Annotated in this window: 60 protein-coding genes, 2 tRNA genes and 1 riboswitch (2 of these 63 cut by a window edge); of the genes, 19 read left to right on the top strand and 43 right to left on the bottom strand. The window is 66.5% G+C overall.

Features of this window, described 5'->3' with window-relative positions; all coding sequences use genetic code 11:
- A protein-coding gene (locus VGN82_RS04100; RefSeq protein WP_327525712.1) for a type I secretion system permease/ATPase crosses the window boundary here: on the bottom strand, positions 1-1,325 show its 5' portion. The gene continues 436 nt to the left of window position 1, outside the view; only the first 1,325 of its 1,761 coding nucleotides appear in the window; it begins with the start codon at positions 1,323-1,325; the stop codon falls past the left edge of the window.
- 392 nt (positions 1,326-1,717) lie between these two features.
- On the opposite strand from VGN82_RS04100, the gene VGN82_RS04095 reads away from it, so the two are divergent.
- Together VGN82_RS04095 and VGN82_RS04090 are read left to right on the top strand one after the other, a co-directional pair.
- Complete coding sequence (locus VGN82_RS04095) at positions 1,718-2,272, top strand: MarR family transcriptional regulator (protein ID WP_327525711.1); 555 nt, start codon at positions 1,718-1,720, stop codon at positions 2,270-2,272.
- Positions 2,221-3,435 (top strand): glycosyltransferase, encoded by a 1,215-nt coding sequence (locus VGN82_RS04090; protein WP_327525710.1) that lies wholly within the window; start codon positions 2,221-2,223, stop codon positions 3,433-3,435. Before VGN82_RS04095 ends, VGN82_RS04090 begins: the two co-directional genes overlap by 52 nt.
- 11 nt (positions 3,436-3,446) lie before the next feature.
- Here VGN82_RS04090 and VGN82_RS04085 read toward each other — a convergent pair whose 3' ends face one another.
- The 17 genes from VGN82_RS04085 to pdxH form a co-directional block, all read right to left on the bottom strand.
- Positions 3,447-3,755: a hypothetical protein gene (locus VGN82_RS04085; RefSeq protein WP_327525709.1), complete on the bottom strand. Its 309-nt coding sequence runs from the start codon at positions 3,753-3,755 to the stop codon at positions 3,447-3,449.
- Between the two features lie 205 nt (positions 3,756-3,960).
- Positions 3,961-4,401: a YeeE/YedE family protein gene (locus VGN82_RS04080; protein WP_327525708.1), complete on the bottom strand. Its 441-nt coding sequence runs from the start codon at positions 4,399-4,401 to the stop codon at positions 3,961-3,963.
- Complete coding sequence (locus tag VGN82_RS04075; RefSeq protein ID WP_327525707.1) at positions 4,398-4,805, bottom strand: YeeE/YedE family protein; 408 nt, start codon at positions 4,803-4,805, stop codon at positions 4,398-4,400. Before VGN82_RS04075 ends, VGN82_RS04080 begins: the two co-directional genes overlap by 4 nt.
- Positions 4,802-5,110, bottom strand: a complete 309-nt coding sequence (bigR, locus tag VGN82_RS04070; RefSeq protein WP_327525732.1) for a sulfite-sensing transcriptional repressor BigR — start codon at positions 5,108-5,110, stop codon at positions 4,802-4,804. Before bigR ends, VGN82_RS04075 begins: the two co-directional genes overlap by 4 nt.
- Before the next feature lie 29 nt (positions 5,111-5,139).
- Positions 5,140-6,435: a bifunctional sulfur transferase/dioxygenase Blh gene (blh, locus tag VGN82_RS04065; protein WP_327525706.1), complete on the bottom strand. Its 1,296-nt coding sequence runs from the start codon at positions 6,433-6,435 to the stop codon at positions 5,140-5,142.
- Positions 6,436-6,532: 97 nt separating this feature from the next.
- Complete coding sequence (locus VGN82_RS04060) at positions 6,533-6,838, bottom strand: hypothetical protein (RefSeq protein ID WP_327525705.1); 306 nt, start codon at positions 6,836-6,838, stop codon at positions 6,533-6,535.
- A gap of 37 nt (positions 6,839-6,875) precedes the next feature.
- Entirely contained in the window at positions 6,876-7,169 is a 294-nt protein-coding gene (locus VGN82_RS04055) for a GNAT family N-acetyltransferase (protein WP_327525704.1), read from the bottom strand.
- A 91-nt stretch (positions 7,170-7,260) separates the two neighbouring features.
- The gene (locus tag VGN82_RS04050) at positions 7,261-7,914 is read right to left on the bottom strand and encodes a class I SAM-dependent methyltransferase (RefSeq protein WP_327525703.1); all 654 of its coding nucleotides are present in this window, start codon (positions 7,912-7,914) and stop codon (positions 7,261-7,263) included.
- Positions 7,911-8,696, bottom strand: a complete 786-nt coding sequence (locus tag VGN82_RS04045; protein WP_327525702.1) for an ABC transporter ATP-binding protein — start codon at positions 8,694-8,696, stop codon at positions 7,911-7,913. The genes VGN82_RS04050 and VGN82_RS04045 overlap by 4 nt, the downstream gene beginning before the upstream one ends.
- Positions 8,693-9,730 carry a FecCD family ABC transporter permease gene (locus tag VGN82_RS04040; RefSeq protein WP_327525701.1) on the bottom strand — a complete coding sequence of 346 codons (1,038 nt, stop codon included), beginning with the start codon at positions 9,728-9,730 and terminating at the stop codon, positions 8,693-8,695. Before VGN82_RS04040 ends, VGN82_RS04045 begins: the two co-directional genes overlap by 4 nt.
- 55 nt (positions 9,731-9,785) lie before the next feature.
- Complete coding sequence (locus tag VGN82_RS04035) at positions 9,786-10,808, bottom strand: ABC transporter substrate-binding protein (RefSeq protein WP_414644197.1); 1,023 nt, start codon at positions 10,806-10,808, stop codon at positions 9,786-9,788.
- Positions 10,809-11,115: 307 nt separating this feature from the next.
- A riboswitch (cobalamin riboswitch) is annotated at positions 11,116-11,325 on the bottom strand.
- Between the two features lie 53 nt (positions 11,326-11,378).
- Positions 11,379-12,044 carry a hypothetical protein gene (locus VGN82_RS04030; protein ID WP_327525699.1) on the bottom strand — a complete coding sequence of 222 codons (666 nt, stop codon included), beginning with the start codon at positions 12,042-12,044 and terminating at the stop codon, positions 11,379-11,381.
- A gap of 37 nt (positions 12,045-12,081) precedes the next feature.
- Positions 12,082-12,351 (bottom strand): hypothetical protein, encoded by a 270-nt coding sequence (locus tag VGN82_RS04025; protein ID WP_327525698.1) that lies wholly within the window; start codon positions 12,349-12,351, stop codon positions 12,082-12,084.
- Between the two features lie 215 nt (positions 12,352-12,566).
- Positions 12,567-13,001 (bottom strand): TIGR02301 family protein, encoded by a 435-nt coding sequence (locus VGN82_RS04020; RefSeq protein WP_327525697.1) that lies wholly within the window; start codon positions 12,999-13,001, stop codon positions 12,567-12,569.
- Positions 12,998-13,480 (bottom strand): NUDIX hydrolase, encoded by a 483-nt coding sequence (locus VGN82_RS04015; protein WP_327525696.1) that lies wholly within the window; start codon positions 13,478-13,480, stop codon positions 12,998-13,000. Before VGN82_RS04015 ends, VGN82_RS04020 begins: the two co-directional genes overlap by 4 nt.
- A 16-nt stretch (positions 13,481-13,496) precedes the next feature.
- A complete protein-coding gene (locus VGN82_RS04010; RefSeq protein WP_327525695.1) occupies positions 13,497-14,273 on the bottom strand; it encodes an SDR family NAD(P)-dependent oxidoreductase in 777 nt (258 codons plus the stop codon).
- A gap of 36 nt (positions 14,274-14,309) precedes the next feature.
- On the bottom strand, positions 14,310-14,924 hold the full coding sequence (pdxH, locus tag VGN82_RS04005) for a pyridoxamine 5'-phosphate oxidase (RefSeq protein WP_327525694.1): 615 nt from the start codon (positions 14,922-14,924) through the stop codon (positions 14,310-14,312).
- Positions 14,925-15,054: 130 nt separating this feature from the next.
- On the opposite strand from pdxH, the gene VGN82_RS04000 reads away from it, so the two are divergent.
- The 3 genes from VGN82_RS04000 (at position 15,055) to fabI (ending at position 17,541) form a co-directional block, all read left to right on the top strand.
- Complete coding sequence (locus VGN82_RS04000) at positions 15,055-15,516, top strand: RT0821/Lpp0805 family surface protein (protein ID WP_327525693.1); 462 nt, start codon at positions 15,055-15,057, stop codon at positions 15,514-15,516.
- A 141-nt stretch (positions 15,517-15,657) separates the two neighbouring features.
- Positions 15,658-16,578 carry a DnaJ C-terminal domain-containing protein gene (locus VGN82_RS03995; RefSeq protein WP_327525692.1) on the top strand — a complete coding sequence of 307 codons (921 nt, stop codon included), beginning with the start codon at positions 15,658-15,660 and terminating at the stop codon, positions 16,576-16,578.
- Positions 16,579-16,698: 120 nt separating this feature from the next.
- Positions 16,699-17,541, top strand: coding sequence for an enoyl-ACP reductase FabI (fabI, locus tag VGN82_RS03990; protein ID WP_327525691.1), 843 nt, complete (start codon positions 16,699-16,701; stop codon positions 17,539-17,541).
- A 21-nt stretch (positions 17,542-17,562) separates the two neighbouring features.
- Here fabI and folK read toward each other — a convergent pair whose 3' ends face one another.
- From folK to folP, 3 genes are read right to left on the bottom strand one after another with little or no spacing between them, the layout of a single operon-like run.
- Positions 17,563-18,075, bottom strand: a complete 513-nt coding sequence (gene folK, locus VGN82_RS03985) for a 2-amino-4-hydroxy-6-hydroxymethyldihydropteridine diphosphokinase (RefSeq protein ID WP_327525690.1) — start codon at positions 18,073-18,075, stop codon at positions 17,563-17,565.
- Positions 18,065-18,439: a dihydroneopterin aldolase gene (folB, locus tag VGN82_RS03980; RefSeq protein ID WP_327525689.1), complete on the bottom strand. Its 375-nt coding sequence runs from the start codon at positions 18,437-18,439 to the stop codon at positions 18,065-18,067. The genes folK and folB overlap by 11 nt, the downstream gene beginning before the upstream one ends.
- The gene (gene folP, locus VGN82_RS03975; RefSeq protein WP_327525688.1) at positions 18,436-19,281 is read right to left on the bottom strand and encodes a dihydropteroate synthase; all 846 of its coding nucleotides are present in this window, start codon (positions 19,279-19,281) and stop codon (positions 18,436-18,438) included. Before folP ends, folB begins: the two co-directional genes overlap by 4 nt.
- Before the next feature lie 153 nt (positions 19,282-19,434).
- Here folP and VGN82_RS03970 point away from each other — a divergent pair, with 153 nt between their 5' ends.
- Entirely contained in the window at positions 19,435-20,031 is a 597-nt protein-coding gene (locus VGN82_RS03970) for a histidine phosphatase family protein (RefSeq protein WP_327525687.1), read from the top strand.
- A 15-nt stretch (positions 20,032-20,046) separates the two neighbouring features.
- On the opposite strand, the gene ribB is transcribed toward VGN82_RS03970, so the two are convergent.
- The 4 genes from ribB to VGN82_RS03950 form a co-directional block, all read right to left on the bottom strand.
- Positions 20,047-21,324, bottom strand: coding sequence for a 3,4-dihydroxy-2-butanone-4-phosphate synthase (gene ribB, locus VGN82_RS03965; protein ID WP_327525686.1), 1,278 nt, complete (start codon positions 21,322-21,324; stop codon positions 20,047-20,049).
- A gap of 82 nt (positions 21,325-21,406) precedes the next feature.
- Positions 21,407-22,525, bottom strand: coding sequence for a chorismate synthase (aroC, locus tag VGN82_RS03960; RefSeq protein ID WP_327525685.1), 1,119 nt, complete (start codon positions 22,523-22,525; stop codon positions 21,407-21,409).
- 76 nt (positions 22,526-22,601) lie between these two features.
- Complete coding sequence (locus VGN82_RS03955) at positions 22,602-26,615, bottom strand: Pls/PosA family non-ribosomal peptide synthetase (protein ID WP_414644194.1); 4,014 nt, start codon at positions 26,613-26,615, stop codon at positions 22,602-22,604.
- 332 nt (positions 26,616-26,947) lie between these two features.
- Positions 26,948-27,877, bottom strand: coding sequence for a histone deacetylase family protein (locus tag VGN82_RS03950; RefSeq protein WP_327525683.1), 930 nt, complete (start codon positions 27,875-27,877; stop codon positions 26,948-26,950).
- Between the two features lie 228 nt (positions 27,878-28,105).
- Here VGN82_RS03950 and VGN82_RS03945 point away from each other — a divergent pair, with 228 nt between their 5' ends.
- The gene (locus VGN82_RS03945; RefSeq protein WP_327525682.1) at positions 28,106-28,702 is read left to right on the top strand and encodes a L,D-transpeptidase; all 597 of its coding nucleotides are present in this window, start codon (positions 28,106-28,108) and stop codon (positions 28,700-28,702) included.
- A 194-nt stretch (positions 28,703-28,896) separates the two neighbouring features.
- Here the strand turns inward: VGN82_RS03945 and VGN82_RS03940 are convergent, their stop codons facing one another.
- Together VGN82_RS03940 and VGN82_RS03935 are read right to left on the bottom strand one after the other, a co-directional pair.
- A complete protein-coding gene (locus VGN82_RS03940; protein WP_327525681.1) occupies positions 28,897-29,106 on the bottom strand; it encodes a hypothetical protein in 210 nt (69 codons plus the stop codon).
- Positions 29,107-29,373: 267 nt separating this feature from the next.
- Entirely contained in the window at positions 29,374-30,753 is a 1,380-nt protein-coding gene (locus VGN82_RS03935) for an aspartate aminotransferase family protein (protein ID WP_327525680.1), read from the bottom strand.
- 209 nt (positions 30,754-30,962) lie between these two features.
- Here VGN82_RS03935 and VGN82_RS03930 point away from each other — a divergent pair, with 209 nt between their 5' ends.
- The gene (locus tag VGN82_RS03930; protein ID WP_327525679.1) at positions 30,963-31,484 is read left to right on the top strand and encodes a YkgJ family cysteine cluster protein; all 522 of its coding nucleotides are present in this window, start codon (positions 30,963-30,965) and stop codon (positions 31,482-31,484) included.
- A 27-nt stretch (positions 31,485-31,511) separates the two neighbouring features.
- On the opposite strand, the gene VGN82_RS03925 is transcribed toward VGN82_RS03930, so the two are convergent.
- On the bottom strand, positions 31,512-31,913 hold the full coding sequence (locus VGN82_RS03925) for a MarR family winged helix-turn-helix transcriptional regulator (protein WP_327525731.1): 402 nt from the start codon (positions 31,911-31,913) through the stop codon (positions 31,512-31,514).
- A gap of 239 nt (positions 31,914-32,152) precedes the next feature.
- On the opposite strand from VGN82_RS03925, the gene VGN82_RS03920 reads away from it, so the two are divergent.
- Entirely contained in the window at positions 32,153-32,899 is a 747-nt protein-coding gene (locus VGN82_RS03920; protein ID WP_327525678.1) for a DUF1499 domain-containing protein, read from the top strand.
- 2 nt (positions 32,900-32,901) lie between these two features.
- On the opposite strand, the gene VGN82_RS03915 is transcribed toward VGN82_RS03920, so the two are convergent.
- Entirely contained in the window at positions 32,902-33,816 is a 915-nt protein-coding gene (locus tag VGN82_RS03915) for an MBL fold metallo-hydrolase (RefSeq protein ID WP_327525677.1), read from the bottom strand.
- A 127-nt stretch (positions 33,817-33,943) separates the two neighbouring features.
- On the opposite strand from VGN82_RS03915, the gene VGN82_RS03910 reads away from it, so the two are divergent.
- Positions 33,944-34,570: a biotin transporter BioY gene (locus VGN82_RS03910; protein ID WP_327525676.1), complete on the top strand. Its 627-nt coding sequence runs from the start codon at positions 33,944-33,946 to the stop codon at positions 34,568-34,570.
- A gap of 88 nt (positions 34,571-34,658) precedes the next feature.
- Here the strand turns inward: VGN82_RS03910 and VGN82_RS03905 are convergent, their stop codons facing one another.
- Positions 34,659-34,796, bottom strand: coding sequence for a hypothetical protein (locus tag VGN82_RS03905; RefSeq protein WP_327525675.1), 138 nt, complete (start codon positions 34,794-34,796; stop codon positions 34,659-34,661).
- A 173-nt stretch (positions 34,797-34,969) separates the two neighbouring features.
- Positions 34,970-35,046 (bottom strand) — tRNA-Pro (locus tag VGN82_RS03900).
- A 180-nt stretch (positions 35,047-35,226) separates the two neighbouring features.
- Between VGN82_RS03900 and VGN82_RS03895 the strand changes: the two genes are divergently transcribed.
- Positions 35,227-35,301 (top strand) — tRNA-Gln (locus VGN82_RS03895).
- A gap of 152 nt (positions 35,302-35,453) precedes the next feature.
- On the opposite strand, the gene VGN82_RS03890 is transcribed toward VGN82_RS03895, so the two are convergent.
- The 9 genes from VGN82_RS03890 to VGN82_RS03850 all read right to left on the bottom strand — a co-directional run bounded on the left by VGN82_RS03890 (position 35,454) and on the right by VGN82_RS03850 (position 44,383).
- On the bottom strand, positions 35,454-36,500 hold the full coding sequence (locus VGN82_RS03890; RefSeq protein WP_327525674.1) for a DUF4432 family protein: 1,047 nt from the start codon (positions 36,498-36,500) through the stop codon (positions 35,454-35,456).
- Positions 36,500-37,468: an SMP-30/gluconolactonase/LRE family protein gene (locus VGN82_RS03885; RefSeq protein ID WP_327525673.1), complete on the bottom strand. Its 969-nt coding sequence runs from the start codon at positions 37,466-37,468 to the stop codon at positions 36,500-36,502. Before VGN82_RS03885 ends, VGN82_RS03890 begins: the two co-directional genes overlap by 1 nt.
- Complete coding sequence (locus VGN82_RS03880) at positions 37,465-38,751, bottom strand: TRAP transporter large permease (RefSeq protein WP_327525672.1); 1,287 nt, start codon at positions 38,749-38,751, stop codon at positions 37,465-37,467. Before VGN82_RS03880 ends, VGN82_RS03885 begins: the two co-directional genes overlap by 4 nt.
- Positions 38,752-38,754: 3 nt before the next feature.
- The gene (locus VGN82_RS03875) at positions 38,755-39,276 is read right to left on the bottom strand and encodes a TRAP transporter small permease (protein ID WP_327525671.1); all 522 of its coding nucleotides are present in this window, start codon (positions 39,274-39,276) and stop codon (positions 38,755-38,757) included.
- A gap of 31 nt (positions 39,277-39,307) precedes the next feature.
- Entirely contained in the window at positions 39,308-40,324 is a 1,017-nt protein-coding gene (locus VGN82_RS03870; RefSeq protein WP_327525670.1) for a TRAP transporter substrate-binding protein, read from the bottom strand.
- Between the two features lie 82 nt (positions 40,325-40,406).
- Positions 40,407-41,426, bottom strand: a complete 1,020-nt coding sequence (locus tag VGN82_RS03865) for a Gfo/Idh/MocA family protein (protein ID WP_327525669.1) — start codon at positions 41,424-41,426, stop codon at positions 40,407-40,409.
- Positions 41,423-42,532 (bottom strand): isocitrate/isopropylmalate dehydrogenase family protein, encoded by a 1,110-nt coding sequence (locus VGN82_RS03860; protein ID WP_327525668.1) that lies wholly within the window; start codon positions 42,530-42,532, stop codon positions 41,423-41,425. Before VGN82_RS03860 ends, VGN82_RS03865 begins: the two co-directional genes overlap by 4 nt.
- Entirely contained in the window at positions 42,529-43,224 is a 696-nt protein-coding gene (locus VGN82_RS03855) for a GntR family transcriptional regulator (RefSeq protein WP_327525667.1), read from the bottom strand. Before VGN82_RS03855 ends, VGN82_RS03860 begins: the two co-directional genes overlap by 4 nt.
- A gap of 220 nt (positions 43,225-43,444) precedes the next feature.
- The gene (locus VGN82_RS03850; protein WP_327525666.1) at positions 43,445-44,383 is read right to left on the bottom strand and encodes a LysR substrate-binding domain-containing protein; all 939 of its coding nucleotides are present in this window, start codon (positions 44,381-44,383) and stop codon (positions 43,445-43,447) included.
- A gap of 97 nt (positions 44,384-44,480) precedes the next feature.
- Here VGN82_RS03850 and argH point away from each other — a divergent pair, with 97 nt between their 5' ends.
- The 6 genes from argH (at position 44,481) to VGN82_RS03820 (ending at position 50,651) form a co-directional block, all read left to right on the top strand.
- A complete protein-coding gene (argH, locus tag VGN82_RS03845; protein ID WP_327525665.1) occupies positions 44,481-45,896 on the top strand; it encodes an argininosuccinate lyase in 1,416 nt (471 codons plus the stop codon).
- Positions 45,893-46,786, top strand: a complete 894-nt coding sequence (locus VGN82_RS03840; RefSeq protein ID WP_327525664.1) for an amino acid ABC transporter permease — start codon at positions 45,893-45,895, stop codon at positions 46,784-46,786. The genes argH and VGN82_RS03840 overlap by 4 nt, the downstream gene beginning before the upstream one ends.
- Positions 46,783-47,562, top strand: coding sequence for an amino acid ABC transporter ATP-binding protein (locus VGN82_RS03835; RefSeq protein WP_327525663.1), 780 nt, complete (start codon positions 46,783-46,785; stop codon positions 47,560-47,562). Before VGN82_RS03840 ends, VGN82_RS03835 begins: the two co-directional genes overlap by 4 nt.
- 21 nt (positions 47,563-47,583) lie before the next feature.
- Positions 47,584-48,414 carry an ABC transporter substrate-binding protein gene (locus VGN82_RS03830; RefSeq protein ID WP_327525662.1) on the top strand — a complete coding sequence of 277 codons (831 nt, stop codon included), beginning with the start codon at positions 47,584-47,586 and terminating at the stop codon, positions 48,412-48,414.
- Positions 48,415-48,648: 234 nt separating this feature from the next.
- A complete protein-coding gene (locus tag VGN82_RS03825) occupies positions 48,649-48,855 on the top strand; it encodes a hypothetical protein (protein ID WP_327525661.1) in 207 nt (68 codons plus the stop codon).
- Positions 48,856-49,238: 383 nt separating this feature from the next.
- The gene (locus VGN82_RS03820; RefSeq protein ID WP_327525660.1) at positions 49,239-50,651 is read left to right on the top strand and encodes a M20 family metallopeptidase; all 1,413 of its coding nucleotides are present in this window, start codon (positions 49,239-49,241) and stop codon (positions 50,649-50,651) included.
- Positions 50,652-50,725: 74 nt separating this feature from the next.
- On the opposite strand, the gene VGN82_RS03815 is transcribed toward VGN82_RS03820, so the two are convergent.
- Positions 50,726-51,643, bottom strand: coding sequence for a dihydrodipicolinate synthase family protein (locus VGN82_RS03815; RefSeq protein WP_327525730.1), 918 nt, complete (start codon positions 51,641-51,643; stop codon positions 50,726-50,728).
- Between the two features lie 85 nt (positions 51,644-51,728).
- A complete protein-coding gene (locus tag VGN82_RS03810) occupies positions 51,729-52,355 on the bottom strand; it encodes a LysE/ArgO family amino acid transporter (protein ID WP_327525659.1) in 627 nt (208 codons plus the stop codon).
- Between the two features lie 68 nt (positions 52,356-52,423).
- Here VGN82_RS03810 and VGN82_RS03805 point away from each other — a divergent pair, with 68 nt between their 5' ends.
- Both VGN82_RS03805 and VGN82_RS03800 read left to right on the top strand, forming a co-directional pair.
- On the top strand, positions 52,424-52,861 hold the full coding sequence (locus VGN82_RS03805) for a LysR family transcriptional regulator (RefSeq protein ID WP_327525658.1): 438 nt from the start codon (positions 52,424-52,426) through the stop codon (positions 52,859-52,861).
- Positions 52,858-53,322 carry a LysR substrate-binding domain-containing protein gene (locus VGN82_RS03800; protein WP_327525657.1) on the top strand — a complete coding sequence of 155 codons (465 nt, stop codon included), beginning with the start codon at positions 52,858-52,860 and terminating at the stop codon, positions 53,320-53,322. Before VGN82_RS03805 ends, VGN82_RS03800 begins: the two co-directional genes overlap by 4 nt.
- Positions 53,323-53,735: 413 nt before the next feature.
- On the opposite strand, the gene VGN82_RS03795 is transcribed toward VGN82_RS03800, so the two are convergent.
- Positions 53,736-54,105, bottom strand: partial view of an Ldh family oxidoreductase gene (locus VGN82_RS03795; RefSeq protein ID WP_327525656.1) — the 3' end only. 656 nt of this gene lie beyond the right edge of the window; 370 of the gene's 1,026 nt are visible here — the last part of the coding sequence; the start codon falls outside the window, past its right edge; the stop codon is at positions 53,736-53,738.

Below are 54,105 nucleotides of genomic sequence, written 5' to 3'. Positions count from 1 at the left end.
GCCGCTTCCAGGATGGCGTGCGGATCGGGCTTGCGCAGGCGCGCAATGTTCTCCGCGATCGTGCCGTTGAGCAGCGAGACCGACTGCGGCAGATAGCCGACCATCGCGCCAAAGGAACCGCGCTCCCACAGATAGACGTTGTGACCGTCAAGATAGATGCCGCCGACATTCGGCTTCAGCACGCCGACCATGAGCCGCGCCAAGGTCGACTTGCCGGCCCCGGATGGACCGACGACGCCGAGCACTTCGCCGGGCTGAAGCGTGAAGGACACGCTCTTGATCACGGTCTGCTCAGAACCTGACGGTGCAAAGACGACGCGATCGATGACCAGATCGCCCTGTGTCGGCGGCGTCGGCACGGTCTGGCGCTGCGAGGTCCGCGACTGCAGCAGCTCCTTGACCCGGTTCCAGGCGGTCGCCGCCAACACCCATTGGCGCCAGTCGGCAATCATCGAGTCGAACGGCGCGAGCAGACGGCCGAGGAGGATGCTCGCCGCCATCAGCGTGCCCGCCGTGACCTCGTTTCGAATGATCAGCACGGCGCCTGTGGCATAGACCGCAAGCTGCATCATCATGCGCAGGGAGCGAGTCAGCGCCGCGATGAACTTGGCGCGCTGGGTGCCGCTGTCGAGATGCTCGATCATCGCAAGCTGCTGGCCGCGCCAGCGGGCGGCCAGCGCCGGCAGCATGCCCATCGCCTCGATCGTCTCGGCGTGGCGGAGGCTCGCGCCGACCTCGTTGATGCTGGCGACGCCCTCGGCATTGGCTTCCTTCAGCACGCGCCGGGTCAGCACGTCGGAAAGTACGCCGAGCACGAGCAGGATCACCAGCGAGACGAGGCCGACGAGGCCGTAGACGGGATGGAGGGCGAAGAGCACGGCCAGGAAGATCGGAGACCAGGCCGCTTCGAGCGGCGTCGCGACGGCGGAACTCGCGATGAAGTAGCGAATGTCGTTGAGGTCGCGGATGGCCTGGGTCGCCTGACCGGAGCCCTGCTCGAGCGAGGCACTGACCGCTGCCTGCAATGCCGGCAGATTGAGCTGACGCGCAAAAATACTCGCCATAGCCTGAAAGGTCAGCGAGCGGACGAACTCGACCACGCCATAGAGGAGAAGCCCTCCGACAGCGATGACAAGCAGCATCGTCAGCGTGTCATAGCTGCGGCTGACGACCACACGGTCCTGCACCTGCATCATGAAGAGCGGCACGATCAGAAGCAGCAGATTGACGAACAGGCTGAGGAAGCCCGCATAGGCCAGGCCTCCCACGAACGAGCGCTGCAGGCCTCGGATGAGTATATCCGGCGCCGGTGACTTCGCCTTCATTCAGATCTCCGGATCGAAAGCCCGCAATTGGGCAAAGAGCCGCCGCGAAGCAGAACCTGACGCCAGCCAATAGGAAGGTTGACACGTCAGAGATGGCAAGACAATGACAGATAATCACCTGATAAATCCGGGTTAATATCGACAATTAAGGCGAAAAATCGAAACAATTTGAAAATCGAAACAGTTCGCCCGGATGTATCTGTCGACAAAGTCTACAAATCTCGCGATCAGAGGTGGCATGTGCTTTGCGTGTAGGCTAATCCTCGGAAGTGGGATTCGTTCGGGTCGGGGTTACCCATTTTGACAGCAAGGCGGAGTAGGAAATGCAGTCCAAGCCGCACAGCAGCGAGCAAGTCCCGGACAGAATGCAGAACGGCCATCATCACAGAACAATGGAACCTCAGCGGGACGCGGATGCTGCCTCCTCGCGCACCGGGGTCTCCCCGCTCGACCTCGCGCGTGTCATCGAGCGCGTCAGCCGGCGCTTCCTCGACCATATGCGGCTGGAGCTGACCAAGCTCGGCGTCGATGACATCTCGCCTTCGCAGGTCATGGTGCTGCTCACCATCGGCCAGGGCGAGATCGCGGTCCGCGATCTGCTCGACCGGGGCCACTATGTCGGATCGAACGCGTCCTACAACCTGAAGCAGCTGGTCGAGAGCGGCTATCTCGAGCGCGGAGCCTCGCCGCGCGACCGGCGGCTGGCGCGCATATCCCTGTCGCTCAAGGGCCAGATGCTCTGCGAAAGGCTGCGTCTGCTCGACGATTCAAGTCCGTTCTCCCAGAACCTCGACTTCAATGCCGAGGCCGATCTGCAGACGACCTACGACACGCTGCGCAAGCTCGAACAGTGGTGGAGCGATTCCTTGCGTTTTGGAGGCGTCCTGCTCGCATCATGCATGTCCTATTCGTACATCGCTCCGGATCTGGTCAGTTCGCTCATCTGATCGCGCGCCTCGTTTCCGGGGGCGCGGAGGTGACGCTGGTGACGGAGCATGCGGCGCCCGAGCAGGCGGGCGTCAGGCAGCTGACCTATGCGGTCGGCCCAGCGACCACGACGCATGTCGCGCTCGCGGCGACGGACTATCACATGCGCACCGGCGAGGCCGTAGCCGGTCTGCTGGGCCAGCTCGCCCGCACCGACCCGCCCGATGTGGTCATTGGCCATATCGGCTGGGGCGGAATGCTGTTTGCGCGCGATGCGCTGCCGGACGTGCCTCTGCTGGGCTACTGCGAATATTACTACAACAGCGCGGGCTCCGATCTCGATTTCGATCCCGCGGTTACGATCTCAGACGCCGAACGCCAGCGCATCCGCATGCGCAACGCCGCGCAATTGCTGACGCTGGAGGCGCTCGACGCCGCCTATGCCCCGACGCGGTGGCAGCAGTACCAGTATCCCGCGCATCTGCGCCCGCGCATCGCGGTCTGCCATGACGGCATCGACGCGCACGCCTGCCGTCCCGATCCGAATGCTGTTCTGCAGCTCCCCGACGGGCGCGTCTTGCGGCATGGCGATCCGGTCGTCACCTTTGCCGCCCGCGATCTCGATCCCTATCGTGGCTATCCCGAGTTCATGCGGGCAGTCGCGCGGGTCGCCGCGCGCCATCCGGACGCCATGTTCGTGACCGTCGGTGGCGACGGGCCGGGCTATGGCCGGGCACGCGAGGATGGGCGTCGCTGGCGCGAGGTGATGCTCGCCGAAACCGGTCTGACGGATCGCGTGGTGCACATTCCCTGGCTCGCCCCCGACCAGCTGGTGCGGCTGTTCCAGGTCTCAGCCGCCCATGTCTACCTGACCGTGCCCTTCGTTCTATCCTGGTCGCTGCTGGAGGCGATGGCCTGCGGCAGCCTCATCATCGGCTCCGATACGCAACCGGTCCGGGAGGTGATCACCGACGGGGTCAACGGCCTGCTCGCCCCCTTCCACGACACGGCCGCGCTGGCGCAGCGGATCGAGGAGGCGCTGCATAGAGGCTCCATGCTGGGCGAGTTGCGTCGGGCCGCACGCGCGACCATCCTGTCCGGCTATGAGCGCGAACGCTGCATCGACCGCCAGCTCGGCTGGATTGCAGGACTGAGCCGGCAGCGGGAAGCCGTGCCGGCCTGATCGTCGCCGCGCTACTGCAGCGTCGTGTAACCAGCCTTCCTGAAGGTCATCGCTTCGGTGATCAAGCGGCCCGCACGCACCGGGCGGACGCCGGCCTCTTCCCAGCCATCGGCCGCCATCAGACGCGAGACCATGCTGTGCAGGCGCTGGATGTGATCCTCGCGATCGTCGTCCAGCCAGCTGCCCCACCACTCCTCGATCAGCCCGATCAATGGCTCCAGCGGCGGAGCCCCGCTTTCGGCGGCGTATTGCAGCGCCGCGTGGCCAGCGGGTGATGAGATGATTTCCCAAATCTGGAGAGGCTCCGTCCCCCTCAACATCGAACCTAATCCCTGTTCGTTTATCCGCATTCTGCGGTGAGTTGTTTGCCACATTACGCGCCATCCGGCTAAGCGGATGCGCGAAAGTGCTGAACAATATCTGGATGCAATTGCGTACCTAGACACAGTCCCGTGAGCCCATCGGCCGGCCGCACGCCCGCCGGCGGCCCTGGTCTGAACGCACAATCCGAGACAGAATTGGCCGTCAGCGCGGCCTGCGCGCGATCCCGACATCGTGCAGCAACATGCCGGCGACCATCGCTGCGGCGAAGGCTAAGACCGACGACAGCCCCAGCGTCAGCGCCGACACCGCCGGCCCCGGGCAGAAGCCCGCCAGCCCCCAGCCGATGCCGAACAGGGCCGAGCCAGCCAGGAGGCGCCGGTCGATCGCAGCTCTCTCCGGCAGGTGAAACCGCTCGTCCAGCACCGGCCGCGCGAGCCGGCGTTGCAGCAGGACGCCGGGCACAGCCGCCACCAGCGCTCCGCCGAGCACGAACATCAGGCTCGGATCCCAGTGGCCGCTGGCGAGATCGAGGAAACCGACGACGCGGGCGGGATCAACCATGCCCGAAAGCGACAGACCGAAGCCGAACAGCGCGCCGGCCAGCATCGCGACGGCCAGCCGCGCAAGGACCTGCGCACTCATCGGACCAACCCCACAGCCGTGGCCGTGACGATACCGGTCGCCAGGAACGTCGCTGTCGCCGCCATCGAGCGTGGCGAGAGCCGCGCCAGCCCGAGAATGCCGTGGCCGGAGGTGCAGCCCGAGCCCATGCGCGTGCCGATGCCGACCAGCAGGCCGGCCAAAACGACCACCGGCCAGGACGCGGCGACGGTCACGTCCGGGAGCAGCCCGAAAACGAAAGCGTGCAGCAGCGGCCCGAGCATGAGTCCAGCAAGGAAGGCACCATTCGCCAGAACCTGCCGGCCGCCGAGCAGGCCCCCGACGATGCCGCTGATGCCGGCGATGCGGCCGTTGACGAGAAGCAGCAGCACGGCGGAGGCGCCGATCAGCATGCCCCCGAGGAGGGCTGGCCAATAGGCAGTCATGGCTGCTCCTCGTCGGCGCAGAAGATTGTGTAGAGCGCCTCGATCAGCCGCGCGGCCTTGGCTTCGCTCAAGCGGTAGAAGATCTGCTTGGCCTCACGTCTCGTCTCGACGACGCCGGCATCGCGCAGCACGCCGAGTTGCTGCGACAGCGTCGGCTGGCGGATGCCGAGCTTCTCTTCGAGCTCGCCGACGGCATACTCCCCTTCCGCCAGCGTGCAGGCGAGCATCAGGCGCGCGGGATGCGCCAGTGTCTTCAGCAGCGATGCCGCCTCGCTCGCGCGCGCCTCCATATCAGCCGGCGCCATCCCGGCGCGCGGCGTTATGTCGATCGCCGTCACCAGACCGCCCCGGTCAGCGCGTCGAGCGGGAACTTGAGGTAGCGCCGCCCGTTCGCTTCCGGCTCGGGCAGGCGGCCGCCGCGGATATTCACCTGCAGCGCATGCAGGATCAGCTTCGGCATCGGCAACGTCCGGTCGCGCGCCTCGCGCAGCCTGACATATGCGGCCTCGTCCATGCCGACGACGTGCGGATTGGCGCGCTTCTGCTCGGCGACGGTGCTCTCCCATTTCGCGTTTCGACCGTTCGGCCGGTAGTCATGCCCGGTGAAGAGGCGCGTCTCGTCGGGCAAGGCGAGGATCGCCTGGATCGAGGCCCACAGGGCCTTGGCGCTGCCCCCCGGAAAATCGGCCCGCGCCGTGCCCGCATCCGGCGTGAACAGCGTGTCGTGGATGAAAGCCGCATCGCCGATGACATAGCTGACCGAAGCCAGCGTGTGGCCAGGCGAGAACATCACCTGCCCTTCGAGCGAACCGACCTTGAAACTGTCGCCCTCATTGAAGAGCCGGTCCCATTGCGAGCCGTCCGTCGCGAGTTCCGGCCAGTTGTAGATCGCCTTCCAGAGCTTCTGCACCTCGGTGACATGCGCGCCGATCGCCTTCGGCGCCCCCGTCTTGCTGCTGAGGTAATCCGCCGCCGAGAGATGGTCGGCATGGGGATGAGTATCGAGGACCCAGTCGACGCCCAGCCCCTCGCGCGCGACATGGGCGAGGATCGCATCGGCGCTGGCCGTACCGATCGAACCCGACTTCTCGTCGAAGTCCAGCACCGGATCGATGATGGCGCAGCGTCGCGTCGCGGGATCGCTGACGACGTACTGGACGCTGCCGCTGCCGGGCTCGTAGAACGCCTCGACATGGGCGCGCCTTTGCGCCTCTCGCTCCAGCCAGCGGGCCGCCCCCGCCAGATCGAAGCCATGGCTCCGGCCGAAGGCCTCGACCTCGCCGCGCTGCATGCGCCCATCGAGAACCTCGCCGAGAACATGCAGTGTCAAGGCGCGCGTGCCGCCCTTGCAATGAGCAAGGACCGGTCCGCCTGCATCCCGCATTGCCTGCTGGAAGGCGCGGATGTCGGCAGTCGTGATGGTCGCCCCGGTCACCGGCACGAAGCGGTAGGCGAGCCCGGCGCGTTCGGCCGCTGCCTTCTCGGCAGCGTTGCCCGGCTGGTCCTGATCCTCGCCGTCGGGCCGCAGATTGACCACGGCGACAAAGCCATCGTCCGCCAAGCCGGCGAAGGCCCGCAACGGGGGCTGTCCGGCAACCGTCAGTGCTTCGCTGATTTTCGCGTCGGTCATCGATCCGCCCCTTCAATCTATCATTATACATATCATAATAATGTATATCGTCAAATCGAGCCAAGCAGCACCCGGGCCATGCGCCCGGGGCAGGATCCTAGCGCTTCCGCCGCCAGCCTTCGACCCGGTCGATGATCCAGTGGGTGAAGCGTGCCATCGGCCGTTGCAGGAACGGCACATCGGCCGCGAGCAGCATCAGCCCGAGCGGCAGCATCCAGACGCCGAGGATCGGCAGGAACGAAAAGATCCCTCCGAAGATCAGCGCGATCCCGGCCGGCAGCCGCGCCCAGCGCGAGGATGGATGACGCAGCCAGCGCAGGCTGGAAGCGAGACGATGCGGCAGGTCCCGCTCGAGCCGCCTGAAGGCGGCGCGCAATTCCTGCTCTCCTGTGGATCGGGCCATCGACGGTTCAGGACTGTGTGATGGGAGACGTCACGGCTCAACGTGCCAGGACATCGGCGAATTCCGGATGCCGGCGCGCCCAGGCGGCGACGAAGGAACAGGCCGGCACGATCCGGCGGCCGGTCGCCCGCGCATTCTCGAAGATGCCGAGCGCCAGCAGCGAGCCCAGCCCGCGGCCGTTGAACGCAGGTGGCACCTCCGTATGCGTTACGATCAGCCGGTCGCCGTCGCGACGGAAATTCGCAAACGCCATTCCACCGGGAAAAGCCATCTCGAAACGGCTTCCCGCGACATTCTCGACCACAGGCTGGGCCTCGACCAGATCCATCATTCGTCCCCTTCCGAGCCTGAACGGCACGAACCGGCGCTTGTTCCCGGCAGCATCAGATGGGGACGGAACCGGCTCCAACCAAGCTCGGGGCCTACGGCCGGCGCGCCGTCACCACGAACATCGGTACGTCGCCTGGATAGGGCGGAGCCGCGAACAGGTGCTGCCAGGAGAGCGCCTTGCCGAAGCCGGCATCCGTGAGCATCTGCCGCATCAGCACCTCGGTCAGCCCGTCATGCAGCGGCAGCCTGGCCGCGAGCGTGGGGTCATAGGTCGAGCGGTATTGCGGGGCGACCGACCAGAGCCCATCCGACACCACGACCAATCCGCCCGGGCGCAGGATTCGATGCGCCTGCAGCAGCGCATCCATTGGCCGCTCCAGCGTCCACAGCACATTGCGCAACGTCACGATGTCGGCCGAAGCCGGCTCGATCGCCGCTTCGTCGATCACCGTCGCCTCGAAGGTGATATCGAGGTTCATCGCCTGCGCCGCGGCCCGTGCGACCGCGAGCATGCCGTCCGACCCGTCATAGCCCCTGACGCGGTGGCCGAGCGAGGCCGCGATGAGGGCACACGCGCCCGTGCCGGTCCCGAGATCGACGACATCCTGCGGCCCTTCCGCCTCGAAGGCGGCCGCCAGCACCTCACGCCAGGTCTCGCGCTGTGCGACATGGGAGGCAACGCCGTCGAATTGCGGTGCGCGAGCGCTCCAATAGGCCGTGACGGCGTCCTGCGTCGCTTCGCTCATCGTGCAATGCCCTCATCGGATGGATCGATCAGATATTCGATATGGCGGCGCCCCGAAGCCCCCGCGCGGATGCTGACCGCAACGCCGAACACCCGGGAGATCAGGTCCTCAGTCAGCACCTCCGAAGGCGTGCCCGAAGCCACCACCCTGCCCTCATGCATCACCGCGATCTCATCGCAGAACAGCGATGCGAGATTGAGGTCGTGCAAGGCGAGGATGCAGGTCACGCCGAGGCGTCGCAGCAACGCCAGGATCGAAAGCTGGTGCTGGATGTCGAGATGGTTGGTCGGCTCGTCGAGGATGAGTTCGCGCGGCTCCTGCGCCAATGCGCGGGCAATATGGACGCGCTGGCGCTCGCCGCCGGACAGCGTGTGCCAGAGCTGGTCATGCCGCTCGCTCATATCGACGCGCTCGAGCGCCGCCTCCACGGCCGCCTCGTCCGCATCGGTCCAGGAGGCGAGCGCGCCGCGATGCGGCGTCCGCCCCAGCTTGACCACGTCGCAGACCGAGAGCTGCACCTCGGTCGAGGCCTGCTGCTCGACGAAGGCGAGGCGTCTGGCAAGGTCACGCCGCGCCATCGTCGCGAGATCACGATCATCGAGCGTGACGACGCCACTCTCGACCTTGCGCAGCCGGCAGAGCAGCCGCAGCAGGCTCGACTTGCCCGAGCCATTGGGGCCGATCAGCCCGAGAATGCGTCCGGGCTCGGCGCGCAGCGTCACGCCGTCGACGATCATCTTTCGCGCCGCGCTCCAGCGAATGTCATGCGCCGCGAGCGTCATGTCGCGCGCCTCGCGCGATAAAGGATGAGCGCGAAGGCCGGCGCTCCGAACAGCGCCGTCACCACCCCGATCGGCAGGATCTGCTGCGGGACCAGGATGCGCGAGAGGATGTCGGCGAGGATCATGAAGATCGCGCCGATCACCAGGCAGGTCGGCAGGAGCCGCGCATGCGCCGGCCCGACCAGAAACCGTGCCGCATGCGGAATGACCAGCCCGACAAAGCCGACCGTGCCGACGATTGAGACCATCGTCGCCGTCATCACCGCCGTCGTCGCGAACAGCACGATTTTGACCCGCGCCACGGCAACGCCGAGCGAAGCCGCCGCATCCGCCCCGAAGGCGAAGGCGTCGAGCACCTTGGCGTGCAGCATGCAGATTCCGAAGCAGATCAGCGCCACCGGCGTCGCGACCCAGACATCCGGCCAGCGCACGCCGCCGAAATTGCCGAGCAGCCAGAACATCACGCCGCGCGCCTGCTCGGCATTCGCGAGCGTGGTGACGATCGTCGCCGTCGCCGCATTGAAGAGCTGCGAACCGGCGACGCCGGCCAGGATCACACGATCGCTCGAACCGCCGGCGCCTGTGGCCAGCAATGCGACGACAGCAAGCGCCGCGATCGCGCCCAGGAAGGCTCCACCGGACAGTGTCAGGACGGTGCCTCCGAAGCCGAGAATCATCACGGCCACGGCCCCGGTTGAGGCGCCGGCCGAGATGCCCAGGATGTAGGGCTCGGCCAGCGGGTTGCGCAGCAGCGCCTGCAAGATCGCGCCCGACAAGGCCAGCGTCCCGCCGCACAGCGCCGCGAGCAGCGCCCGGCTCAGGCGGTAATCGAAGATCACCCCCTGCTGGATCGCGCTGACGGGATAGCCGAGATTGAACACACCGTTGCCGAGCGCCTGGAAGGCGGTCGACAGCGGGATCTTCATCTCGCCGATGGTCACGGCAAGCGCGATCGCGGTCACCAGCGCCAGCAGCGCAGCGAGCGCGATCGCGATACGCGCCGGCCAGTTGGGAGCTATCGGCGCGTGGCTCACGAGATTCGGCTCACAGGGTTTCGCTCCGGTTGCGCCTGCTGCGCTTCGGTTCCCCTCACTTGGCCAGCCCGAAGCTCTCGATGCCCTTGGCGAGCGCCTCGATGCCGTCGACCGTGTCGAGCCCGGCGCGCGTCGCACCGACATCCATCACGACGATGCGGTTGTTTCGGACGGCGTCGAGCTTGCTCGCGACCGCGTCGGTCTTGAGGAAGTTCAGCTTCAGGTCGATGTCGTCGGCCGGGAAGCGGCGCCTGTCCATCTTAACGACGACGATGACGGCGGGATTGGCCGCAGCGACACTCTCCCAACCGACCAGCGGCCATTCCTCATTCGTGGTGATGATGTTGCGGGCGCCGAGCTTGGCGAGGATATAGGCCGGAACGCCGTTCTTGCCGGCAAGGAAGGCGTCGCCCTTGACGTCCTTGCTCGAGAACCAGACCGTCACTGGAATATCCTTCGCGCCATTGCCCGCAACCGCCGCAACCGCCTTCGCCTCGCGCGCCTTCAGTTCCGCGATCAGGGTGTCGGCCTTGTCAGCGACATCGAAGATCTGGCCGAATTCGCGGATGTTGCGATAGACCAGCTCCATCGTGAACATCTGCGTGCGGACGCCGTCACCGGCGCCGGAGTTGTCCTTGCCGACGCAATCGGACGGCGAGACATAGGCCGGTACCTTCAGCTTGGCGAACTGGTCGCGCTTCCCGACGATGCCGTTAGGCCCGACATGCCACTCGAACATCGCGGTGACGAGGTCCGGCTCCTGCGCGACGACGGCCTCGAAACTCGGATCATTGTCGGCCAGCCGCTTCACACCGGCATTCGCGGCCTCGAAGCGCTTCGCCACCGGGCTGAACCAGACGGCCGTTCCGACAAGCCGATCACCGAGACCGAGCGCGTAGAGAATCTCGGTCTGCGTCTGGCCGATCGCGACGACGCGCTTCGGGGCCTTGTCGAAGGTGACCTGATGGCCGCAATTCTCGATCGTCAGCGGGTAGCGTGTCGCCTCCGCCTTGGCCGAAACGACGCCCCCGGCGAGGAACGGCAGGGCAAGAGCAACAGCGCACATGGATTGGCGCAGGCCGCGGGCAGATCGGGTCATGGGGAGGTCCGGCTGGAAATGCTGATGGGAAGGCGAGGCGATGGGGGCCCCGCTGGCCTCATCGTCTATATGACATGTAATAACATTACAATATTGTCTGTCGCCGGCGCGCGGCATCGCACGCCCGGAATCCAGGCTTCGGTGGTAACCCCATGAAAAAGCTGTCTGCATCATCGCTAACCCCGTGACGATTGAGGGGGCATGCGATGGGCGCGCGCGAGGAGCTTGCGGGTCTGGACGGCCCGGCCCGTTCGCGCACGACCGATCAGGACACCCCGCCCGAAGGACCGTTCAGTCGATCAGGGCAGGTCTCCTGGCTCGCGGGTCGGGGCCTGCTCCGCCCGGCCTTCCCAGCGCTGGTTGCGCCAGTGGACGATGGACGGAAAGCTCGCCGCTTACAGTTGCGGGGGCAGCCTCGGCTTTGGCGTGAAGCCTCACCGAATTCCCTCTTAGCCCCGGCCGGAACGACCGGGGAACCGTGATCGAGATTCACGATAGAGGCGCAAGCGTCGCCGTCAAGCTCAGAGCAAATCGCCAGGGCCGGTTCCGCTACTCCCAGACGAAGCCCATCTCGTAGATGACGGGGGCCACCGCCCTCATCTTCGGATCGTCGGACGAGAACTCGCGGTCGCCTGACACCGCATCCTGCGCCGCGCCGGGCGCGTCCTTGGCGGCCTCGAAGCGCACGAGGATGCGGCAACCGCCGGGCGGCTTGGCGAGCGCGCCGCCACGCCAGTCGCTGACCGTGCCGGAATAGTCCCAATCGAAGCCCGCGAGCTCAAAGGGTTTGCCGTTGACGGCCTCGACCTGTGTCAGCGGTTGGCCCAGGCTGAGCGTCCCAGCCTGGGCACGGGCGGCGATCCGCCAATGATAGCCTTTCGACAGGGCGGTCGCGTCGATCGCCCGGCCGAAGGTGACCATGCGCGGGCGCATGCGCTTGGCGCGGTCGTTCCAGAGGACTTCGATTCGGCGCGTCCGATCCGAGGCGAACAGCACGCTGCCGACCTCCGTCTCGCCCTCGCCGATCGAAAGCTTCCTGATCGAGATATTGCGAGCGCCGAATGCCTTCGACAACGAGGCGTGGCTCGCCTGCCGCGAGATGGGCCCATCGCAAGTCAGGACGGGGCCGATCTCCTGCGCCTGCGCAACCGTGGCTGCGAGCAGCGCGACCGAGAAGAATGGAACGAAACCGATCGTCGGCCGAAGGCGCTGCATCGTCGCGCGCCTCGCTAGCCCTGCCGTGGTGGCGGGCTCAGTGCCGCGTCCCGCTGCTGAAGGCGCCCGTACGCAGCTTGTCCGGCAGCGCCTCGGCGAAGACGGCCGTGGCCTCCTCGCCATAAGTGTCGACCAGCGTGCGGAAAGCGGCGAAGAGCGCGGCATGGGCCAGCGCATCGCTGTCCAGCCCATCCTGCTGCGCTTCCGTGAAGGCATCCTCGACATAGCCATAGGCGACGCGCCGAGCGTCGTGGCTGTCCTCGGCGAGAGGCGTATCGAGCGGCAGATCGTCGGAAATGATGGACATGAAGGCGAAGACTCTGCGGCTTGTTCGAAGGGGCGTTCTATCGCGCTATTTCGTTTCGCGTGGTGCGAATCGCGCCAGTTTCGGCCCGCTTCGCAACGCTCGACTTCATTTGGAACATAGGCCGTGCCAGCGCGGGACGCTACTACGCCGTTTAGGAAAGGTTAACGCGACTCCGAAATTCCGGTGCAAAACGACCGTTCGCCCCGCCCTGTCACCTATCCGCCATAGCGGCCCGCCAGTGAGCGGGCGAGGCGCTCGCCCTCGGCTGCCAAACGCGTCGAGGCTTCCTGCGTGCCCGGCGTGCAGGAGCGATGCGTCAGAGCATAGGCACGAAAGCCGCGGTTATAGGCGCTGGTCAAGCGCTCGCGGCGCAGCGGCGTGCGTCCCTCCGCCTCGATCAGCGCGGTCATGCGGTCGCGCCATTCCTGCGCCTCCTTGCCGGCACAGAGCGTGCGCAGATAGGCCAGCGAGCCCATGATCTCGGCGAGCTTCAGCAATTGCGGTTCATAGGGCGGTGGCGGTGGCTCGGGTGCAGGCGCAGGCGCTGGTTCTGCCGGCTTTGTAGCGGCCGGCGGGCGCTGCTGAGACAGGACCTCCTCCGTCGGAAGGCCCACGAGCAGCACGAGCAGCCACAGCGCCGCCCGCTTCATGCGCCTTCTCCGGCCCCGATCAGGATACCGCGCGCACGGCGAAGCACATCGGCCAGTTCACGCGTCGTCGCAAGGCCACCGAGCCTGAGCGGATCGACCCACATCACAGCACCCGCTTCCGGCCCGGTCTGCGGTTCGCCCGCGAGCCATTCTCCGACGAAGGAGGCGACGACGAAATGATGCGTGAGGTCGCCGGCCGCATCGCGCCCGAAGATTTCGACATGGCGGTTGAAGCCGACGATCCGCGCGGTCACGCCGACCTCCTCCTCGAGTTCGCGCAGCGCCGCCTGCTCCAGCGTCTCGCCGGCCTCGACCTTCCCGCCGGGCAGGGACCAGAGCTGGTCGGCAGGCGGCTTGGTCCGCGTCGCGAGCAACACCTTGCCGTCCCGGAAGACCGCGACGGAAGCCGCGAGCACCGGTCGGGCGGGTGCCTTGCCCGCCGCGGGGAAGCGGATGACCTGCCCGCCCTCGCCGCTCATTGCGCGCGGTCCCGGCTCATACGTGCTGGCCACCGTTGATGTGCAGTTCGGAACCCGTGACGTAGCTCGAGGCGTCCGTGCACAGGAAGTAGATCGCCTTGGCGACTTCATCGGTCTTGCCGAGGCGGCCCATCGGCAGGTTCGCGACGATCTTCTCGGTACCCGGCGACAGGATCGCGGTATCGATCTCGCCCGGCGAGATAGAGTTCACCCGGATGCCGAGCGGTCCGAAATCCGACGCCATCTCGCGCGTCAGGCTGGCGAGCGCCGCCTTCGAGGTCGCATAGGCCGCACCGGCGAAGGGATGCACGCGGGAGCCCGCGATCGAGGTGACGTTGACGATCGTGCCCTTGGCCGCGGTCAGTTCGTCGAGCAGACCGCGCGCCAGCATGATCGGCGCGAAGAAGTTGACCTGGAAGACCTTGTGCCAGTCGTTGAAGGAGGTCGTCGCGGCACCGAGGCGGGCACCCTTGGGTCCCTTCGGCGAGATGCCGGCATTGTTGACCAGCGCATTGAGCTTGCCGCCCTCGGCTGCGAGCCTGCGCTTGATCTCGGCGATACCGCGCATCGTGTCCTCGGGGTCGCCGAGATCGATCTGGACATGATCGTCGGCGCCCGACGGCCAGGGGCATTTCTCCGAGAAGGCCTGTCGCGAGCAGGACAGGATCCGCCAGCCAGCCATCGCGAACTGCATGACCGTGGCATGGCCGATGCCGCGGCTCGCCCCCGTCAGCAGCATCACCGGGCGCTTGCCCGGCTCGGTCTTGGGAAAATCGAATTTCGGCATCGCCATCTGGCCAGATTTCCTCTTAGTGTCCCTGGAGTGTTCTCAAGGATAAAGGCGCGCGCGCGTCCAGGGCTCGCCGGCGGCGCCGCGGCGGAAGACGACGCGGTCATGCAGCCGGAAGGCACCGTCCTTCCAGAATTCGAGATAGACCGGCGTGATGCGAAAGCCGGTCCAGTGCGGCGGCCGCGGGATCGTGCCAAGTCCGAACTTCGCAGCCTGGACGGCCACGGCCTTCTCGAGCGCGAAGCGGCTTTCCAGCGGGCGCGACTGCTGCGACGCCCAGGCGCCGATCCGGCTGTCGCGCGGGCGCGATTGGAAATAGGCGTCCGCCATCTCGTCGCTGACGATCGAGACAGGACCACGGATGCGGATCTGGCGGCGCAGGCTCTTCCAGTGGAAAAGGGCCGCGGCCTTGGGCTGGCCGAGAAGCTCCTCGCCCTTCTGGCTCTGCGTGTTCGTGTAGAAGACGAAATCCTCGCCGTCGCGCCCATTCAGCAGGACCATACGGCTATTGGGCATTCCCTCGGCATCGACCGTCGACAGCGCCATGGCATGCGGGTCGTTGGGCTCGCTCTTCTTGGCCTCCTCGAACCACTCCTGAAACAGTGCGAAAGGGTCCTGCTCCTGCGTGAAGTCACCGCTCGTTAACCGTTCCACGTGTCTAATCCTCGGTGAATTTGAAGGTGTTGCGTTTGGGCGAGCGCGAGCGGTGATATTGGTCAGGCCGGGACGACTATATAGGGCAGCGGCGAGGCGGTTCCAAAGCCTTCCGCGGCGCGCTTCGGCCATGCGCCGGCTGGCTGCCGCAGGCGCGGCATGCCTTGCTCTGGCCAGCGCTGGCTGTTCGGTCTCGTTCCCGATCCTGGGCCTGTCCAGCAAGGCCGAGGACGACGTCGCCACGACCTCTTCGGTGCTGCCGGCACGCGGCACGAGCAAGCCTGGTCCCCTCGCCTCGCTCGCCTCGGAGCTCGGGCCCGAGGATATCCGCCGCGCCGACGGAGCGATGGCGGTCGCGCTCGACCCGCAGGGCAACGGCGCGGCGGTCTCCTGGGACAACCCGCAGACTGGCGTGAAGGGCTCCTTCATCCCCGTCGGCGGCCCCTTCCTGCGCTCGGACGAGATTTGCCGCGCCTTCATCGCCAGCGTGCAGACCCAGACGAAGCCGGCCAAACTCCAGGGCACGGCCTGCCGGCCTTCGGGCGGCGAGTGGATGGTCAAGGACATGGAGCCCTGGAAGGGCGCGACCTGAGCGCGAGCGGCACCGGCTCATATCATCACCGCCGGCTGTTGCGTTCAGGCCACACCATTCCCAGATAAGGCTCCAGAGTTCAAGGTTGGCCCCGACGCGCGTCCCGGCCGGCCCGTCAGTATTTCCAATTGGGGTTCATGAATGCGCGACCCGTATCAGATTTTGGGTGTCGCCCGCACCGCGAGCGAGGCGGATATCAAGAAGGCCTATCGCCGCCGCGCCAAGGATCTGCATCCCGACCGCAACCGGGACGATCCGAAGGCGCAGGACCGCTTCTCCGAATTGAACGGCGCCTATGAGATCATCGGCGACGAGACCAAGCGCAAGCAGTTCGATGCCGGCCAGATCGATGCCGAGGGCAAGCCCAAGTTCCAGGGCTTCGAGGGCATGGGCGCAGGTCGCGGCGGGCGCGCCGGCGGCTTCGAGTTCAATTTCGGCCAGGGTGGCGGCCATCCCTTCGGCGGCGGGGGCGGCGGCGGCAGCGCGGGTTTCGATCCGTCCGACATCTTCGGCTCGCTGTTCGGTGATGCGGCCAGGCGCGCCGGCAAGGCGCGGGCCGAGGCCCAAAAGCCTCCGGAGCAGAGCTTCACGCTCGAGGTGACGCTGGCCCAGGCGGTCTCCGGCGCGACGCGTCGCGTGCGCCTGCCGGGCGGGCGCGAGGTCGAGGTGACGATCCCCGAGGGCGTCGCCGACGGCAAGGTGATGCGCCTGCGCGGTCTGGGCCAGACCGACCCGTTCTCCGGCCAGGCCGGCGACGTGCTGATGACGATCAAGGTCAAGCCGGATTCGCGCTTCACGGTCGAGGGCAACGACCTGCGCACGCGCGTCGCGGTCCCGCTTGCCAGGGCGGTCCTCGGCGGGCCGCTGCATGTGCCGACCCTGACCGGCGCGGTCGAGATGAAGATCCCGCCGCTGACAGGCACGACGAAATCCTTCCGCCTGCGCGGAAAGGGCTTGAAGGGCGAAAACGGTGCGGTTGGCGATCTCTTCGTCGCGATCGACATCGAGATGCCCCAGAGCGACGCCGAATTGACGGCTTTGATGAAGGCCCGGGCCGAATAGGCGTTAGGGTCGGGCGGGCGCTGGCCGCGGATGGCTGTGCGGCTGCGCCAAATCCGGTTTCCAGTTTCGGCGCCATGCTCTAAGAGACCCCCTCGACTTTATCCAGTTCGCGGGTCCCAGATGCCTGATTCCAATGCCGTCGCCCGGCCGACCGCCAACCTCCTCAAGGGCAAGCGCGGCCTCGTCATGGGCGTCGCCAACAACCGTTCGATCGCCTGGGGCATAGCCAAGGCTGCAGCCGACGCCGGCGCCGAACTCGCCTTCACCTATCAGGGCGATGCGCTGAAGAAGCGTGTCGAGCCGCTGGCGAAGGAGCTCGGCGGCCATGTCGTCGGCCATTGCGACGTCACCGACGGCGCCTCGATCGACGCCGTCTTCGCCGAGGTCGAGAAGCTCTGGGGCAAGCTCGACTTCGTCGTCCATTGCATTGCCTTCTCCGACAAGGACGAGCTGACCGGGCGCTATGTCGAGACCAGCGAGGCGAACTTCACCAAGTCGCTGCTGATCTCCTGCTACTCCTTCACCGCCGTCACCCAGCGCGCCGAGAAGCTGATGACCGATGGCGGCTCCATGCTGACGCTGACCTATTACGGCGCCGAGAAGTGGATGCCGCACTACAACGTCATGGGCGTCGCCAAGGCGGCGCTCGAGTCGAGCGTGCAGTATCTCGCAGCCGATCTCGGCCCCTCGAAGATTCGCGTCAACGCGATCTCGGCCGGCCCGATCAAGACGCTCGCCGCCTCCGGTATCGGCGACTTCCGCTACATCCTGCGCTGGAACGAGTACAACTCGCCGCTGCGCCGCACGGTGACGATCGAGGAGGTCGGCGAGACCGCCGTGTTCCTGGTCTCCGACATGTCGCGCGGCATCACCGGCGAAATCCTGCATGTCGACGCCGGCTACCATGTCGTCGGCATGAAGGTTCCGACCGCGCCCGACATCTCGCTCGACAAGGGCGAGTGACGGGCACGACGCCTGGGGTACTCAGCCCAGCATCTCGCGCAGACGCCGCGTCTGCGCCTCGTCCAGTGCGACGTCGTCCGTTTCGAGCGCTGCCATAAGCGACGCGACGCTATGCCCGTCGATGACCAGCTCCGGCGCGATTTCGGCGAGGGGCACCAGCACGAAGGCGCGCTTTGCGATGCGCGGGTGCGGTAACTGCAGCCTCGGCCTGTCGGTCACCAGGTCGCCGAAGGTCAGAATGTCGATGTCTAGGGTGCGGGGCCCCCAGCGCTCGCCCCGCTCCCGCCCGCTCGCGAGCTCCAGCTCGACGCAGAGATTGAGCAGTTCGACCTCGTCGAGATCCGTCGACAGCAGTGCCGCCATGTTGAGGAAATCGGGCTGATCGAGGAGGCCCCAGGGCTTGGTCCGATAGACCGACGACGAACTGCGAAGCGTGACGGCCGGGTGGTCGGTGAGGGCCCGCAGCGTCTTGGCGAAGGCCTCCAGCGGGTCGCCCAGATTACCGCCCAGGCCGAGCGCGACCTCAGTACTCACGGCGGTAGCTCAAGGTGATGCCGACACTGGCGAGCGTCGCATGGATCGGCGGAGCGGGCTTGCGCAGTGTGACCTCGACACGGGTCACCGGCGGAAAACCGTCGAGAACCGCCAGGGCCACCGCCCGCGCCGCGGCCTCGAGCAGGTTGAAGCGGCGGGTGGTGAAGACCTCCGTGACGACGCCGACGACCTTGCCATAGTTCACGGTATCGGCGAGCGCATCGCTGATCGCCGAGGCCCGCAGGTCCGTCTCCAGGGTCAGGTCGAGCACGAAGCGCTGGCCCAGCCGCTCTTCCTCCGAGAAGAAGCCGTGATAGGCGTAGATGTCGAGCTTCTCGATCAGGATGATGCCGGTTTCGCTCACGGGCGAGGCTCCAAGGACTGTGAGATGGCGGCCCAGACCTTGAACGCCTGTGCATGCTCGGCGACGTCATGGACGCGGATGATGTTGGCGCCCTGCGTCGCACCGTAGAGATGGGCGGCGACGCTGCCGGCGACGCGCTCGGCCGGCACGCTCTGCCCCGTGATGACGCCGATCACCGATTTGCGCGAGGCGCCGAGCAGGATCGGGCATCCGAGTTCCTTGAGCTTGGCCAGCTCGCGGATCAGCAGGAGCGATTGCTCGGGGGTCTTGCCGAACAGGCCGATGCCCGGATCGACGACGATCTGCTCGCGCGGCAGGCCGGCCGCCAGCGCGATGGCGATCGAGCGCTCGAGAAAGCACATCACGTCCGAGAGGATGTCGAGCGCCGGATCGATGGTCTCGCGGTTGTGCATCAGGATGATCGGCGCACCATGCCTGGCCGCGACGCCGGCGATGGCCGGGTCGCGCTGCGCACCCCAGACGTCGTTGACGATCGAGGCGCCGGCATTCAGCGCCGCTTCCGCGACCTCGGACTTCCAGGTGTCGATCGAGAGCGGTGCATCGATCCGTCCGCGCAGTCCCTCGATCACCGGCAGGACGCGCCCAAGCTCGGTCACGGCATCGACGGCGCCATGTCCCGGCCGGGTCGATTCGCCGCCGACATCGATGATTTCGGCCCCATCGTCGACGAGCCTCAAGCCATGCGCGATCGCGCCGGCCGCGTCGCGCAGCTTGCCGCCGTCGGAAAAGGAATCGGGCGTGATGTTGACGATCCCCATCAGCAGGGGCGTTGCGTCGAGGGCGAGCCTGCGACCATCGGGCAAGGTGAGTGCCGGCGGCATCGGGAACCATCCGAAAGGGCGGAGTGCCGCCTATAGACCGCCGCACTGCAACAGGCCAATGGAAACGCGCGGGCGCCGCCATGGCCACGACGCATGCCCCCGATCCGGCCTAACGCTTTGACGCCGCGCCGGCCAGCGTGCAGAAGCCCCGCCATGCTACCGCTTACGCTCCCGCACCGGCTCATCCTCATTCGCCATGGCGAGACCGACTGGAATCGCGAGGGCCGCCTGCAGGGCGGGCAGGACATCCCCCTCAACGATCTCGGCCGCGAGCAGGCGGCCGAGGCGGCCGAGCGTCTGCGCAAGCTGGTCCCGGGTTTCGCCGCGCTCGATTTCATCGGCTCGCCCATGTGTCGGGCCCGCGAGACCATGGACATCCTGCGCGCCACGCTGGAGCTGGCGCCCGGCGCCTACCGGACCGACGACCGCCTGAAGGAACTCACCTTCGGGTCCTGGGAGGGCTTTACCTGGCGCGACATCCGCAAGGCCGAGCGCGAGCAGGCACAGCTGCGCGAACGCGACAAATGGAGCTTCGTGCCTCCGGGCGGCGAGAGCTACGCAATGCTGGCCGAGCGCGTCCGACCGGCCCTCGAGGAGCTGCCGCGCGAGACCGTGGTCGTCAGCCATGGCGGCGTCGCCCGCGCGATCCTGGCCCTCGTCGGAGCAGTGCCGCCGCAGAAGGCGTCGCTGGTCGAGATCTGGCAGGGCAAAATCCTGACCGTCACCGGCAACCGCGCCGACTGGGTCTGAAGCGACGCAGCCCGCTCATTCGAGCGGCTGCGTGTCCGCGATCTCGATGCCGAATCCGCCCAGCCCCACGAAGGACCGTGGCGACGAGGCGAGGTTGACGATCGACGCCACGCCGAGATCGCGCAGGATCTGGGCACCGAGCCCGACTTCGCGCCATTGCTGGTTGCGCAGCGCATCCGAGCCGTCGTCGACACCCTTGATCGGCACGCCGGCCGAGCCGTCGCGCAGATAGACCAGGACGCCCCGCCCATCCGCCTGGAAGCGCTTCAGCGCGCATTGGATCGACGGCGCGCCGCCCAGTACGTCCTCGACGACGTTGGCCCGGTGCAGCCGCGCCGGAATCTTCTCGCCGTCACCGAGCTTGCCCATCACGAAGGCGAAGTGCTGCGTATCCTCGAAGGGCGTGACATAGACATGGCCCGTCATCTCGCCATAGGCGGTCTTGACCGGGAAGGAATGCACGCGCTCGACCAGCTTCTCGCGCGACTGCCGATAGGCGATCAGGTCGGCCACCGTGATCTGCTTCAGCCCGTGCTTCTGGGCGAAGGCAGTGATCTGCGCGCCCTTCATCACGGTGCCGTCGTCATTGGCAAGTTCGCAAATGACACCCACCGGCGGCAGCTCGGCCAGCTTGCAGAGATCGACCGCGGCCTCGGTATGGCCGGAGCGCATCAGCACGCCGCCATCCTTGGCGATCAGCGGGAAGACATGGCCGGGGCGGACGAAGTCGCCGGCCCCCATGTTGCCATTGGCGAGCGCGCGCACCGTGTTGCAGCGCTGTTCGGCCGAGATGCCGGTGGTCAGCCCGTGCTTGACGTCGACCGTGATCGTAAAGGCGGTGCCCAGTGGCGCATCGTTCGAGGACACCATCGGGTCGAGCCGCAGCCGCCGCGCTTCGGCCGATGTCAGCGGGGCGCAGACAATGCCGCAGGTGTTGCGGATGATGAAGGCCATCTTCTCCGGCGTGCAGAGCGAGGCAGCGACGATGAGATCGCCCTCGTTCTCGCGGTCGTCGTCATCGGTGACGATGACGATTTCGCCGCGGGCGAAGGCCTCGATGGTGGCGGTGACATTGTTCGACATGGCTGCCTCGCGCGGCCCGACAAGGCCGAGGAAATCATTGGGTGTGACGGAGCCGCCGGTGGCGGCCGCGATGCGCTCGGCGCTTTCGCGCGAGATCCAGGCGCCTTGATCATTGCACAGCGCTGTCACGCTGGCCGGCGACAGGCCGACCTGCTTGGCGAAGGCGCTGCGTGCGATCTTATTCTGCGAGAGCCAGACGTCGAGCTTCATGCGCGCAACCTAATACGACGAGCCTTCAGCCGCAATGAATCGAATGGGCATTTTCAGTACTGCTGAAATGTAAGGATCGCAGTCAGTCGCGAAACGGCCACCGCGGCTCGATCACTCCCACCTGCGCGCGGTGGCGCAGATACTGGTCGGCGAGCACGCAGGCGACCATCGCCTCGCCCACCGGCACGGCGCGGATACCGACGCAGGGGTCGTGACGGCCCTTGGTGAACATCTCCGTCTCCCCGCCGCTGCGCGTCACGGTCGCGCGCGTCGCCAGAATGGACGAGGTCGGCTTCACGGCGAAGCGCGCCACGATCGGCTGCCCCGTCGAGATGCCGCCGAGGATGCCACCGGCGTGGTTCGACAGGAACAGCGGCTTGCCATCATTGCCGGCGCGCATCTCGTCGGCATTCTCCTCGCCGGACAGTTCCGCCGCCCCAAAGCCGTCCCCGATCTCGACGCCCTTCACGGCATTGATGCTCATGAGGGCGGAGGCGATCTCGGAATCGAGCTTGGCATAGATCGGCGCGCCAAGCCCCGCCGGAACGCCTTCCGCGACGATTTCGAGCACGGCCCCGATCGACGAACCGGATTTGCGCACCCCGTCGAGATAGCCTTCGAAAAATTGAGCCGCCTTGGCGTCGGGGCAGAAGAACGGGTTGTTGCCGACCTCGTTCCAGTCCCAGTTGTTCCGGTCGATCTTGTGCGGCCCCATCTGCACCAGCGCGCCGCGCACGATCATGCCCGGCACGACCTTGCGGGCGATGGCTCCGGCAGCGACCCGCATTGCTGTCTCGCGTGCCGAGGAGCGCCCGCCGCCGCGATAATCGCGGATGCCGTACTTCACGTCATAGGTGAAATCGGCATGGCCGGGCCGGTACTTGTCCTTGATGTCCGAATAGTCCTTCGAGCGCTGGTCGACATTGTCGATCATCAGCCCGATCGAGGTGCCCGTGGTGACCTGCACGCCGTCGCCCTCACGGGCGAACACGCCCGACACGATGCGGACCTGGTCCGGCTCCTGGCGCTGCGTGGTGAAGCGCGACTGACCCGGCCGCCGGCGGTCGAGATCGCCCTGGATGTCGGCCTCCGTCAGCGGCAGCAGCGGCGGGCAGCCATCGACGACGCAGCCGATGGCCGGGCCGTGGCTTTCGCCGAAGGTCGTGACGCGGTAGAGATGGCCGAAGCTGTTGTGGGACATGGGCTGAGCCTGACGAGTTTCTGCGTCAGGCTCTTAGTCGCTGCGACCGACCACGGTCAAACACGGCTCCCGCCGGTCAATGCGCCAGGGAGGCCTTGGCCGGCACGGCAGGCGCCCCCTCCCAGCGCGTATGCGCCGGCAGGTTCTCGCCCTTCATGATCACGGTCAGCAGCCCGACCTGAGCGTAGTCGCCGACATGGGTGTCGTAGAGCACCGTCGCGCCGGCGCCGACGCAGACACCCTTACCGAGCTTGACCCGGCCGACCTTCATGACGCGGTCCTCGTAGAGATGCGTCTGCAGGGCGGAGTGCGCGTTGACCGTGCAGAAGTCGCCGACGGTAATGCAGTCGAACTCGGTGATGTCGGTCGAGTCGAGCCAGACGCCCTTGCCATACTTCGCCCCGAACAGCTTGAGGAACCACGGCAGGAACGGCGTGCCGCGCAGATAGTCGAACAGCACCTTTCCGCCCAACCCCCAATACATCACCGCGACCGCTTCGGTCCGCATCGCCCAGAACGACCACATTGGCTTCATCACGGGCTTGTAGACGCCCATCATCAGCCATTTGATCGCAGCGCAGATCAGCGCCTGGGTCACCGCGATCAGCACCGCCACGCCCATGAAGGAGAGGACGAGGCCGAGCCAATCCTGTTCGTTGATTTTCTGCTGCAGGACGAGATCGACCGCGATCGTGCCGAAGGTGATGAACAGCATCGCGGGGAACGACGTGTGCAGCGCCTCGAACGCGCCACGCGCGACCTGCTTCTGCCATGACGGCCGATAGGTCCAGTCCGCGCCGAGATCGACCTTCTGCCGCGTCGGCAGCTTGATCGGCGGCGAGCCGAACCAGGTGTCGCCCGGCTGCATCTGGTCGTTCGCCGGCGGCTTCGACTTGATGCCGATCAGCACCCGGTCCGGGACCGACGCGCCAGGTGGCACGACCGCGTCATTGCCGATGAAGACCTGCTCGCCGGTGCGGGTCATGTCGAGGCGCATGTAGCCGCGCCGCATGTCCTCATCGCCGAAGACGACCTCGTCCGCGATGAAGTTGCCGGCCCCGATCGCAGTCAGGTCATAGCGGCCGGACAGATTGGTCGAGATCTCGGCCCCCTTGCCGATGCTCGCACCCATCAGCCGATACCAGAAGCGCATGTAGATCGTCGCGAACAGCGAGGACAGCGTCTCCAGCGTCACCTCGGTCGCCAGCGCCACCGTCCATTTGCGCGCATAGAAGCTCGAATGGATCGAATAGGAGCCGGAGGTGACTCGCGGCAGGATCGCCCAGCGCAGGCCGGCCATCAGCAGCACGGTGAAGCCGATCAGCCCGATCGCTGTCGGCCAGGTCAGGATCGGTAGGTACCAGAGATAGCTGAGCTCCGACCAGGTCGCGATCCAGTCATCGATCTTGTCGAACAGCCAGAAGGCCGGGAAGATCGGCAGCAGGCTGATTGGCGGCAGCACGATGAGCATGAGGACGTAGAACGCCGTCATGGCAGCACGCCGCAGCGGGCTGGCCTCGGCCTGCGGCGGTAGGGCCTCGAGATCGACCATGCCGATCTTGCGGGCCGGCGAGCCGTCCCAGACCTCCGCCTCGCCGATCACGGCGTTGGGCGCGATTGCGGTGAGGTCGCCGATCTCGGCATGGTCGCGAATCACGCAGTCATGGCCGAGCACCACCGAGGCACCGGCACAGACATCCTTGCCGATGGTGATCCTGCCGATGATCAGCTTGTCGCCGACCGCCTCGCCGTTCGCAAAGGTCGTCTTCGAGCCGAAGCTGGTGCCGTCGCCGATCGTGATCAGGTCGACCGCGCCAGCCTCGTAGTCGGAGATGATGACGTCGCGCCCGACCTTGGCCCCCAGCAGGCGCCAGTACATCCGCATCACCGGCGTCGCCTGCAACCACTTGATGTGGACCAGGCCAGCGACGCGGGCGGCGAACCACCAGCGGAAATAGTAGATGCCCCAGAGCGGGTAGACGCCCGGCTTCGTTCGCCCGAGCACGATCCATTTCAGCGCGATCGCGATCAGGCCCGTGATGATGGTGATCGCGACATAGACGCCGAGGAGCGCGAAGACCTGCCCCAGCAGCGGCAGATCCTCGCCCGACAGCAGCATGTAGGTGACGAAGATGCCAAGCCACTGCGCCGTCGCGAGGCCGATGATGACAGGCAGCACCGCAGCCTGCGCCAGCCCGCAGAGGAAACGCCGCATGAAGGGCGGCGGCGTGAAGGACAGGTCCTGCGCCTCGGCAGTGCCACGCCCGTCGAGCAGGGCGGCCATGCCGCGCAAGGTCCGCGCGCCATAGACGTCCTGCAGCGTGATGCCGGCATAGGCCGGGTTCTCGCGGACGATCGAGATGAAGCGGGCGGCCAGCAGCGAATGTCCGCCGAGATCGACAAAGAAATCCGCATCGAGCGGCAGGCTCGAGGCGCCGAGCACGCGCTTGGCCGCCTCGAGCAGAACGGCCTCCGTCGCATTGCGCGGCGGCTCCTGCTCGCCGGCGGAGCTCGGCGCCGTCAGCGGTGCGGCCTTGAGCATCCGGCGATCGACCTTGCCGGAGACCATCCGCGGCAGCGAACCGACCGCCTCGAAATGCGCCGGCACCATATAGGGCGGCAACTGGTCGCGCAGCGCTGCGCGCAGCGCCGCACCGTCGACCGCGACGCCCGGCTCGGCCACGACGAAGGCGACAAGGCGCTCGATCTCGTCATCGATGCGCATCACCACGGCGGCCTGGTTGACCCCGGGTTCGTCGGCGAGCTTCGACTCGATCTCGCCAAGCTCGACGCGGAAGCCGCGGATCTTGATCTGGTCGTCGATGCGGCCGTGGAAGACGATGTTGCCGTTCTCGTCGAGACTGACCGCGTCGCCCGATCGATAGAGCACCGGATCATCGTTGCCGAAGGGATGGCCGAACGGGTTGGCGATGAACTTCTCGGCCGTCAGCTCCGGGCGCCCATGATAGCCCCTGGCGACGCCCGGGCCGCCGATCAGCAACTCGCCCTGCTCGCCCGGCCCGACGACCTCCATCGCCTCGTTGACGATGTAGGCGGTGTAGTTGGGGATCGGCCTTCCGATCGTGACCGTCTCGCCGGGCCTGACCTCGGCGGCAGTGGCAACGACCGTAGCCTCGGTCGGGCCATAGGTGTTGAGGATGCGCCTGCCGGGCTTCGACCACTTCTGCACGGTCGCAGGCGGCAGGGCCTCGCCGCCGAGCAGGATCAGCTTCAGCGACGGCACATCGGCCGGCAGGATGCCGAGCAAGGTCGGCACCGTGTCGATCACGGTTACGCCTGCTTCGGTGAGGAGAGCCGGCAGCTTCTCGGCGTCGCCCATCATCTCCGGCGAGGCGACATGGAGCGTCGCACCGACCAGATACGGCGTCCAGATCTCTTCCATCGACAGGTCGAAGGCGACCGAGGCGCCCTGGAAGACGACGTCGTCGGGACCGATGTCGTAGAGCGCGTTCCCGGACCGCAGGAAGTGGCAGATATTGCGGTGGCTGATGACGATCGCCTTCGGCGTGCCGGTCGAGCCCGAGGTGTAGATCAGATAGGCCGGGTGATCCTTGGTCAGGCCGGCGGCCCGCGCCGGCATGGCGACGCCATCGTCGCCGGCCGCCAGCGTCTCGGGCGTCCAGACGTTGCGCTCTGCGCCCGCGGCCCGCCCCTGCCACTCCGCGGCGGTGACGATACCCTTGGCCTCGGCATCGGCGAGGCAGATGGCGATGCGATCGACGGGCGCCTCGGCGTCGAACGGCACCCAGGCCGCGCCGGCGCGCGTGATCGCGATCTGCGCGATCAGCAGGTCGATGCCGCGCGGCATCCACAGGCCGACGAGATCGCCCGGCCCGACGCCCGCGCGCGCGAGTCCACGTGCCTGGCGACCAGCCGCGGCCCAGACCTCGTCATAGCTCAGGCGGCGCGATGCATCGGCCAGCGCCGCATGCGCGCCGCGCACGGCCACGGTCGCCGCGAAAATCTCGCCCAGCACTTCATCGCGCAGCAGATCCGGCCGCTTCGCGCCCGCCATCATGGCGAGCGGCTTCGCAGGCGCCGGCTCTGCCGTCGCCGACGGCTTGCTCATATCGTTCATCGCGCCCCGCTGCGGTCGGGCTGGCGCATCGAAGAGCCGCGCCGCATCGCGCGCCCTCCATACGCCGCAATCCCTTCCCGCACCTCATCCTGATCCGGATGCGCACCTCGCCGATGCGTTGTCCGGTAAAACCCCCGGCCGAGCGATCTGCCGCGACACGGCACCCCACTAGCATGTTTCTCATGCTCGGACACGACTGAACCCGCGATGAACGCAGCTTCGTCGCCGCCGCCGCGGAGCCAACTCCGGCCAAACTGAAACGGCTTGTTCGACGCGAGCCGATCTAAACGTTTGAGAGAAAAGACGTTCTCCAGGAACCTCGTTCAGCCTCTCATCAGCGCCGTGACATGCGCCGCAGTCGAACGGGACAGCCCCTCGAGATCGTAGCCCCCCTCGAGGATGGAGACGACGCGCCCCCGGCATGACCGATCCGCGATCTCCATCAACCGTTGCGTCGCCCAGGCGAAATCCGGCTCCTTCAGGTTGAGATTGGCCAGCGGATCGCGCCAGTGCGCGTCGAAGCCGGCCGAGATGACGATCAGATCCGGCGCGAACGCCTCGATGCGCGGCAGCAGTGCCGTCTCCATGGCCTCGCGAAAGATCTCCGAACCGTCGCCGGCCCGCAGCGGCGCATTGACGATGGTGCCATGCTGGCCGCGCTCCGAGACGGCTCCCGTCCCGGGATAGAGCGGCATCTCATGGGTCGAGGCGTAGAGCACGCTCGCATCGTCCCAGAAGATCTCCTGCGTGCCGTTGCCGTGATGGACGTCCCAGTCGATCACCGCGACACGCTCGGCGCCATGGCGCCGCTGCGCATGCCGGGCAGCGATGGCGGCGTTGTTGAAGAAGCAGAAGCCCATCGCCTTGACGGTTTCGGCATGATGACCTGGCGGCCGCATCGCGCAGAAGGCATTGGTCGCGCGCCCCGTCATCACCTCGTCGACGGCTTGAGCCGCGGCACCGACTCCATGCATAACGGCATCGACCGTACCCGGCGACATCAGCGTATCGGCATCGACCTGGACGAGGCCGTGTTCCGGCGAGGCGGCGAGGACAGCCTCCGCGAACTCGCGGGGGTGGCAGAGCGTCACCAGGTCGAGCGAGCCGAGCGCGGCATTCTCGCGAATCAGCGCCGAGAAGCGTTCATCCTCCAATGCGGACTCGACGGCCCGCATGCGATCGACGCGCTCGGGATGACCGGGTGGCGTCTCATGGTGAAGACACGAGGGGTGGGTGATCAGGAGCGTCGTCACCGGGCAGGCCTCATTTCAGCGGAAAGGAAAACGGAGCGTGGCAGGATAGCCACGGTGCACTGCGAAACGCCGGTTTCCACGGTCCCGGCCGGAACCGAAATTGCGCCATCCGGGTTTCGGCCCTAGAGCAGCGGCGAACAGGCGATGCTCCCGCGCAACGCAGCGGAAACCAAGCATTAACCCTGCATTCACCATAAAGATCGCCTCCGGGCCGTTCTAGAGGACGTCATGAAACAGACCGTGATTCTTGCGCTGGCGATGTCGACCCTTCTGGGGGCGTGCCAGTACAAGAGCGTGAACGCGCCGGCTCTTTCGGCCCGTGATGCGGAATACATCGCGCTGGTGCCGAAATTCGACCATCACATCACGCTTCTGCCTTACGAGATCGCCGATCCGACGGGCCAGGCGCCCGGTACGATCGTCGTCGATACCAAGGAGAAGTATCTCTATTACGTTCTGCCGAACAAGAAGGCGATCCGCTACGGCGTCGCGACCGGCGACGAAGCTTTCGGCTGGACCGGTGAAGCGGTGATCCAGCGCAAGGCCGAGTGGCCGCGCTGGACGCCTCCCGCCGAGATGATCGCCCGCTGGCCGCACCTCGCGCCGCGCGCCGGCGGCATGGAAGGCGGCCCCGACAATCCGCTCGGAGCCCGCGCCCTCTATCTCTATCAGAACGGCCACGACACGCTGTACCGCATCCACGGTACGAATGAGCCTGAGACGATCGGCCGTTCGGCCTCGTCCGGCTGCATCCGGATGCGCAACATCGACGTGATCGACCTGTTCAACCGCGTGCCCAACGGCACGAAGGTCATCGTGACCTGAGGCAGCGGGGCGACGAGGCCTTCACCTGTCGCCCACGAGCCCTGCGGTTGCGACCAAGTTTCGCGCAGATGAGAGTCGCGGGTGCCGCCGACCGCCGGCATCTGCTGCGGCCCAAAACAAAAAATGACCGGCGAGAGCGTTCATCGCTCTGCGCCGGTCAATTGCTTAGGGTCTCGAGAAAGCGTCTACGAGGCTCAGTCGTCAAAACCGTGACGAAGGACCCCGGCAAGCCGGGATGGTTCATCCTTCGCACGCATCTTTAACGCGGCATCCGGCCTTCTGGTTCCAGCCGCCAGCGCGGGAAGTGCGATCGGGCGGAACCAGGAAGCGTAAGCCTCCCTCGCGGCTGAATCGTGGAAGCTCGCATTCGTCTGGATCTTGCGACGCGGATCGGCGGAGGTCATGGGTCTCGACTTCTTTGGCCACAACAGATGGCGATGGTTCCTGGCCATCGCCATGTCCGCACCCTGACCAGCGATCGGGACGGCGCCACGGCGCGATCGTGATCTGTTCAAGGCGATTTGTGTCGTTTCGTAAGCGGACGCCACAATCGTGAACGAAAGCTCGCGCCTCGGCGTGCACGAGACCAACCCGCACGACAGACCGAAAAGAAACGCCGCCCTGTCGGCCGGACAGGGCGGCGCAGGAATTGTGGACGTGCCTCGCTGGCCTCAGGCCGCGAGCAGCCCTTCGGCCTTGGCCCAGTTCAGCGTCTTGTCGAGGGCGCGCTCGTAGCGGTTGAACATCTCCTCGATCTCCGCCTCCTGCATGACCAACGGCGGGCAGAAGGCGACGCGGTCGCCCATGGCGCGCAGGATCAGGCCCTCTTCCTGGGCGAAGGCCACCGATTTCGGGCCCACGCCCTTCTTCGTCTCGAAGGACGCCTTGGTCGCCTTGTCCTTGACCAGTTCGACGCCGCCGATCAGGCCGACGCCGCGCGCCTCGCCGACCAACGGATGCTCGGCGAGCTTGTTCAGGCGGCGCAGGAACGTCGGCGAGACCTTGGCGGCGTGCTCGACGATCTTGTCGCGCTGGTAGATCTCCAGCGTCTTGACCGCGACGGCACAGCCGACCGGATGGCCGGCATAGGTGTTGCCATGTCCGAAGGTGCCGATCTTGCGGCTCTGGTCGACGAGGACCTCGTAGACCTTCTCGTTCATCATGACGGCGCTGAGCGGGAAATAGGCCGAGGTGATCTGCTTCGCGAGCGAGATCGTGTCGGCGTTCATGCCGTAGGTCTCGGTGCCGAACATCTTGCCCGTGCGGCCGAAGCCGGTGATCACCTCGTCCGAGATGAAGAGGATGTCGTATTTGGCGAGGACGGCGTTGATCTTCTCGAAATAGCCTTCCGGTGGGGTGATCGCGCCGCCAGCGCCCATCACCGGCTCGGCGATGAAGGCGGCGACGGTGTCCGGCCCCTCGCGCTGGATCATCTCGTCGAGTTCCGCAGCCAGCCGCGACGAGAAATCCTGCTCGCTCTCGCCCGGCTGGGCGAAGCGGTAGTGATGCGGGCAGGAGGTGTGCAGGATGCCGGGCAGCGGCAGGTCGAAGTCGATATGGTTGTTCGGCAGGCCGGTCAGCGAGGCCGAAGCGACGGTCACGCCGTGATAGCCCTTGAGCCGCGAGATGATCTTCTTCTTCTGCGGCCGGCCGAGCGCATTGTTCAGGTACCAGACGATCTTGACCTGGGTGTCGTTCGCATCCGAGCCGGACGCGCCGTAGAACACCTTGGAGATCGGGACCGGCGAAATTTCCTTGAGCTTCTCGGCCAACTCGATCGCCGGGTCATGGCTGCGACCGCCGAAGATGTGCTGGAACGGCAGCTTCTTCATCTGCTCATAGGCGGTCTCGATCAGCTCCTGGTTGGAGTAACCGAGCGAGGTGCACCACAGCCCCGCCATGCCCTCGATATATTCCTTGCCGGCCGTGTCGTAGACATAGATGCCCTTGCCGCTCTCCAGAACGAGCGGCCCCGTCTCGCGGTGCGTCGCGAGGTTCGTATAGGGATGGACGAGGGTCTCGATGTCGCGGACGGCGAGGTTGGACAGCATCGTGCGGTTTCCTGATGCGATGGTTGCTACCGCCATCATAGTTCGGGCGCACCGCAAGCGCTGAGCGATTTTAACGCGCATCACCGCAGACTCTGCCGCAGGGCCATGGACGGCCGCGCGATCCTTCCAGCGTGCATGGCATGTGCGCTTGCCAGCCCGCTTCTGCCCGGCCATGCTCAGGCCGTTTGGAACTCCTTTAAAGACACGGCATGATCGACCCGGCGGCGATGACGAGCCTGCCCGCTCCCGGCCGGGCCTGCGGCAGCTGCACCCTCTGCTGCAAGGTCTATGACGTACCAGATGCGGGAGCGACGGCAGGCAATTGGTGCCCGAACTGCCTGCCCGGCCGCGGCTGCAAGATCTATGAGTCGCGCCCGCAGCAGTGTCGCGCCTTCCTGTGCCTCTGGATGACCCAGGATTTTCTCGGCCCCGAGTGGAAACCGGACAAGGCCCGCTTCGTCCTGACCATGGATGCCGTGACGCGCTGGCTGTTCGTTCAGGCCGACCCCGGTGCCGCCCAGGCCTGGCGCAAGGAACCCTATTACGGCCAGTTCAAGCGTTGGGCCGCAGCTGGAAACCGGCCCGTCGTCATCTTCGTCAGGAAGTTCGCCACGGTCCTGACGACCAGTGGCGAGGCGGTGCTGGGCGAGGTCGGCGCCGGTGAGCGGCTCGTGCTGCGCGAGTTGCCCGGCGGCAGGCAGGCCGTTGAGAAGATCCGCCCGAACGCCTGACCGAGAATTCGGCCCCGCGCCCCTGTCCTACGCCTCGTCGGCGGCGCGCGCGAGGTCGCGCCAGGCGAGGACGAGGCGGTCGAGTTCCACCAGGTCCCCCTCCGGCAGTTTGCCCAGCGTCTGCGCCACGAATTCGCGCTGCGTCCTGATGCCGGCTTCCGCCAGCCTGCGGCCCTCTGGGGTCAGATGCATCGCGTAGGAGCGCCGGTCGCCGGCGATGGCGCGGCGCTCGACCAGCCCGGCCTGAACCAGCCGGTCGACCAAGCCGGAGACATTGCCCTTGGTGACATAGAGCCGCTCTGCCAGTTCGTTCTGGCTGATGCCCTCGCGCTCCGTCAGGGTGGAAAGCAGGTCGAATTGCGGGATCGACAGGCCGAGGGCACGGATGCGCGCCGTCATCTGCATTAGCATGCGCTGGTGCAGACGCATGAAGCGGAACCAGACGCGATCCGGCTCGGTCGTGTCCGCGCGCAGCGCTGTCTTCGAATCCGGCACGGCCCTGCCCCCATCACGAATGGTCAGACCTAAACCATCTCGCCGTTCGAAGCGAGATGCGCCCGGCCCGCAAGCCACCCTCGCGGAAACCCTGCCCTCACGCGATCCTTGCCTTCGCGCCGCCGCAGCGTCACCTATGGCCGATGCATCGTCGTCTCGTCTTCGAGGAACCCGTGTCGCGCACCGCGCGCTGGAGCCGGCGGTTGGCCTGGTTCTCGCTCGCGGTGCTATGTCTCGCGCTCCTCGTCTTCCGGACGGGAGAGCCGAGCCTCCAGGGCCTGGCGCCGGTCGCGGCGGCCTATCTTGTCGTGCTCCTGGCGCTGACCTTGTCGCTGCTCGCTTTCGCCCGGATCTGGCAGTCAGGCCATCGCGGCGTCGGCATGGCCGCGGGCGCCTTCCTGCTCTGTGTGCTGATGCTGGCGCCGGCGGCCTATGTCGGCTTCCGGCTGGCGACCTTGCCGGCGCTGGCCGACGTCTCGACCGACATCGAAGATCCGCCGGCCTTCAGCCGCTCGCGCGTTGCGCTCGATGCCCGCAACGGCCGCGTGCCGCCCGATGTCCCGCCGGAACGCCGTCGCGTCCAGCGGCAGGCCTATCCCAAGGCCGTGCCGATCGTGCTCGAGGTGCCGGCCGAAATCGCCTTCGACATCGCCCGCCGCGCCGCCCTGGCCCGCGGCTGGCGCGTGCTGGAATCCTCGCGGCCGGGCGGACGCACCGGTGCCGGCCGCATCGAGGCCGTGGCGCGCTCGCGCATCCTGCAGACCTCCGAGGACATCACCATCCGCATCCGCCCGCGCGCTGACGGCAGCCGCATCGACATCCGCTCGGCGACCCGCCTCGGCGGCCATGACCTCGGCATCAACGCCGCGCGGATCGCGGCCTTCGCAGACGAGGTCGACACTCTCGTCGACACGCGCTGAGCTCAGGCGAGCCGATAGCGGCTCGTCAGGGAGGGCAACGACTCGTCGCAGCCGACGGTCCCGCGCAGCACCAGATCCTCGAGCTGCGCCAGCACCGACAGGGCCGCCGCACCGTGCAGGGCCGGCGGCAGGCCCTGATAGATCGGCGGCACCATCTCGGCGATTCGCTCATCGCCGGCCCGCAGCCGGTTGAGGATCGCCACCTCGCGCTGGCGGCGATGCTGCACAAGCCCGCGCAGGAAACGCTGGGGTTCCGTCACCGGGCCGCCATGCCCCGGCCGGTAGAGGCGATGATCCATGCCGCGCAGCTTCTCGATCGATGCCATGTAGGCGGCCATCGCACCGTCCGGAGGGGCGACGATCGAGGTCGACCAGGCCATTACGTGGTCGCCGGAGAACAGGGTCTCCTCCTCTGCCAGCGTGAAGGCGAGATGATTCGCGGTGTGGCCCGGCGTCTCGACGGCGGTAAGGCTCCAGCCCGGCCCGGTGACCGTGTCGCCATCGCGCATCTCCTCGTCCGGCGCATAGTCACGGTCGGCGGCGGCATCGAGCCGGTTGACCTCGCCCTCGGCCAGTTCGCGCGCCGCGCGATGCGGCCCGCAGCCCACCACGATCGCGCCCGTCGCCGCCTTCAGAGCCGGCACGGCCGGAGAATGGTCGCGATGGGTGTGTGTGACGACGATATGGCTCACCGTCTCGCCGGCGACCGAGGCCAGAAGGCACGCGACATGGGCCGCATCGTCGGGGCCGGGATCGATGATCGCAACCCTGCCCTGCCCGACGATATAGCTGCAGGTGCCGGTGAAGGTCATTGGCCCGCCATTGCCGGCGATGACGCGCCGCACTAGCGGCGACAACGTCGCGACCTCGCCCGGCGGTGTCGTGGCGCTACGGTCGAATTCGATCTCGTCACTCATGCGCGATCCTGCATTCCGGCTTGGCGCGGCTGCCCGCCGCGCGCCGCTTGTGGGGCTTTGCCGCATTTTCTATAGACGGAAAAGACGGTCGCGCGGCGCGGCCTCATGCGAACAGGAAGACATGCCCATGGCCGAGACGCTCCCCCTTCAAGCCCCGACGCTGGCCGGCGCGGCCCTTCCGGCCGTCTCGGGCCCGCGCGCGACCCTGCTGCGCAACGTCGCGCTCGCCGTCGCCGGCAGCCTGCTGCTGGTCCTCGCCGCCAAGATCAAGGTGCCGTTCTGGCCGGTGCCGATGACGCTGCAGACGCTGGCCGTTCTCGGCCTCGGCGCCGCCTATGGCTCGCGCCTCGGCGCCGCGACGGTCGCGCTCTACATCGCCTATGGCCTGGCCGGCCTGCCGGTCTTCACCAACACCCCGCCGGTTGCCGCCGGCCCGCTCTATCTGGTCGGCCCGACCGGCGGCTTCCTCGTCGGCTTCGTCGCTGCCGCCGCCATCGCCGGCTGGGCTGCCGCCCGCAATGCCTCGCTGCCGCGCCTGGTCGGCGGCCTTGTCGCGGCCGAGGTCGTGATGATGCTGCTCGGCTTCGCCTGGCTCGCCTTCGGCGCCCAGATGGCCTCGGGCGCGACCGGTGTCGGCTTCGCCAAGGCCTTCGAATATGGCATCCAGCCCTTCCTGCTGGGCGATCTCGTCAAGCTCGCTCTGGTCGCCTGCCTGGCACGCGCCGGCTGGTCGGTGCTGCAACGCCGCGGCTGACCCTTCCGCAGGTCCGAACATGAAAAAGGCCGGGGCGTCGCCCCGGCCTTTTTCATGTCGATCGCTCGGATCGCGAGCCCGGAACGCCTCAGCCGTTCGGCGTGGAACTGCTGCAGGTCTTCTGCTCGGGCCCGGTGAAGAACGGACCGATATTGCCGCATTTGTCACAGCCTGCGAGCAGCGTCGCCAGTCCGAGAATACCGAGAAGTTGGAAGGCGCGCTTCATGATCGTTTCCGCTGGTGGTGGTGATCTACCCTAGAGAGCAATCACGGCGCTGACCACCGCGGGCAGACAGGGCGACGGGCGCACCACAGCGTCGCGGGCCCAAACGGCCCGAAAAAGAAAAAGGCCCCGAAGGGCCTGTTTCGCAAGACGTCGACAAGTCTCGGGAAATCCAGTGGTCGGAGTGGCAGGATTTGAACCTGCGACCCCCTCGTCCCGAACGAGGTGCTCTACCAGGCTGAGCCACACTCCGATCAACTGGTGGCCGGCTTATAGCCAGCACCGCGGCCGGGCGCAACAGCCCTCGAGCCGATCGATGTCGAATTATCCGCAGGATCTGTCGTCGGCCCATCGGGCCGGATCGGACAAGTCCTGCGATGATCATCTGGCAGGTTGCGCAAGGCCCCGACGCGTTCTAGAAGGCGCGGCGCATTGGGGCGTCGCCAAGTGGTAAGGCAGCGGTTTTTGGTACCGCCATTCGGAGGTTCGAATCCTCCCGCCCCAGCCAGCCTCTTCCAAATCCCTGAAAATGGCTGAATCCGCTGCACAGGCACAGGGTACCTCTGACGCCATTTCGCACGTAGGGGGGTACACGGCCGCCTCCCGCGCGGCCGACACGAGGCGGATCCAGCCGGTCAAGGGCGGTCCAGCGCATCACACTCAGGAGCCGCCCGCCGTCGCGCGCAGCCAGAATGCCTTGCGCTCTCCAGCGGCGAGACGTGAGGCCGTTCCATTCTCGACGGCTGTGGCGAGTCCCTCGCGCGGGATGCTCGTAAACGGCTCCAGGCCGATATTGTAGTGGCGCCCGAACCAGGGGTAGTCGCGCATCGCCCCGAATTCCTGCCAGCACCAGACATAGGGCATCACCGCTGCGTCCCAGGCGATTTCGAGCGCTAGCCCTTGGCCATTCCGGACCAGATAGCGGCCCTCGCGGAAGCCACGCAGATAGCTCATCTCGCCCGGCGTCCCGGCTTCCGGCAGGAGCGACATCTCGACCGCCCGGCCATCGGCGTCGACGGCATCATGCCAGGCCATGATCCGGTTGGGGGCGAGGCGCCGCTGCGGGTGCGTGCGCGAGATGTCGCCTGTCACGATCTCCACACCCGGCGGCATCTCGATGACGGCCCCAGGCCCGAGGAACGGCCGCCCAAATGTGATGTGGTGTCCCCACATGAGCGGCAAATCGATGTCGCTTTCATTGATCGCGACTTCCTCGAAGAGCAGCGACGACGATCCGGATTCGAGCCTGACATTTCGTGTCAGGCGGTAAGGCAGCGTCTCCGTTCGAACACTCAATTCGAGCTGAACGGCCGAAGCCGCGTCCTCCACGATCCGCCAGTCCCAGGGTCGGTGCCACGCCTCGCCGTGCATGCCGTGGCTGCCGAAGGGAAGCCCGGGCCCGGCGGACGGGGCGCCCCCCACCGGGAAGACCTCCTGCCAGCCGCCCGGGTAGCTGTCATAGAACGCCATGCGGGGATCGGGTGGGGTGACCGCGCGCAGGGCTGGATGTCGAAGCCCGTTGGCGGACAGCCAGACGAAGTCGGTATCGCTGGGCTTGTGAAGGAATTCGATGAGATCGGCACCGCGCCCGACGGCGAAGCTCGCGCGCAGCCGCTCGTTCTCCAGCACGAGAACGTCCAATCCATGCCAGACGACATGGTTGACCCTCACGCCCCAGTTCCGTTGCGAGCGATAGTGGCCGTTCATCAATACAGCCAGTGCACCGGCGGCACGCCCGCCACATCCAGCCGAGTCACCGCGATCGCATCGCCGAGCAGGCAGCCGAGATAGCCGGTCCGCAGGTCAGGCCCGCCGAAGGCGATGCTCGAAAGATTGCGCAGCTTCGTCGACGGATTGGTGTCCATATGCGGCCGCCCCAGCGCATTGGCCTGATAGGCCTGCTCGACCCAGGCGACATGGGCCGGGTCGGTCTCGCTCAACATGATCTCGCAATGCCCGCTTTCCGGATCGATGCGCATCAACTGGTTTGAGATCACGCCCGCGATCCAGATCTTGCCTTCGATGTCAAAGGCAAGACCGTCCGGAAACTGCCCCTCGCCGAACTCGTGGATCACCTCCTTGGGGCCGAGGCTGGCGTCGTCGCGTAGCGCGAAGCGGCTCAGCCGCCGACCATAGGTCTCGTTGACATAAAGCCAGCGCCGGTCCTGGGAGATCTGGCATTCATTGGTGAAGCCGAGCCCATCCGCGACGATGCGCGCGCCCTTCTCGTCCATGACAGCAATGAAGCCACTCTTCGAGTCGCTGCGGTAGTCGAGCGAGCGCGGCACCATCGTCGTCGAGACGGTGAGCCAGAGCCGGCCGACATGATCGCGCACCAGATAGTTCGAGGGCGCGATCGGGGCTCCGTCGATCTGCGTCCAGTAAGGCGCGACCTGCCCATCGCGCGTCACGCGCCAGACGCCGCCGGCCTCGCTGCCGAGATTGGCAAGGAGGAAGGACCCGTCCGGCTCTAGCGCGATACCGTTCGGGCGCAGGCCTTCCGGCAGGTCGGCTGTCTGGCCGGTATAGAGCGTCTGCGTGCCGTCGGGCCGGAGATGGGCCACGCCGCCGCGCCAGTCGGCGGTGTAGAGATCGCCTTTCGCCGTGGCGAGGACGCATTCGGGGCGGCTGAGGCCGGAGCCGATCAGCGAGACGTCGTCGAGAGAAAGCGTCATCCGCGCATCAACCAGACCAGAGCCATCGGGATCGCCTCGACATAGGTGACGAGGAACAGCACGCAGATCGCCAGGATGAACATCGGGATGAGCTCGCGCGAGATCGCTACCATGCCCACACGCGCGATCTTGGCCGCCACGAAGAGCGTGCCGCCGACAGGCGGCGTGTAGAGCCCGATCACAAGGTTGAACACCATGATCAGGCCGAGATGGACCGGATCGATGCCGAACGCCTTGGCCGTGGGAATGAAGAGCGGCGCCGTCAGCATCAGCGAGGGCAACGGCTCCAGGAAGATACCGACGAGGATCAGCGCCAGGTTGAGCAGGAACAGGAAGACGTATTTGTTCTCGGCGATGTTCAGGATCGTCTGCGCCAGATTGGCGGGGATCTGCTCGACCGTGATCAGCCAGGACAGCGCGCCGGTGGCGCCGACCACGAGCATGACGACAGCGCTGGTGCGGAAGCTCTGCAGCAGCATGCCGGGGACCTGCGCCGGCTTGATCTCGCGATAGACGAACAGCGCCAGGATCAGCCCGTAGAACACCGCGACCGAAGCGGCCTCGGTCGGCGTGAAGATGCCGGTCAGAATGCCACCGAGGATGACGACAGGCATGCCGGAGGCCGGCAGGATGGCCAGGAAGCTCTTCCAGATGTCGGCCCGGCTCGGCATCGCTCCGCCGAGATCGCAGCCCAGCGAGCGGCCCTTCCAGACACAGAGCAGGATCAGGACGAAAGCGAGGGTGAAGGCCGGGAAGACGCCCGAAACGAGAAGCTCGCGGATCGAGACGTTGCCGACGAAGCCATAGACCAGCAGCGGGATCGAGAGCGGCATCAACACGCCGATCGTGCCGGCGACCGCGATCAGAGCGGCTGCAAAAGCACGCGGATAGCCGCGCTCGGCCATGCGCGGCACCATGATCGAGCCGATCGCCGCTGAATCCGCAACGGCCGAGCCCGAGACCGAGCCGAACATGGTGCAGGCCGAGACGGTGACGACGCCGAGCCCGCCCGGCATGAAAGCCAGGAGCGAGCGCGCGAAGTCGATCAGCCGGCGGCCGACGCCGCCATGGGTGATCAGCTCCCCGGTGAAGATGAAGAGCGGGATCGCCGCCAGGTGCAGCGGCTCCAGGCTCGATATGTAGGAAAGGAAGATCGCCTCGAGCGGGTAGCTCATGCCGAAGATCCCGATCGTGGCGACCGTGGTCAGCAGGAGGGCCCAGACGAGCGGCATTCCGAGAAGGGCGAGCGCGAAGAAGACCGCGCAGATGACGGCGAGAACCATGGGTCAGTCCTGGAAGGCTTCTTGCGGAAGGGGCTTGTTACGCAGCAGCAGCGCCATCTCGTAGAGCACGAAGACGAGCGCCAGCGCGGAGCCGACGGGCATCGCGAGATACTGCAGCCCCATCGGGACATGGAGCACGGTCAGCTCCTGCCCCATCGTGCTCTCCGTGATGTTCCAGCCATAGGAGATCAGGAGCGTCAGCAGGGCGACCACACCGAGCCGGGTGGCGAGCTCGACGACCTTCTGCAGAGTGGGCGGCATCTTGTCGGTGAATTCGGTGATGCGCATATGCGCGCCTCGGCGAGCGGCCGAAGCCCCGCCGAGGAAGGTCGCCCAGAGCAGCACGAACTCGCCGAATTCAGTGTTCCAGGCGAGGTCGCTGTTCAGCGCCACGCGCGCCGCGACATTGGCGAACATCACGACGAGCAGCATGGCGGCCAGCAGCGTCAGGGCAACATCGACCATGTCTCCGAGCCAGCGCAGAGGCGCTGGCTCGGGCAGGTCCGGGCGATAGAGGAAACGCATGCCGGCCTCCGGTGATGATTCTCGACGGGGCTCAGCTCATGCTTTTGCGGATCTCGGCCGCCTCGGCGATGAACTGGTCGACCGCGGTTGCGCCGAACTCCTTGCGGGCACGCTCGACGGCGCCTTCGCTCGCCTTCCGCCAGGCTGAGAGATCCGGCTTGACTATGGTCGCGCCCTTGGCGGTCATCTCGGCCAAGAGCTTTTCGTCATTGGCGCGCACTTCGGTGCGGTTCCAGTCGCCGGCTTCCTTCGCCGCCTTGAGGACGCCCTCCTGATCCGCCGCGCTGAGACTCTTGAACGTGCGCTCGGCCATGGCGACCCAGCGCGGCGAATAGACGTGCTGCGACAGGGTGACGTGCTTGGCGACCTCGTAGAAACGCTGCGAGTAGATGGTGTCGATGGGGTTCTCTTGCCCGGAAACCGTGTTCTGCTGGATGGCGAGATAGACTTCGGTCACCGGCATCACGACAGGCGAGAAGCCGATCGATTCCATGATCCAGCGGATCATTTCGACCGGAGCGATGCGCAGCTTCTTGCCCTTGGCATCGGCCGGGCTGTTGAGCGGGAAGTTCGTGGTGAAGCTGCGGAAGCCGGCCTCCCAGTTGCCGACGATGCGCATGCCCTTGGCGGGCAGCAGATCCGCCTGTTGCTTGATGAACTTCGAGGTGTCGTAGAGCTTCCAGCCCTGTTCATAGGTCTCGGCCAGATAAGGCAAGGCGATCAGCGACAGGTCCTTCACATGGGGTGTGAAGGTGACGACGCCGGTGAGAGCGAAGTCGAGCCCGCCGACCTGGAGCTGGTCGAGCGACTTGGCGTCGTTGGCGAGCTGGCCGGAGTGGAAAACCTGAACCTTGCAACGGCCTGAGGTGTATTTCTCGACCGCTGCGGCGAAGCGCATCGCGGCCTCGTTCGCAGCACCGACCGACGTATCGGTGTGGCTGAAGCGCAGCGTGCGGACGCTCTGGCCCAGGACGATGTTGGGAAAGCCGGTGATCGCGCCGCCGGCGAGCGCCGCCGAGGCTTTCAGGATATGACGTCTGTTCTGCATGGTAACCTCCCTTGTGTGTGTTTCCTGCCCAACCGGGCGGCTTCGACGGCCGCCTTCTCGTGGTTCAGATCGAGATGTCGTGTCAGATGGCGATGAAGCGTCCCTCTTCGGCAGAGCGGTAGATCGCTTCCTCGATGGCGAGATTGCGCAGGTAATCGCGGCCGGAATTGACCAGCGCCGTACCCTTGGTCAGGTGCTCGACGACGTGGCAGCTCTGGCCGTAGACGCAGTCGCCGCCGTAGCCGCGATTCTCCCAGGCATAGGCGTGCTCGCGCTCCTCGCCACGCAGCGGGCGCAGGAACAGCCGGCCATAGCCGTCGAGCCGCAGCACCCCGCGGTCGCCCTCGACCATCAGCACGCCATTGGTCATGCGCGTGTCCTCGGCGGGGTGATCGACATGGCGGTTGCCGTCGAAGAGGCCCGCGGCACCGCTGGCGAAATCGAAGATTACGAGCCCGGCATCCTCACCCTTGATGACCGGGTTGATCCGCCGAAGCCGCGCGAAGACACCGGTGATCTCCCCCATCACGTCCCGGAACACGTCGATCAGGTGGATGCCGGTCTCATGGATGAGGAAGCGCGACATGCTCTGGAAATAGGGCTGTCGCGAAAGATAGGCTTCGGGCCCCTGGCCGTCTCCGGGCCGCAGCCGGAAATTGATGTTGAGAGGCGTGCCGATCGCGCCGTCGGCGACCAGCCGCCTGGCCTCCATGAACCAGGGCATGAAGCGGAAGTTCTCATGCACCGCCAGCATCACCCCCGCCTTCTCCGCGATGGCAACGATCTCCTGGGCCTCATCGAAGGTCGGCGCCAGGGGCTTCTGGCAGATCATCTTCACGCCACGGCGCGCGGCCGCCTCGACCAGCGCCCGATGTGTTTGTGGTGGCGTGACGATGTCGATCAGGTCGGGGCGCACCGCATCGAGCATCGCCTCCGCATCTTCGAAGGTCGCCGCGCCCTGTAGCAAGGCGGCGGCGGCCCCTCGCTTGCTGGCGTCACGATCCGCGACGCCGACGACGCGCACCCCTTCCATCCGGCTCCACGCATCCTGATGGAACCGGCTGAAATAGCCGCAACCCGCAATAGCGACAGTCAGAGTCATTGCGGGTCGGCTTTGCCGCTCGCGATGAGCTCGGCGATGGTGCCGCCGATGTCGCGGGTGCCGTGGCGCCCGCCGATGTCGTAGCTGCGCAGGTTCATCTTGCCGAAGGCGTGGTCGACGCCGAGTTCGATCGCCCGCGCGGCATTGCGCGCCGCGGCGCTGCCGTGACGCTCGCCCAGCCAGTCCAGCATCATTGCTGCCGAGAGGATCATTGCCGTCGGATTGGCGATGCCCTTGCCGGCGATGTCCGGCGCCGTACCATGGCTCGGCTGGAACATGCCGTGCGCTTCGCCGATGTCGGCCGAAGGCGCGAAGCCCATGCCGCCGATCAGCCCGGCACCGAGATCCGAGAGAATGTCGCCGAACAGGTTTTCGGTCGGCAGGACATCGAAATCCCAGGGCCGGCGCACGAGGTCGAGCGCCATCGCGTCGATGTAGTGATGGCGCGCGTCGATATCGGGGTGCTTGGCCGCGGTCTCGTAAAAGACCTTCCGCATGAAGGCGAAGGAGCGGAACACATTGGCCTTGTCGACCAGGGTGACGCGGCCGGGCGTGCCGCGCGTCTCGCGCCGCCGACGCGCGAGGTCGCAGCAGAAGGCGGTGAGCTGCTCGGTGACCTTGCGGGTGATGACCTGGGTGTCGCGCGCCTCGCGGTCGTCGATGATCTCGCCCTTGCCGCGGGAGGCGAACATGCCTTCGGTCGACTCGCGCACGATCACGAAGTCGATGTCCTTCCAGCGCTCATGGGCGAGGATGGGCGGCGTGCCCGGGATGGCGCGGATCGGCCGAACCCCGGCATAGAGGCCAAAGGCCATGCGCATGTCGAGCTGCGGCGCGATCTCGGTCCCGTCCGGGAAGCGGATGTCCGGCCACCCCATCGCTCCGAACAGGATTGCGTCCGCGTTGCCGGCGCGCTCCAGGCCGTCCTTCGGCAGGATCGCGCCGGTTTCCTTGTAGTGATGCGCGCCGCCGGGGATGTGCTCCTGGCGGAAAGACAGATCGAAGCGCTTCTCGACCGCGTCGAGTACGACGGCCGCAGCCTCCATGACTTCGATGCCGATGCCTTCGCCGGGCATCACGGCAAGATGGAATGAGTTCGACGTCATAGCCTCTGGATTCCGTGTCGTTCGATGATGGTGGTCAGCTCGAGGCCGCCCCGCTTGCGATGCTCGTGGTAGATCTCGCGGGCGCGCTCGACGTCGCCTGCGAGGATGGCCTCGACCACGGCGCGGTGCTCGGCCGTGGACTGCACCGGCAGCGGGCGAAGCGAGAGCGTGAACATGCGGGCGCGATGGGCCTGGTCCCAGACCTGCATGATCATCGCCGCCAGGCGCTTGTTGCCGCAGAGGCGAGCGAGATTGAGGTGGAAGGCCTCGTCGGCGGCGGCCCAGGCCTGCAGGTCGGGCGTGCCCTGCAGCGCAGCCTCCATCGCGTCGCAGGAGGCGATCAGCTTGGCGAGCTCGGCCTTGTCCGGCCTTCGCCGGGCCAGAAGCTCGACGGCCGTCGGCTCCAGCGACATCAGCACCTCGTAGATCTCGCGCATGTCGCTCGGCGAAAGCGCAGAAATGCGCACGCCATGGCGCGGCACGATCTCGAGCAGCCCCTCCTGCTGCAACCGCACGAAGGCCTCCCGGACCGGGGTGCGCGAGGCGTCCAGCTCAGCCGCAATCTCGCTTTCGAGGATCTGCGCGCCGGGCGGATAGCGGTTGTCGAGGATGTGCTGCTTCAATTGCGCATAGACCGCGTCGGTCGAGCGCCGGGGCTGGTGGGGAGCGTCAGGGGTCGGGATCGCGTTCATCGCATCCGATAATGCATACATTAATTGATGACGCAAACGTACACATCACCGACGTGATTGCAAGCCGGAGATTTCCTCGCTGTGTCTCCCCGTCGTGGCGACGCCGCCTCAGGCTATGTCGGAGCAGCCCGGCGCCTGGCCATCGGGGTTTCCATCACGCGTGGCGCGCTCGCCTTCTGCAGCCCGCTGGGGGCGAAGTACCAAAACCCGCCCGCAGCTCTCAACTCGCCGCCGAGAGGCTCGGTGCCTTGGCCAGCGTCGCGGCTTCAAATATGGCCGCCTCCTCGCGCAACCAGGCGACCAGCGCCTCGAAGCCCGGCCGATGTTCGGTGTTGGCGCTTAAGGTGAGCCAGCAGCCTGTTGCGCTCTCGAAATCGAGGCCGAGCGGGTTGATCAGGGCGCCCGAAGCCAGTTCCTCCGCCACGTAGCAGCGTGGCGCCAGGGCGACGCCGAGCCCGGCCATCGCCGCGCGGATGATCACGGAATAATAGCCGTAGCGCACCGTATGCGCCGGGACGGCGCCGCGCAGTCCGAATGCCTCGGTGAACTCCGCCCAGAAGGTCGGCATCTGGAAATGCTGCAGCAGGGTCATCTTCTGGATATCGGCCGGACGCAGGAAACCGCCCATCCGCTCGACCAGGGCAGGCGCGGCAACGAGGGCGACCTGACGTCCGAAGAGATAATGCGACTCGCGTCCGGCCTGAGGCCCGGTCCGGTGGCCGATGTCGATATCCGGCTCCTCCGTCTCCTCCTCGCTGACGAAATTGGTGAACTGAACGTCGATCTCGGGATGGGCCTGGGCGAAGACCGGAAAGCGCTCCATCAACCAGCGCTCCCCCGCGATGGCGATCATGTGCAGGCGGATCGGGCGGCCCTGGGCAGCGCGCTCGCTCAGGCGGCGCGCACCGCGCTCCATCTGCTCGATCGCGGCCTCTGCGTAAGGGTTGTAGATCGAGCCGGCCTCGGTCAGCTTCAGGCCCTGCGGCGTGCGCTCGAACAGCGTTGTCCCCAAATGCTCCTCGAGCGCCTGGATCTGCTTGGAGACCGCACTCTGCGTCAGATTGACCGCAGCGGACGCCTTCGCCGTCGATCCAAGCCGCGCGACCGCCAGGAACACCCGGAGCCCCGTGGTCGATGGCGGGAGGCGGTTGCCGGTCATCAAGGCTATTCCATTTCAGACTACCCGCCGGAGATCGTTTCGTTTGCTGGCAGCATGGTCAAGAGGCAGTCTTTGCAAAAGACCAATGGGGAAAGCGATGAACCAGACGACACGCCTGTGGGGCGGCCGCTTCCGCAAGCCGCCGGATCCCCGGCTGATGCGGCTGTCCAGCGCGGCCAGCGCCCATGCCCGTCTCGCACCCCAGGATATCGCCGGCGGCAAGGCCCATGCCGCAGAACTGCTGCGCGCAGGACTGCTCACCGCCGCCGAAATGGAGGCGATCATCGCCGCCCTCGAAGCCATCTCGCAGGAGGTCCAGGCCGGCAGCCTGAGCCCCAGCGCCGATGACGAGGATGTCCATACCTTCATCGAACGCGTCCTGATCGCCCGGATCGGCGACGCCGGCGCCAAGCTCCGTGCCGGCCGTTCCCGCAACGACCAGGCTGCCAACAATCTGAAGCTCTATCTGCGCGAGCAGGTTCGCCTGATCGGCGGCATGCTGGCGGAGCTGCTGGACGCCATCTCGGCCCAGTCGGAAACCCATGCCGCCTCGGTCTGCCCGGGCTTCACGCATCTGCAGAGCGCCCAGCCCGTGACATTCGGCCACTGGCTGATGGCGCATGGCCAGGTCCTCGCGCGTGACGCCACGCGCCTGCAGGATTGGGAGCGCCGTTCGGGGCAGTCGCCGCTCGGCGCAGCCGCCCTCGCCGGCTCGGCCATCGCGTTGACGCCCGAACTCAGCGCCAGGGCGCTTGGCTATGACGCCCCCTGCGAAAACTCGGTCGATGCCGTCGGCGCACGCGACCATGTCGCGGAATTCCTGTTCGTCGCGGCCATGCTCGCGACCAATCTCTCGCGCCTGGCCGAGGAGGTCACGCTCTGGACTTCGCGCCAGTTCGGCTGGATCACGCTCGACGACGCCTTCGCCACGGGCTCGTCGATCATGCCGCAGAAGAAGAATCCGGACATCGCCGAGATCTCGCGCGGCCGGGCGGCGCGGCTGACCGGCGATCTCGTCGCGATGCTCGGCGCACTCAAGGGCCTGCCTCTCGCCTATAACCGCGACCTCGCCGAGGACAAGCGCGCCGCCTTCGATGCCGTCGACGTGCTTGGCGAGGTGCTGCCGGCATTCGCCGGACTGATCGCCAGCATGGAAGCGCATCCGCAGGTGATGCGGGCGCAGGCCGGCGCGGGCTTCGCGCTGGCGACCGAGGTTGCCGACTATCTCGCGCGCAAGGGCGTGCCCTTCGCGGAGGCGCATGAGATCACCGGCACGCTGGTTCGCTACTGCGAGGAGATGGAGCGCGACCTCGAACAGCTCGAGCCGGTCGAGCTCCGCGCCATTGATCCGCGCCTCGGAGAGGATGTAAGGGCCTGTCTGACGCTCGATGCCGCAGTGGCCGCCCGCAGCGGCTTTGGCGGCACAGCGCCAGCGCGCGTCACCGAGCAGATCGCCCGTTTCCGAAGCTGGCTCGCGGAGTTTGAAGTTTGGACCGGCGGAGCGTCGCGATGACCAGCACAGTCGGAATTGGAATAGGTCGTGACCTGGCCGGGGTCGCGGGTTTGAAGCTCGTGCCGCGCCGCTACTACGGACGCTGGGTCGCTGCCGCGCTGATCATCCTGGCCTTGGCCTGGGTGATGAAGGCCTTCGCCGAAGGCCAGATCGACTGGCGGGTCGTCGGGCAGTTCTTCACCGCCCCCGCGATCCTGAACGGGCTCGTCAACACGATCATCATGACGGCTTGTGCCATGGCGCTCGGCATCGTGCTCGGCGTCGTCTTCGCCATCATGTACATGTCGCCGAACCCGGTGCTGCGCGGTGTCGCGCTGTTCTACATCTGGTTCTTCCGCGGCACGCCGCTGCTGCTGCAGCTCCTTCTCTGGTTCAACCTGGCGCTGGTTTTCCCGACGATCGGCATCCCCGGCCTGGTCGAATGGCGCACCATCGACGTGATCGGCCCCTTCATGGCGACCCTGCTCGGCCTCGGCATGAACCAGGGTGCCTACACCGCTGAAGTGGTGCGCGGCGGCATTCTCTCCGTCGATGTCGGCCAGACCGAAGCCGCCAAGTCGATCGGTATGACCAGGCTAACGACACTCCGGCGCATCGTCCTGCCGCAGGCGATGCGCGTCATCATCCCACCGGTCGGGAACGAGGTGATCAGCATGGTCAAGCTGACCTCGATCGCCAGCGTGATCCAGTTCTCCGAGATCCTGCGCAATGCGCAGACGATCTACTATGCCAATGCCCGCGTCATCGAACTCCTGATCGTCGCCGCCGGCTGGTATCTGATCGTGGTCACGCTGCTGCAGATCGGCCAGTTCTTCCTGGAACGCTACTTCTCCAAGGGCCGCGGCGACCGCCGCGCCAAGCCGCAGGTCGTCGAGGAGGCCGGAGCATGAGCGCCTCCCCCACAGACGCGATCGTCGCAGCCGCCAACGTCACCAAGCGCTTCGGCGAGCTGCGCGCGCTGAACAACGTCTCGCTGACGATCGCACCCGGCAGCGTGCAATGCATCATCGGGCCCTCGGGCTCCGGCAAGAGCACGCTGCTTCGCTGCATCAACCAGCTCGAGAAGATCGACCAGGGCGCGATCTGGGTCGATGGCCAATTGATCGGCTATCGCATCAAGGGCGACGAGCTGCACGAACTGAGCGACGCCGAGATCGCGCGCCAGCGCCTCTCGACCGGCATGGTCTTCCAGCGCTTCAATCTGTTCAACCACATGACGGTGCTGCAGAACATCATCGAGGGCCCGGTCACGGTGTTGAAGCGGCCTCGCCAGGAAGCGATTGCCGAGGCCGAGAAGCTGCTCGCCCGCGTCGGGCTTTCCGACAAGCGCAATGCCTACCCGATCGAGCTCTCCGGCGGCCAGCAGCAGCGCATCGCGATCGCGCGGGCGCTGGCGATGAAGCCGAAGCTGATGCTGTTCGACGAACCGACCTCGGCGCTCGACCCCGAGCTCGTCGGCGAGGTGCTTGCCGTGATGCGCGACCTCGCCGCCAGCGGCATGACGATGATCGTCGTCACGCATGAGCTCGGCTTCGCCCGCGAGGTCGCGACCGACGTCGTCTTCATGGACAAGGGCGAGATCGTCGAGCGCGGCCCGCCCAATGCGGTGCTGGTGGCGCCGCAACAGGCCCGCACCCGCGATTTCATCGCCGCTGTTCTGAAATAGCCGTTCACAAGGGAGAATCCGATGCTTCGTTTCACTTTGGCAGCCACGCTGCTTGCCGCCACCGCGCTGTCTGCCCAGGCCCAGGCCCTGCCGGAGCGCATCAAGAACACCGGCAAGATCGTCATCGCGACCCAGCCGAACTACGCGCCGATCGTCTACAAGGACCCGGCTACCAACACGATGACCGGCTTCGACTATGATCTCGGCGAGGCCATCGCCAAGGACCTCGGGGTCAAGGTTGAGTGGCAGGAGACGGCCTTCGCCCAGATGCTGCCTTCGCTGATGACGGGCCGCGTCGACATGGTCATGGCCGGCATGAGCGACCTGCCGGCGCGTCGCGAGACGGCCGACTTCGTCGACTACATGGTCTCGGGCGCCCAGTTCTATACCGTCACGGCGCTGGCCGGCTCGATCAAGACTCCCGAGGATCTCTGCGGCAAGACGGTCGGCGCCAGCCGCTCGACCAACTGGCCCCGCCAGATCGGCGAGTGGAGCGAGGCCAACTGCGTCGCAAAGGGCAAGCCGGCGATCACCGTCGTCGGCACCGAAGGCTCGATCGATGCGCGCACGCAGCTCAAGACGCAGCGCCTCCAGGGCGGTGTCCAGGGCAGCGAGACGATGAGCCACAACCAGAAGCTCGAGCCGAACACCTATGTGACACTTGGCGAGCCCTTCACCCGCTCGCTGACCGGCATCCCGTTCCCCAAGACCGCCGAGGGCACGCAATTGCGCGATGCGGTGAAGGGCGCGCTCGACCGTCTTCAGGCGAATGGAACCTATGACGCGCTGATCGCCAAATACGGGCTGCCAAGCAATGCGCTGAAGCCCATCGTCATGAACCAGGGCCAGTAAGCGCCCTCAATCGTCCGCGGCTGCATGGTCGGCCGGGAACGGTAACACGATCGCCCCGCGAACCCGGTTCGCGGGGCGAGTTGCATTTGGCCCGTCCTGATCGCCTGCCGGGACGCGCACCCTACGCTCCGGAAGCGCAGCAAAGGCCGAATTCGGCTGTGTGAGCCACATCACATTCAGATGCGCGGAACTGGGTATCCATAGGGAACCCCATTGAAGCCGGGAGTGCCCTACATGCCCGCGACTTTCGAGCAGAGGATGCAGCAATTCCATCGCAAGACGATTGAACAAATGCGAAATGTAGGTCTCTCGGCCTATATCCTGAACGAAGACGGCAGCGTGCTTCATATCAAGCCTGACGGGAAAAGAGAGCTGATCGTTACTGGAACATACTTCACGGCCACATTGAAATCGGACGCAATTGCGTTGACGACAGGCTGAATTCTGCGCGACAGGCGGTTCCTTGCGCTGCAGGTTCCGCAGTCTCCACGCGCTCGCTGGGTTGCGCCGCTGGAGCGGGGCAACCTGCCATTGCGGTCCGCTCCACCGGGCCGCCTGGCTTCGGCCAGGGAACCGGGTTCCAGAACACAGATCTCCAAGAATGCGCCGCAAAAACCGGAGCGGATCAGGCCAGACGGCGTGATCCCGGAGGGAACGCGCCAACGCCGACCTGCAACAAACGCCGATTCTTCGGAGCAAAATTCAGCCATTCTGCCGCCCGCCCTGTAGTAGCCTCTCGACGCTGGAGCTGCCGACACCCGACGCTCGTAGGGACGGCGGCCCTTGGCCGCCTAAGGGCGCGGATGCCATCTCGGGAGAAGGCTGTGCAGAATACCGATAAGATTTGGACGATCGTCGATTCCAAGCAGGCTGACTATATCGAGCTAAGCGACCGCGTCTTTGAAATGCCCGAGCTCAACTACCGGGAGGTGAAGTCAGCCGCCGCCCATGCCGAGCAACTGCAGCGCGAAGGATTTCGCGTGGAGACGGGCATTGCCGGATTGCCGACCGCCGTCATGGGCGAGGCGGGCGAAGGCGGCCCGGTGATCGCCATCCTCGGCGAGTACGATGCGTTGCCGGAGCTTTCGCAAGCGCCGGGCGTGTCGGAGCATCAGCCGCTTCCGAACCAGCCCGCCGGCCATGGCTGCGGCCATAACCTTCTCGGAGCCGGCGCCATGCTGGCAGCCGCTGCAGTCAAGGACTTCCTCGCGGAGCGCGGGCTCAAGGGGCGGGTCCGCTACTATGGCTGCCCGGCCGAGGAAGGCGGAGCGGGCAAGGCCTTCATGGTCAAGGAGGGCGCTTTCAAGGATGTCGACATCGCGATTTCGTGGCACCCGGCCGATTTCGCGGCGGTGACGGCAGCCTCATCGCTCGCCAACACGACGATCGACTTCGAGTTTACCGGCCGGGCCAGCCATGCCGCTGCCGCGCCACATCTCGGCCGTTCGGCACTCGACGCCGCCGAGCTGATGAATGTCGGCGTCAACTACATGCGCGAGCACATGCCGTCCGACGCCCGTATTCATTACGCCTATCTGGAAGCCGGCGGCATCGCGCCGAACGTCGTGCAGGCCAAGGCGAAGCTGCGCTACGTCGTGCGCGCGACGATGGTCTCCCAGGTCCATGAACTCCTCGCCCGCGTCCGGAAGATCGCCGAAGGCGCGGCGCTGATGACGGAAACCACCGTCACCGACGAAGTCGTCAGTGCGATGAGCAGCCTGCTGGCGAACACGCCCCTCGAAGATGCCATGCAACGCAATTTCGACCGTCTCGGCCCGCCGCCTTTCGACGCAGACGACGTCGCCTTCGCCAGGCGGATGCAGAAGACCGTGACGCCGGCCCATATCGAAAGCGCATTCCGCCGCTCGGGGCTTCCGGCGACGGACTTCCCCCTCTGCAACGCGATTGCGCCCAAGGAGGTGCCGGGCCCGCGCATGATGGGCTCCACCGATGTCGGCGACGTCTCCTGGGCGGTACCGACGGTCCAGGCGCGCGGTGCGACCTATACGATCGGCACACCCGGCCATTCCTGGCAGTTGACGGCCCATGGGCAGTCGCCGCTGGCTCACAAGGGCATGGTTCACGTTGCGAAGGTCATGGCGGGCGTCGCCGTGGACGTGCTCGCCGAGCCGGAATTGCTGGAACAGGCCAAGGCCGATTTCGAGAAGCGCCTGACCCGGACGCCCTACAAGGCGCTGCTGCCGGACGACGCCAAGCCGCCCTTCCACATGTTCTGACGCCTGCAGATCGATGGCCCGGCGATGTCTGGCCGGGCCATCGTCCAAACTCCGCGCATGCCGCGCGCCGCCGTTCAGCCCCGCGGATCTGCAACTCTCGATATCAGCTGCAGCGCTTCGGCAACGGCTTCATCGACGGATCTCGCTAGCGGCTGGATTGGCAGCGGCGGCGCGCCGGGGCGAAGGCCGAGCTGATCGGCGATCACATACATCACCCGTAGGCTCCCGTGAGCCTTGAACAGCGTCCACAGCCCCGAGAACGCATGGTCGATCGCGAGCGCAGCGTCGCGATCGCCCGCCATCGCGTTGCAGGTGAGACGAAGTGCGGCTTCCGGCAGCAGGCCGGCGACGACGCTGTACCAGGCGTCCGCCCCGGCAAGCAGCGCCGAGGCGGCGCCCCAGTCGCCACTGTAGCCGATCGTCATGCCGTCCTTGCAGGATGCGCGCAGCCGGCCGATTTCCGCTTCGAAGGCGCCGTCCGACGGCAGCGGCATCTTGATTGCGGCAACAGTTGGCAGGCGCGACAGCCGCGAGATCAGCTCCGGCGAGAACACGAAATGCGTCGTGCTAGGGTTGTTGTAGATGCAGACTGGCAGACCCGCGGAGGCGGTGGTCGCCTCGAAATGAGCGAAGACCTCATCCTGCGCCAGCGGGGTGTAGGAAACGGGCGCCAGAAGCAGCCCGTCCGCATGCATGCGCTCTGCCTCTCGGGCCAGTTCCATGACCCATGACGTCCGCATCGTCCCGACGCCGACGATGAGCGGCACCCGGCCGGCGATGGTCTCGACCGCAGCCGCCAAAGCCCGCGATCGCTCGCCGCGGTCGAGATAGGCATAGGTACCGGTGCTCCCGAGAATTGCGATGGAATCGACTTCGGCTGCAACCAGCCGGTCGAGCATGCGTGAAAAGGCCTCCGTATCGACCACGCCGTCTGCGTCGGCGGGCGTCAGCGGGAATGCGGACAGTCCCTTGAAGATCGATCCGTCAGTCATCATACCCCCGCACAATCCGCCTGTTTCAGGCCTGCTTGATCAAAAGCCTTCGTACCTGTCCGGCTCGGCACGCCGTCCTTGCCCGTCAGCCCGTAACCGCGCTGTGGAACAGGCTGACCGAGAGCGCGAGCATGAGTATCCCGATCGCGACATCGAGGCCACGCCAGGCTGCCGGCCGTGAAAAGAACGGCGCAAGAAAGCGAGCTCCGAACCCCAGCCCAGCGAACCAGGCGAAACTGGCGCTTGCTGCGCCGATCATGAACGGCGTGCGCTCAGCCACGGGAAGGCTTGTTCCGACCGCGCCCATCAACATCACGGTATCGATGTAGACATGGGGGTTGAGGAAGGTGAAGGCGGCGGTCCCGGCCAGGGCCGCCTTCAGGCTGATGCCTGCAGCCTGCTCGACGATCAGCGCCGACGAACTGGCAGCCCGGCGCAGCGCCGAAATGCCGTACCAGGCGAGAAAGGCCGAGCCGCCGAGGCTCAGCGCGAATGCGAGGCCCGGAACGACCGCCAGGGCACTGCCCAGCCCGTTCACACCGGCAACGATCAACGCGGCATCGGCTGCCGCACAGAACAACACGATGGGCCAGACATGCTCGCGCTTCAGACCCTGGCGGAGCACGAACATGTTCTGGGCACCGATGGCGACGATCAGGCCGGCGGAGAGGGCAAAGCCCTTGGCGGCGGGGGCGATGATGGCGCTTGTCATGTGCGCTTGATGGCCAGGGGCGTTGATGTAGTCTAGCTAAATCACCTAAAGGCTCATTAGGACTTCTAATGCTCGACTATTTGTCTCTCGCCGCAGTGGCTGCTGTCGCGCGCGAGGGCAGCTTCGAAAAGGCCGCCACCGCGCTTGGCGTGACCCCTTCCGCCGTTTCGCAACGGATCAAGGGGCTTGAAGAACGCCTGGGCGCAGTCCTCCTGACACGAGGCGCCCCCTGCCGCCCGACGGAGATCGGCGCGAAGCTCTGCGCCCATGTCGAACAGGTGCGGCTACTGGAAGGCGAGCTCGTCGGCGAGCTCCCGGGCTCGCCGTCGTTGGAGGCCACTCCAACGTCTCTGCGGATCGCCGTGAACGCCGACAGCCTCGGAACCTGGTTCACAAGGGCCGCGGCCGCCTTCGCAGCTCAGACCGGCGCCCTGCTCGAGCTTGTCCTGGAGGACGAGGCCATACGGCCGAGCATCTCCGCACTGGGGAGGTCCTTGCCGCTGTGACCGCCGACGCGGCTCCCGTCGCCGGGTGTCGAACCTATGCTCTCGGCGAAATGGAGTATGTCGCCATCTGCGCCACCGACTTCATGCGGCGGCATTTCCCGGCTGGCATCAATGTGCACAGGCTTCAGAGCGCTCCGATGATGCGCTTTGACCGGCGCGACCAACTTCAGGCGAATTGGGCGCAGGAGGCGTGCGGTGCGCGGATCTCGCCACCGACACACTGGACGCCATCGACACAGGGCATGCTGGACATGACGCTTGCAGGGCTGGGCTGGTCGATGGCCCCCCTCCCCCTCGCAGAGCCGCTGATCGCAGCAAAACGACTGGTCGAGATGCCGTCAGGAAAGCGGATCCGCGTGAAGCTTTACTGGCAGCGCACGCGCCTGGCCGCGAGTATCCTCGATCGACTGACGGAGGCCGTGCGTATGGTCGCGGGCAGCGAGTTGATCCAACCGGCTTGATCGCCGGCAATTCGGTGCGCGTCACGCTCGGCATTTCGCCATGGAGGCAACATGGCGGCCGGCGCGAGGCCGTCTCCGCCATGTGGCTTAACAATCAGGTTCTTTGCAAAGTTGGGATCAAAGGCGAGCGTCTCAGGAATTCGATCGAGAACGCTGATCGGTCATTGGGCCCACAGCCGGCGCACATCCTCGCCGTGGCGGATCAGCAATGGCGGGCCGACTTTAGCTGCGCGCGCGGCGGCCCATCCGTAGCGGCCCTTCGCAGCCATTGCGGGAATAGGCGGAAAAGCTCCACGAAATGGCGCCTGTTGCACACAGGCGTGCGACGCAATCGTCGCAATGCCCGAGACGGCGGCACAAGCCCTCGCGTCCGTGCCCGTCCCGCGATGCCAGGACGGGCGTCGATCCAACCCTCAGGCCGCGTAGCGCTGCAGCTTCTCGTGCAGGGCCTTGGGAATGGTGATCCCCTCAGCAGCGGTCCGCAGCCGGGCGCCACTGCGCCGTCCGCCAGGCAGGCGCGCGCCCTCCTGCTCGGTGATGGCGCCGAACAGGCGTTCCAGCCGCTCGGCCGCTCCGGGACCTGCGATCGCTCCGGTATCGATCGCGATGAAGAACTGGCCGGTGCGCGGCGATCCACCGAGATTATCGGCGAAGGATGAGGCGTCGACCGAGAGATTGGCGCCGGTCAGCCAGGCCGCAAAGATCTCGACGATCAGCGCGAGCCCGGCGCCCTTGTAGCCGCCGGCCGGAACCATGGTGCCGCCCGCCAGTGCCGCCTGGGGA

It is taken from the genome of Allobosea sp., from assembly GCF_035999205.1.
Lineage (GTDB): Bacteria > Pseudomonadota > Alphaproteobacteria > Rhizobiales > Beijerinckiaceae > Allobosea.
Note: the sequence above shows the minus strand (reverse complement) of the source record. Positions and strands in the feature narration are given on the sequence as shown.

What these genes read in the sequence shown, in the direction of transcription:
- VGN82_RS03970 (WP_327525687.1), top strand. Translation starts at nt 19,435, where the DNA reads ATGCTACCGCTTACGCTCCCGCACCGGCTCATCCTCATTCGCCATGGC.
- VGN82_RS03880 (WP_327525672.1), bottom strand. Translation starts at nt 38,751, where the DNA reads ATGGTTCTCGCCGTCATCTGCGCGGTCTTCTTCGCGCTCGCCCTTCTC.
- fabI (WP_327525691.1), top strand. Translation starts at nt 16,699, where the DNA reads ATGCCTGATTCCAATGCCGTCGCCCGGCCGACCGCCAACCTCCTCAAG.
- VGN82_RS03925 (WP_327525731.1), bottom strand. Translation starts at nt 31,913, where the DNA reads ATGCGTCTGCACCAGCGCATGCTAATGCAGATGACGGCGCGCATCCGT.
- VGN82_RS04050 (WP_327525703.1), bottom strand. Translation starts at nt 7,914, where the DNA reads ATGAGCGAAGCGACGCAGGACGCCGTCACGGCCTATTGGAGCGCTCGC.
- VGN82_RS03860 (WP_327525668.1), bottom strand. Translation starts at nt 42,532, where the DNA reads ATGACGTCGAACTCATTCCATCTTGCCGTGATGCCCGGCGAAGGCATC.
- VGN82_RS04055 (WP_327525704.1), bottom strand. Translation starts at nt 7,169, where the DNA reads ATGATGGATCTGGTCGAGGCCCAGCCTGTGGTCGAGAATGTCGCGGGA.
- VGN82_RS04015 (WP_327525696.1), bottom strand. Translation starts at nt 13,480, where the DNA reads ATGAGCGGCGAGGGCGGGCAGGTCATCCGCTTCCCCGCGGCGGGCAAG.
- blh (WP_327525706.1), bottom strand. Translation starts at nt 6,435, where the DNA reads ATGACCGACGCGAAAATCAGCGAAGCACTGACGGTTGCCGGACAGCCC.
- VGN82_RS03855 (WP_327525667.1), bottom strand. Translation starts at nt 43,224, where the DNA reads ATGAACGCGATCCCGACCCCTGACGCTCCCCACCAGCCCCGGCGCTCG.
- argH (WP_327525665.1), top strand. Translation starts at nt 44,481, where the DNA reads ATGAACCAGACGACACGCCTGTGGGGCGGCCGCTTCCGCAAGCCGCCG.
- VGN82_RS03835 (WP_327525663.1), top strand. Translation starts at nt 46,783, where the DNA reads ATGAGCGCCTCCCCCACAGACGCGATCGTCGCAGCCGCCAACGTCACC.
- VGN82_RS04090 (WP_327525710.1), top strand. Translation starts at nt 2,221, where the DNA reads ATGCATGTCCTATTCGTACATCGCTCCGGATCTGGTCAGTTCGCTCAT.
- VGN82_RS03840 (WP_327525664.1), top strand. Translation starts at nt 45,893, where the DNA reads ATGACCAGCACAGTCGGAATTGGAATAGGTCGTGACCTGGCCGGGGTC.
- VGN82_RS03885 (WP_327525673.1), bottom strand. Translation starts at nt 37,468, where the DNA reads ATGACGCTTTCTCTCGACGACGTCTCGCTGATCGGCTCCGGCCTCAGC.
- VGN82_RS03905 (WP_327525675.1), bottom strand. Translation starts at nt 34,796, where the DNA reads ATGAAGCGCGCCTTCCAACTTCTCGGTATTCTCGGACTGGCGACGCTG.
- ribB (WP_327525686.1), bottom strand. Translation starts at nt 21,324, where the DNA reads ATGAAGCTCGACGTCTGGCTCTCGCAGAATAAGATCGCACGCAGCGCC.
- aroC (WP_327525685.1), bottom strand. Translation starts at nt 22,525, where the DNA reads ATGTCCCACAACAGCTTCGGCCATCTCTACCGCGTCACGACCTTCGGC.
- folP (WP_327525688.1), bottom strand. Translation starts at nt 19,281, where the DNA reads ATGCCGCCGGCACTCACCTTGCCCGATGGTCGCAGGCTCGCCCTCGAC.
- VGN82_RS03930 (WP_327525679.1), top strand. Translation starts at nt 30,963, where the DNA reads ATGATCGACCCGGCGGCGATGACGAGCCTGCCCGCTCCCGGCCGGGCC.
- VGN82_RS03870 (WP_327525670.1), bottom strand. Translation starts at nt 40,324, where the DNA reads ATGCAGAACAGACGTCATATCCTGAAAGCCTCGGCGGCGCTCGCCGGC.
- VGN82_RS03915 (WP_327525677.1), bottom strand. Translation starts at nt 33,816, where the DNA reads ATGAGTGACGAGATCGAATTCGACCGTAGCGCCACGACACCGCCGGGC.
- VGN82_RS03940 (WP_327525681.1), bottom strand. Translation starts at nt 29,106, where the DNA reads ATGACCTCCGCCGATCCGCGTCGCAAGATCCAGACGAATGCGAGCTTC.
- VGN82_RS03865 (WP_327525669.1), bottom strand. Translation starts at nt 41,426, where the DNA reads ATGACTCTGACTGTCGCTATTGCGGGTTGCGGCTATTTCAGCCGGTTC.
- VGN82_RS03995 (WP_327525692.1), top strand. Translation starts at nt 15,658, where the DNA reads ATGCGCGACCCGTATCAGATTTTGGGTGTCGCCCGCACCGCGAGCGAG.
- VGN82_RS03805 (WP_327525658.1), top strand. Translation starts at nt 52,424, where the DNA reads ATGCTCGACTATTTGTCTCTCGCCGCAGTGGCTGCTGTCGCGCGCGAG.
- VGN82_RS03935 (WP_327525680.1), bottom strand. Translation starts at nt 30,753, where the DNA reads ATGCTGTCCAACCTCGCCGTCCGCGACATCGAGACCCTCGTCCATCCC.
- bigR (WP_327525732.1), bottom strand. Translation starts at nt 5,110, where the DNA reads ATGGCGCCGGCTGATATGGAGGCGCGCGCGAGCGAGGCGGCATCGCTG.
- VGN82_RS03810 (WP_327525659.1), bottom strand. Translation starts at nt 52,355, where the DNA reads ATGACAAGCGCCATCATCGCCCCCGCCGCCAAGGGCTTTGCCCTCTCC.
- VGN82_RS03830 (WP_327525662.1), top strand. Translation starts at nt 47,584, where the DNA reads ATGCTTCGTTTCACTTTGGCAGCCACGCTGCTTGCCGCCACCGCGCTG.
- VGN82_RS04045 (WP_327525702.1), bottom strand. Translation starts at nt 8,696, where the DNA reads ATGACGCTCGCGGCGCATGACATTCGCTGGAGCGCGGCGCGAAAGATG.
- VGN82_RS04095 (WP_327525711.1), top strand. Translation starts at nt 1,718, where the DNA reads ATGGAACCTCAGCGGGACGCGGATGCTGCCTCCTCGCGCACCGGGGTC.
- VGN82_RS04000 (WP_327525693.1), top strand. Translation starts at nt 15,055, where the DNA reads ATGCGCCGGCTGGCTGCCGCAGGCGCGGCATGCCTTGCTCTGGCCAGC.
- VGN82_RS04075 (WP_327525707.1), bottom strand. Translation starts at nt 4,805, where the DNA reads ATGACTGCCTATTGGCCAGCCCTCCTCGGGGGCATGCTGATCGGCGCC.
- VGN82_RS03825 (WP_327525661.1), top strand. Translation starts at nt 48,649, where the DNA reads ATGCCCGCGACTTTCGAGCAGAGGATGCAGCAATTCCATCGCAAGACG.
- VGN82_RS03955 (WP_414644194.1), bottom strand. Translation starts at nt 26,615, where the DNA reads ATGAGCAAGCCGTCGGCGACGGCAGAGCCGGCGCCTGCGAAGCCGCTC.
- VGN82_RS03850 (WP_327525666.1), bottom strand. Translation starts at nt 44,383, where the DNA reads ATGACCGGCAACCGCCTCCCGCCATCGACCACGGGGCTCCGGGTGTTC.
- VGN82_RS03945 (WP_327525682.1), top strand. Translation starts at nt 28,106, where the DNA reads ATGAAACAGACCGTGATTCTTGCGCTGGCGATGTCGACCCTTCTGGGG.
- VGN82_RS03815 (WP_327525730.1), bottom strand. Translation starts at nt 51,643, where the DNA reads ATGACTGACGGATCGATCTTCAAGGGACTGTCCGCATTCCCGCTGACG.
- VGN82_RS03910 (WP_327525676.1), top strand. Translation starts at nt 33,944, where the DNA reads ATGGCCGAGACGCTCCCCCTTCAAGCCCCGACGCTGGCCGGCGCGGCC.
- VGN82_RS04030 (WP_327525699.1), bottom strand. Translation starts at nt 12,044, where the DNA reads ATGCAGCGCCTTCGGCCGACGATCGGTTTCGTTCCATTCTTCTCGGTC.
- VGN82_RS04010 (WP_327525695.1), bottom strand. Translation starts at nt 14,273, where the DNA reads ATGGCGATGCCGAAATTCGATTTTCCCAAGACCGAGCCGGGCAAGCGC.
- VGN82_RS04020 (WP_327525697.1), bottom strand. Translation starts at nt 13,001, where the DNA reads ATGAAGCGGGCGGCGCTGTGGCTGCTCGTGCTGCTCGTGGGCCTTCCG.
- VGN82_RS04080 (WP_327525708.1), bottom strand. Translation starts at nt 4,401, where the DNA reads ATGAGTGCGCAGGTCCTTGCGCGGCTGGCCGTCGCGATGCTGGCCGGC.
- VGN82_RS04060 (WP_327525705.1), bottom strand. Translation starts at nt 6,838, where the DNA reads ATGGCCCGATCCACAGGAGAGCAGGAATTGCGCGCCGCCTTCAGGCGG.
- VGN82_RS03890 (WP_327525674.1), bottom strand. Translation starts at nt 36,500, where the DNA reads ATGAACGGCCACTATCGCTCGCAACGGAACTGGGGCGTGAGGGTCAAC.
- VGN82_RS04085 (WP_327525709.1), bottom strand. Translation starts at nt 3,755, where the DNA reads ATGTTGAGGGGGACGGAGCCTCTCCAGATTTGGGAAATCATCTCATCA.
- VGN82_RS03875 (WP_327525671.1), bottom strand. Translation starts at nt 39,276, where the DNA reads ATGCGTTTCCTCTATCGCCCGGACCTGCCCGAGCCAGCGCCTCTGCGC.
- VGN82_RS04025 (WP_327525698.1), bottom strand. Translation starts at nt 12,351, where the DNA reads ATGTCCATCATTTCCGACGATCTGCCGCTCGATACGCCTCTCGCCGAG.